General features: G+C 66.2%; 49 protein-coding genes, 7 pseudogenes and 2 CRISPR repeat arrays (1 of these 58 running past the window's edge). Of the genes and pseudogenes, 33 read left to right on the plus strand and 23 right to left on the minus strand.

The genetic code is table 11. From position 1 onward, the window contains the following. Together DP939_RS41945 and DP939_RS41950 are read right to left on the minus strand one after the other, a co-directional pair. Positions 1-196: transposase (locus DP939_RS41945; RefSeq protein WP_147268346.1), on the minus strand; the 196-nt coding region annotated here is incomplete at its 3' end. A gap of 20 nt (positions 197-216) precedes the next feature. Next, positions 217-2,160, minus strand: a complete 1,944-nt coding sequence (locus tag DP939_RS41950; protein WP_113986466.1) for a CRISPR-associated endonuclease Cas3'' — start codon at positions 2,158-2,160, stop codon at positions 217-219. A gap of 390 nt (positions 2,161-2,550) precedes the next feature. On the opposite strand from DP939_RS41950, the pseudogene DP939_RS48360 reads away from it, so the two are divergent. From DP939_RS48360 to DP939_RS49485, 3 genes and pseudogenes are all read left to right on the plus strand, one after another. Next, positions 2,551-3,288, plus strand: a pseudogene (locus DP939_RS48360) (IS701 family transposase). Then, positions 3,212-3,811: a hypothetical protein gene (locus DP939_RS47355; protein WP_199565763.1), complete on the plus strand. Its 600-nt coding sequence runs from the start codon at positions 3,212-3,214 to the stop codon at positions 3,809-3,811. The pseudogene DP939_RS48360 and the gene DP939_RS47355 overlap by 77 nt, the downstream one beginning before the upstream one ends. Positions 3,812-3,894: 83 nt before the next feature. Continuing rightward, the gene (locus DP939_RS49485; RefSeq protein WP_113986428.1) at positions 3,895-4,038 is read left to right on the plus strand and encodes a tetratricopeptide repeat protein; all 144 of its coding nucleotides are present in this window, start codon (positions 3,895-3,897) and stop codon (positions 4,036-4,038) included. A gap of 130 nt (positions 4,039-4,168) precedes the next feature. On the opposite strand, the gene DP939_RS45735 is transcribed toward DP939_RS49485, so the two are convergent. The 4 genes from DP939_RS45735 to DP939_RS47360 all read right to left on the minus strand — a co-directional run bounded on the left by DP939_RS45735 (position 4,169) and on the right by DP939_RS47360 (position 8,900). Continuing rightward, complete coding sequence (locus DP939_RS45735) at positions 4,169-6,226, minus strand: hypothetical protein (protein WP_147268347.1); 2,058 nt, start codon at positions 6,224-6,226, stop codon at positions 4,169-4,171. A 140-nt stretch (positions 6,227-6,366) separates the two neighbouring features. Then, entirely contained in the window at positions 6,367-6,735 is a 369-nt protein-coding gene (locus DP939_RS41970) for a lactococcin 972 family bacteriocin (protein ID WP_113986430.1), read from the minus strand. A gap of 568 nt (positions 6,736-7,303) precedes the next feature. Next, complete coding sequence (gene istB / locus DP939_RS41980) at positions 7,304-8,077, minus strand: IS21-like element helper ATPase IstB (protein ID WP_113986431.1); 774 nt, start codon at positions 8,075-8,077, stop codon at positions 7,304-7,306. Between the two features lie 91 nt (positions 8,078-8,168). Beyond that, positions 8,169-8,900, minus strand: coding sequence for a Mu transposase domain-containing protein (locus DP939_RS47360; RefSeq protein WP_199565765.1), 732 nt, complete (start codon positions 8,898-8,900; stop codon positions 8,169-8,171). 137 nt (positions 8,901-9,037) lie between these two features. Between DP939_RS47360 and DP939_RS47365 the strand changes: the two genes are divergently transcribed. Then, a complete protein-coding gene (locus DP939_RS47365; RefSeq protein ID WP_199565766.1) occupies positions 9,038-9,298 on the plus strand; it encodes a hypothetical protein in 261 nt (86 codons plus the stop codon). Positions 9,299-10,386: 1,088 nt separating this feature from the next. On the opposite strand, the gene DP939_RS49490 is transcribed toward DP939_RS47365, so the two are convergent. The 5 genes from DP939_RS49490 to DP939_RS42015 all read right to left on the minus strand — a co-directional run bounded on the left by DP939_RS49490 (position 10,387) and on the right by DP939_RS42015 (position 15,779). After that, complete coding sequence (locus DP939_RS49490) at positions 10,387-10,752, minus strand: lactococcin 972 family bacteriocin (protein WP_113986432.1); 366 nt, start codon at positions 10,750-10,752, stop codon at positions 10,387-10,389. A 424-nt stretch (positions 10,753-11,176) separates the two neighbouring features. Continuing rightward, positions 11,177-11,335 (minus strand): hypothetical protein, encoded by a 159-nt coding sequence (locus tag DP939_RS46560; protein WP_158578964.1) that lies wholly within the window; start codon positions 11,333-11,335, stop codon positions 11,177-11,179. Positions 11,336-12,525: 1,190 nt separating this feature from the next. After that, positions 12,526-13,191, minus strand: coding sequence for an ATP-binding cassette domain-containing protein (locus DP939_RS42005; RefSeq protein ID WP_113986434.1), 666 nt, complete (start codon positions 13,189-13,191; stop codon positions 12,526-12,528). A gap of 18 nt (positions 13,192-13,209) precedes the next feature. After that, complete coding sequence (locus DP939_RS42010; protein WP_147268348.1) at positions 13,210-15,291, minus strand: hypothetical protein; 2,082 nt, start codon at positions 15,289-15,291, stop codon at positions 13,210-13,212. A gap of 125 nt (positions 15,292-15,416) precedes the next feature. After that, entirely contained in the window at positions 15,417-15,779 is a 363-nt protein-coding gene (locus DP939_RS42015) for a lactococcin 972 family bacteriocin (RefSeq protein ID WP_113986436.1), read from the minus strand. A 603-nt stretch (positions 15,780-16,382) separates the two neighbouring features. On the opposite strand from DP939_RS42015, the gene DP939_RS49495 reads away from it, so the two are divergent. The 4 genes and pseudogenes from DP939_RS49495 to DP939_RS48370 form a co-directional block, all read left to right on the plus strand. After that, on the plus strand, positions 16,383-16,616 hold the full coding sequence (locus tag DP939_RS49495; RefSeq protein WP_158578965.1) for a transposase: 234 nt from the start codon (positions 16,383-16,385) through the stop codon (positions 16,614-16,616). A gap of 122 nt (positions 16,617-16,738) precedes the next feature. Then, a pseudogene (locus DP939_RS49500) lies at positions 16,739-17,055 on the plus strand (transposase); the annotation flags it as partial. A gap of 79 nt (positions 17,056-17,134) precedes the next feature. Further along, positions 17,135-17,344 carry a transposase gene (locus DP939_RS48365; protein WP_225878864.1) on the plus strand — a complete coding sequence of 70 codons (210 nt, stop codon included), beginning with the start codon at positions 17,135-17,137 and terminating at the stop codon, positions 17,342-17,344. Positions 17,345-17,493: 149 nt separating this feature from the next. Continuing rightward, positions 17,494-17,809: pseudogene (locus DP939_RS48370) on the plus strand (transposase); the annotation flags it as partial. A gap of 291 nt (positions 17,810-18,100) precedes the next feature. Here DP939_RS48370 and DP939_RS42035 read toward each other — a convergent pair. Next, positions 18,101-18,583 carry an ISAs1 family transposase gene (locus DP939_RS42035; RefSeq protein ID WP_158578968.1) on the minus strand — a complete coding sequence of 161 codons (483 nt, stop codon included), beginning with the start codon at positions 18,581-18,583 and terminating at the stop codon, positions 18,101-18,103. 143 nt (positions 18,584-18,726) lie between these two features. Next, positions 18,727-19,065: pseudogene (locus tag DP939_RS49505) on the minus strand (transposase family protein); the annotation flags it as partial. Positions 19,066-19,169: 104 nt separating this feature from the next. Here DP939_RS49505 and DP939_RS49675 point away from each other — a divergent pair. The 6 genes and pseudogenes from DP939_RS49675 to DP939_RS42060 all read left to right on the plus strand — a co-directional run. Then, a pseudogene (locus DP939_RS49675) lies at positions 19,170-20,005 on the plus strand (IS701 family transposase); the annotation flags it as partial. 797 nt (positions 20,006-20,802) lie between these two features. Beyond that, complete coding sequence (locus DP939_RS49680) at positions 20,803-21,027, plus strand: hypothetical protein (protein ID WP_263972382.1); 225 nt, start codon at positions 20,803-20,805, stop codon at positions 21,025-21,027. A gap of 498 nt (positions 21,028-21,525) precedes the next feature. Further along, on the plus strand, positions 21,526-21,990 hold the full coding sequence (locus DP939_RS45745; RefSeq protein ID WP_147268351.1) for a helix-turn-helix domain-containing protein: 465 nt from the start codon (positions 21,526-21,528) through the stop codon (positions 21,988-21,990). A 233-nt stretch (positions 21,991-22,223) separates the two neighbouring features. Beyond that, complete coding sequence (locus DP939_RS45750; RefSeq protein WP_147268352.1) at positions 22,224-22,598, plus strand: hypothetical protein; 375 nt, start codon at positions 22,224-22,226, stop codon at positions 22,596-22,598. A 45-nt stretch (positions 22,599-22,643) separates the two neighbouring features. After that, positions 22,644-23,837 (plus strand): MAB_1171c family putative transporter, encoded by a 1,194-nt coding sequence (locus DP939_RS49515; protein WP_404828636.1) that lies wholly within the window; start codon positions 22,644-22,646, stop codon positions 23,835-23,837. A 137-nt stretch (positions 23,838-23,974) separates the two neighbouring features. Next, positions 23,975-24,880, plus strand: coding sequence for a hypothetical protein (locus DP939_RS42060; protein WP_158578972.1), 906 nt, complete (start codon positions 23,975-23,977; stop codon positions 24,878-24,880). A 398-nt stretch (positions 24,881-25,278) separates the two neighbouring features. Here the strand turns inward: DP939_RS42060 and DP939_RS42065 are convergent, their stop codons facing one another. Next, positions 25,279-26,139 (minus strand): transposase family protein, encoded by an 861-nt coding sequence (locus DP939_RS42065; protein ID WP_199565767.1) that lies wholly within the window; start codon positions 26,137-26,139, stop codon positions 25,279-25,281. Here DP939_RS42065 and DP939_RS49520 point away from each other — a divergent pair. From DP939_RS49520 to cas2, 10 genes are all read left to right on the plus strand, one after another. Beyond that, entirely contained in the window at positions 26,111-26,437 is a 327-nt protein-coding gene (locus DP939_RS49520; RefSeq protein ID WP_199565768.1) for a helix-turn-helix domain-containing protein, read from the plus strand. The two genes, DP939_RS42065 and DP939_RS49520, sit on opposite strands and share 29 nt — an antisense overlap. 50 nt (positions 26,438-26,487) lie before the next feature. After that, the gene (locus DP939_RS49525; RefSeq protein ID WP_225878873.1) at positions 26,488-26,652 is read left to right on the plus strand and encodes a helix-turn-helix domain-containing protein; all 165 of its coding nucleotides are present in this window, start codon (positions 26,488-26,490) and stop codon (positions 26,650-26,652) included. Next, positions 26,577-27,314, plus strand: a complete 738-nt coding sequence (locus tag DP939_RS42075; protein WP_199565769.1) for a transposase — start codon at positions 26,577-26,579, stop codon at positions 27,312-27,314. The genes DP939_RS49525 and DP939_RS42075 overlap by 76 nt, the downstream gene beginning before the upstream one ends. Before the next feature lie 924 nt (positions 27,315-28,238). Beyond that, entirely contained in the window at positions 28,239-28,889 is a 651-nt protein-coding gene (cas6, locus tag DP939_RS42080) for a CRISPR-associated endoribonuclease Cas6 (RefSeq protein WP_225878867.1), read from the plus strand. Beyond that, positions 28,877-30,325 (plus strand): hypothetical protein, encoded by a 1,449-nt coding sequence (locus DP939_RS42085; RefSeq protein ID WP_199565770.1) that lies wholly within the window; start codon positions 28,877-28,879, stop codon positions 30,323-30,325. The genes cas6 and DP939_RS42085 overlap by 13 nt, the downstream gene beginning before the upstream one ends. A 23-nt stretch (positions 30,326-30,348) precedes the next feature. Continuing rightward, the gene (cas7i, locus tag DP939_RS42090) at positions 30,349-31,386 is read left to right on the plus strand and encodes a type I-B CRISPR-associated protein Cas7/Cst2/DevR (RefSeq protein WP_225878868.1); all 1,038 of its coding nucleotides are present in this window, start codon (positions 30,349-30,351) and stop codon (positions 31,384-31,386) included. A 2-nt stretch (positions 31,387-31,388) separates the two neighbouring features. Further along, the gene (gene cas3, locus DP939_RS42095) at positions 31,389-34,445 is read left to right on the plus strand and encodes a CRISPR-associated helicase Cas3' (protein ID WP_225878870.1); all 3,057 of its coding nucleotides are present in this window, start codon (positions 31,389-31,391) and stop codon (positions 34,443-34,445) included. Then, entirely contained in the window at positions 34,442-34,948 is a 507-nt protein-coding gene (locus tag DP939_RS42100; protein ID WP_113986450.1) for a CRISPR-associated protein Cas4, read from the plus strand. Before cas3 ends, DP939_RS42100 begins: the two co-directional genes overlap by 4 nt. Next, positions 34,945-35,925 (plus strand): type I-B CRISPR-associated endonuclease Cas1b, encoded by a 981-nt coding sequence (cas1b, locus tag DP939_RS42105; RefSeq protein WP_113986451.1) that lies wholly within the window; start codon positions 34,945-34,947, stop codon positions 35,923-35,925. The genes DP939_RS42100 and cas1b overlap by 4 nt, the downstream gene beginning before the upstream one ends. 2 nt (positions 35,926-35,927) lie before the next feature. Then, positions 35,928-36,191: a CRISPR-associated endonuclease Cas2 gene (gene cas2, locus DP939_RS42110; RefSeq protein WP_113986468.1), complete on the plus strand. Its 264-nt coding sequence runs from the start codon at positions 35,928-35,930 to the stop codon at positions 36,189-36,191. 104 nt (positions 36,192-36,295) lie between these two features. After that, positions 36,296-37,305: direct repeats of the CRISPR family, unit length 30 nt; unit sequence GTTCCCGATCATCCCTGGAGGGATCGCAAC. An 81-nt stretch (positions 37,306-37,386) separates the two neighbouring features. Here cas2 and DP939_RS42115 read toward each other — a convergent pair. After that, positions 37,387-38,967 (minus strand): IS1182 family transposase, encoded by a 1,581-nt coding sequence (locus DP939_RS42115; RefSeq protein ID WP_113986452.1) that lies wholly within the window; start codon positions 38,965-38,967, stop codon positions 37,387-37,389. Positions 38,968-39,139: 172 nt separating this feature from the next. Between DP939_RS42115 and DP939_RS42120 the strand changes: the two genes are divergently transcribed. Next, positions 39,140-40,042: an IS5 family transposase gene (locus DP939_RS42120; RefSeq protein ID WP_113986453.1), complete on the plus strand. Its 903-nt coding sequence runs from the start codon at positions 39,140-39,142 to the stop codon at positions 40,040-40,042. 137 nt (positions 40,043-40,179) lie between these two features. On the opposite strand, the gene DP939_RS42125 is transcribed toward DP939_RS42120, so the two are convergent. The 8 genes and pseudogenes from DP939_RS42125 to DP939_RS42150 all read right to left on the minus strand — a co-directional run bounded on the left by DP939_RS42125 (position 40,180) and on the right by DP939_RS42150 (position 47,177). Further along, positions 40,180-41,361 carry an IS701 family transposase gene (locus DP939_RS42125; RefSeq protein WP_450097550.1) on the minus strand — a complete coding sequence of 394 codons (1,182 nt, stop codon included), beginning with the start codon at positions 41,359-41,361 and terminating at the stop codon, positions 40,180-40,182. Positions 41,362-41,424: 63 nt separating this feature from the next. After that, a CRISPR array of direct repeats spans positions 41,425-41,786; the repeat unit is 30 nt; unit sequence GTTCCCGATCATCCCTGGAGGGATCGCAAC. A 49-nt stretch (positions 41,787-41,835) separates the two neighbouring features. After that, positions 41,836-42,696 (minus strand): DUF2637 domain-containing protein, encoded by an 861-nt coding sequence (locus DP939_RS48380; protein ID WP_318656347.1) that lies wholly within the window; start codon positions 42,694-42,696, stop codon positions 41,836-41,838. Positions 42,697-43,057: 361 nt separating this feature from the next. Beyond that, positions 43,058-44,281, minus strand: a pseudogene (locus DP939_RS48385) (recombinase family protein); the annotation flags it as partial. A 450-nt stretch (positions 44,282-44,731) separates the two neighbouring features. Then, the gene (locus DP939_RS48390) at positions 44,732-44,872 is read right to left on the minus strand and encodes a hypothetical protein (protein WP_225878875.1); all 141 of its coding nucleotides are present in this window, start codon (positions 44,870-44,872) and stop codon (positions 44,732-44,734) included. Next, complete coding sequence (locus DP939_RS48395; protein ID WP_225878877.1) at positions 44,869-45,276, minus strand: hypothetical protein; 408 nt, start codon at positions 45,274-45,276, stop codon at positions 44,869-44,871. Before DP939_RS48395 ends, DP939_RS48390 begins: the two co-directional genes overlap by 4 nt. Before the next feature lie 43 nt (positions 45,277-45,319). After that, positions 45,320-45,817 (minus strand): annotated as a pseudogene (locus DP939_RS48400) (DNA cytosine methyltransferase); the annotation flags it as partial. After that, positions 45,814-46,710: an adenine nucleotide alpha hydrolase family protein gene (locus DP939_RS42145; RefSeq protein WP_199565772.1), complete on the minus strand. Its 897-nt coding sequence runs from the start codon at positions 46,708-46,710 to the stop codon at positions 45,814-45,816. The pseudogene DP939_RS48400 and the gene DP939_RS42145, both read right to left, overlap by 4 nt. Before the next feature lie 2 nt (positions 46,711-46,712). Then, the gene (locus DP939_RS42150; protein ID WP_113986471.1) at positions 46,713-47,177 is read right to left on the minus strand and encodes an XF1762 family protein; all 465 of its coding nucleotides are present in this window, start codon (positions 47,175-47,177) and stop codon (positions 46,713-46,715) included. 711 nt (positions 47,178-47,888) lie between these two features. Between DP939_RS42150 and DP939_RS42155 the strand changes: the two genes are divergently transcribed. The 8 genes from DP939_RS42155 to DP939_RS42190 form a co-directional block, all read left to right on the plus strand. Further along, positions 47,889-48,344 carry a pilin gene (locus DP939_RS42155; RefSeq protein WP_225878872.1) on the plus strand — a complete coding sequence of 152 codons (456 nt, stop codon included), beginning with the start codon at positions 47,889-47,891 and terminating at the stop codon, positions 48,342-48,344. 104 nt (positions 48,345-48,448) lie between these two features. Then, on the plus strand, positions 48,449-50,062 hold the full coding sequence (locus DP939_RS42160; RefSeq protein ID WP_147268354.1) for a conjugal transfer protein TrbL family protein: 1,614 nt from the start codon (positions 48,449-48,451) through the stop codon (positions 50,060-50,062). Then, the gene (locus DP939_RS42165) at positions 50,059-50,946 is read left to right on the plus strand and encodes a PrgI family protein (RefSeq protein WP_113986456.1); all 888 of its coding nucleotides are present in this window, start codon (positions 50,059-50,061) and stop codon (positions 50,944-50,946) included. Before DP939_RS42160 ends, DP939_RS42165 begins: the two co-directional genes overlap by 4 nt. Beyond that, positions 50,943-52,715 (plus strand): VirB4 family type IV secretion system protein, encoded by a 1,773-nt coding sequence (locus DP939_RS42170; protein ID WP_113986457.1) that lies wholly within the window; start codon positions 50,943-50,945, stop codon positions 52,713-52,715. The genes DP939_RS42165 and DP939_RS42170 overlap by 4 nt, the downstream gene beginning before the upstream one ends. Then, positions 52,712-53,719, plus strand: coding sequence for a hypothetical protein (locus tag DP939_RS42175; protein WP_113986458.1), 1,008 nt, complete (start codon positions 52,712-52,714; stop codon positions 53,717-53,719). The genes DP939_RS42170 and DP939_RS42175 overlap by 4 nt, the downstream gene beginning before the upstream one ends. Before the next feature lie 81 nt (positions 53,720-53,800). Beyond that, on the plus strand, positions 53,801-56,197 hold the full coding sequence (locus DP939_RS42180) for a type IV secretory system conjugative DNA transfer family protein (RefSeq protein ID WP_113986459.1): 2,397 nt from the start codon (positions 53,801-53,803) through the stop codon (positions 56,195-56,197). Beyond that, a complete protein-coding gene (locus DP939_RS42185) occupies positions 56,194-57,063 on the plus strand; it encodes a replication-relaxation family protein (RefSeq protein ID WP_158578973.1) in 870 nt (289 codons plus the stop codon). Before DP939_RS42180 ends, DP939_RS42185 begins: the two co-directional genes overlap by 4 nt. Beyond that, on the plus strand, positions 57,060-57,671 hold the 5' portion of the coding sequence (locus tag DP939_RS42190) for a C40 family peptidase (RefSeq protein ID WP_113986460.1). It continues 192 nt past the right edge of the window; 612 of the gene's 804 nt are visible here — the first part of the coding sequence; the start codon lies at positions 57,060-57,062; the stop codon falls past the right edge of the window. The genes DP939_RS42185 and DP939_RS42190 overlap by 4 nt, the downstream gene beginning before the upstream one ends.

Below are 57,671 nucleotides of genomic sequence, written 5' to 3' on the forward strand. Positions count from 1 at the left end.
TCGTCCGGCCCGGACGCTGCCCGTCATCGACCTCGGCCTGCCGGATCCACGTCCGCAACGCCTCCCGATGCACCCCGAGCTTGTCTGCGACCCGGGCGATCGCGCCTGTCCGCTCGCCCGTCTGCTCACGAAGCTCAAAGACCATCCGAACCGCACGTTCACGCAGTTCGGAGCTGTACTTCCTCGGTGGTGCCATAGCTCCTCACCCTTCCAGGTTCAGGAGCCTCCAACCAACCCGGGGTGATCCAGCAACTCGGCGTCCTTCTCCGCCCGGTCCAGGTCCAGGAAACGGGCGTGGGCCACGGTGACCTGCTGCTCCCCGAACCGTCGCCGCAGGTGATCCGCAGTCTCCAGTACCCGGTCCACGGTGTTGCGTACGACGAGCGCACAGCCACCTTCCGCCAGCTCGAGGGACAGCCGATCGGCCAGTACGCCGAGGTCGTCGTCCAGACACTCCAAATGGACCTCGACACCGCGGCCGGACGGCTCGACCGCTTCGAGCAACGGCCGCCCGTGGCGCTCGACAGCCGTCAGCAACGGGTAGCCGACCGCCTGCTCCACCTCGGCGAAGCCAGTTGCACCTGAGTACACCTCGACCAGCTCACGGCGCCGCCGGGCGGGAAGTGTCGCCGACAACACCACGACCGGCACCCGATACGCCCCCAGCCACGACAGAACCCGATCCAGGTAGGAGTTCATATAGGTGTCATAGGCATGTGCCTCGTCGATGATGACGCCCTTGCCCGCCAGAGCCAGGTGTCGCAGTGCCAAGTGACGACTCTTCAGCCCCATGAACAGCAACTGGTCGATCGTGCCGACCGCGAACGAGGCCAGCATCCCCTTCTTCCGCCCGCGCAGCCATTGGTGAGCGATCAATTCGGCTGAGGACGCCAGATGGTCGCTACGATGCGACCACTGATCGCAGCCGCCATCGGGCTCCACACCCCGGATGGCCTGTCGGCCGACTCGCAGAAGGCCGGCGTACTCCTCGTTGAGCGCCGCCTTAGAATGCGCCAGCAGTACCGAACGCGGCCCGGGAGCGACTTCCGCATCCGGAAGCCGTTCCAGCCACTCCAGCAAGCGAGGGAACATCGCGTTGCTGGTGGCCATGGTCGGCAACGCGACGAAACAACCACCCGCTCCCGAACCGGCTGCGAAAACCTCCGCGACGGCCAGTGCCGCCTCCGTCTTCCCCTCCCCCATCGGTGCCTCGATCACCATCAGCCCAGGCGTCTTCATCGCCCGGGCGACCGAAACAGCCCGCTCTTGAATCGGCCGGATCGTCGCCCCTGGCGGAAGCTGAAACCGAGACGCGAACAACTCGGCAGGGTCGTCAGCAGTGACGGCCGCCTGCCACGGAGGCGGCAGGTCCAGTCCTCGCCAGGCGGCCTCCACACGTTCCCTGTCGCCAACCCTTTGTGCGTCTGGGAAGTAGGGGAACAAATCGGCATTGCTGGCGATCCAGTCGGAGACGATGACCAGCGCGCTGAGCAATACCTGCGCGGGCTGAGAAAGCTTGACGTCCCGCCATGCGTCGAGCCGGTCATGGACAGAGCTTTCCTGAGCGCATTTATCAAGGATTTCCCACTGCACACTCCGCCAAAGCGACGCGCAGCCCGAGGTCCTGAGCAAGTGCGGACGAGTACGCGCTTCTTTGATATCGCTATGAGTGGGAGGGATTCCATGATGACCGCCAACGACCACAACGAATTGAAGGGTGGCAGGCCGTCGCCACCCATACCGTTCGGTAAGCCACTCCTGAAGCAGTACCTGCCCGGCCAGACCATGGGGTGCGAACTTGCGGTCAAACAACAGCTTCTGTTGCGGTATGTCCAAGCCAGCGTCCCGCATCGATTGAGCGAGTGAATCCACCTGGCACGCGAACGCGGGCGTGGCCTTACCGATGTCGTGGCTCATCGCCAGCCAGATGAGCAAGATGCGCGCATCCGCCTCTCCATCGGGGAGATCGGCGGCGATCACCTGACGCACCTGCCGGGGAACCCACTGATCCCAGAGCAACTCAGCGACAGCCCCGCTGTCGGCCATGTGCCGCCACAGAGGCAACCAGCCTTCGCTGTCCCAGTCATGCTTGGCCCAAACAGTCCGCGCCGGCCCCGAAAGCCCGTCAACGAAGCGACCACCTGACGGCTCGTCGATCATGAAGCCATCCAAGGACACGAGCCCATCGCAAAGAACTACTAAACCTCGAACCCTTATCAAACCGCAATACAGTCGTTAGAAATATCGCCTAGGGCCACGAATTATGCTTACATTCGCCCAACATGCCATAGATGTGCAATATCGGACAGTTTATGCAGAAGATCCCACCCACTGTCCGCCCGCCTACCGGTAGTCCGTTAGATCAAGATGTGGGCGCGGGTAGAAGCTTGGTGCGGGGGCTTCCGTTTGAAGGGAGCTGGGGCGATGACCAAGACCAAGCCGTGTCCGCCTGCGCCAGGGCCGTTGGAGGAGTACGCGAGCCGGTTCGATGATATGTTCACGCATCTGGGGCAGCGGCGTGGGTTTCGGGAGTATGTGGTGGGTTTGCTGATGCCGCGGGATCGCAACAAGACGGCCCCGGCACTGGCCGGGGCGGAGCCGGTGGTTGGCTCCAAGAGCGCGGCGGCTCAGCGGGTGCAGTACTTTCTGTCCGAGTTGTGCTGGGATCCTGATCGAGTGAATGACCGGCGGCTGGAGTTGCTGCGGGACCAGCGTGCGACCGCGCCGCACGCTGGCGGAGTGCTGGTGATCGATGACAGTGGAGACCGCAAAGACGGCACCGCCACGGCGCATGTGGGCCGCCAATGGCTGGGCCGGTATGGCAAGACCGACAGCGGCATCGTCACGGTGACCACGCTGTGCCGATGAGCGGATCTACTGTCCGTTGCATGCCCGGCCCTGCACGCCGGCTCGCCACTTCGCGCGGGGGGAAAGAACGATACGGTCTTCCGCACCAAGTGGCAGATCGCCGTGGAACTGGCAGGGCGTGCCGTCACGGCGGGGATGGCCTTTCGCGCCGTACCGGCCGACTGCGCCTATGGTGACCTTGACGATTTCCGTGGTGAGCTGCGTACGGTGGGCTTGGGCTGGGTGATGGCGGTGCGCCCGAAGCGCGGCACGTGGGCTTATGGCACCGATGCCCACACACCCCGCGACGCCGCCGCCATGCTTGCCTGGGACGGGCCGCAGGCACCCGGCGGCTGGACGGCCGGTGCAGCGGCGTTTCCGCGATGGGCATGTCGAGACCTGGTGGGCGGCCGAGGCGAGCCTGGGGTTCTGGGGACCTGATGGGACCACCCGGCTGGTGACCGCCACTCTCGACCCGGCCACCCTGCCGGACAAGGCCACTTGGTATCTGGCCACCAACCTGCCCCGCCCCGGAGGGCCACGCGTGTCCGAGTCTGCGCACTTGCCCGCCGACCTGGCAGAGCTGGTACGCCTCTATGGATTGCGGCACTGGGTCGAACAGGGCTACAAGCAGGTCAAGGACGAGTTGGACTGGGCCGACTTCCAGGTCCGCTCCGATCTGGCCATCCGCCGTCACCAAACCCTGGTCTTGTGCGCGTTCACCTTCTGCTGGGCAAACCGGTTCACCGACCCGCCCGAACTGGCTTCCCCACCCCGCCCTGATCCGGACCCCAACCTTGAGAGGGGGCAGCCGCCCGACATCCCAGCCACCGCAAACCGGCCCATCGGCACCACCCACACCCAGCTGGCCCCACACCCTGCGCAACCTCCACAGCTGGCTGACCCCTTCTATCGCGCTCACACGCTGGTGGAAAGCATGGTCGCAAGCGCCCCTACCCTCTGAGTTACAAGCCCTTCTCGACGCCGTTCACGCAGGCCAAGGCATAGACCTCTACCACCCACCTTGATTCAACGGACTACCGCTACCTGGCCTGCGCCTATCAGAAGGCGGGGGATGTGGGCCGGGCGATCCCCCTGTTCGAGGAGACGGTCACTGACTGCGAGCGGGTGCTGAGCGGCGATCATCCGCTGATCAAGAAGGTCCGTGAGGATTTAGACTCGTGCCTGTGACGATGTCCTTGTTGTCGCCCCCCGAGTGAATCGTTCGGCGGCCTGGATCCGTAATCGCTCGCGGAAGGCCCGACGCTCGGCGGCCAGCCCGCCACCTGCTCCATCTATCGCGTTGATCAATAACGTCGCATCAGGCCACCGCCGCCCCTTCATGAACAATTCGACGATGAAAGACTGCCAGTGCGGTGAATATCATGAGTAATCCAGTTCCCGCCACTTCTGCAGCAAGGAGAGTCTCCCATACTTCGGGGGCTTGAAGACGCGGCGGAGGCGGCAGGCCCGCCGCCGTGTATGCGGCCACTTGGTGGCTGACGTCCCACTTCTGCCAGGTGGTCCATATCAAGGGGAGCGTGAGCAAAAGTAGCTCGGCGCCGAACATCACGCGATAGATAGCAAGGAACCGCCACCCGCTGATGTGCTTGACGAACACGGCCTGCGCATTCTTGCGGGTGTGGACGATGCTGACCCCGATGGCGGCCATAAAAAGCACTGCCAATGCCAAAGCTAGAGTGACAGCGCTGAGACGGAGTTCAAGGATCACTCTTCGGTACTCAACGGCAGACTTCTCGGCAACCGGGCTTAGTGCCAACACCACTCCGCGTAGCTGGGGGTCGTTCAGCTCATGGAGCACATCCTGCGGGTCTGTAAAGATGACCTCGTCATGGGTTACCGATGCGGTGTACGCACCGTCGGACACGATGGTTGAGCCGTTAGGAACTACCACTAGTACGGGATCCTCCACTACGGAGCTGCCCTGCCCAATGCTTCGAGTCGCACCGTAGGTGAACACCATCTGGCCGGTCTTCGCTGGCAGCGTCTCGGCCTCGATCCGTGCCCCTGCCTTGTCTGTGGCACTCAATTCCTCCCGCACCGCCGCGAGTATCGAGGATGTATGAGACGCTAGGGCCTGCGGCACAATGAGTTGTAGATTCTCTTTGCCTTGCGGCCGCAGTTGGTAGAGATGGCCCGTGGGATTCATGACGCCCTGCTTAGCGATGAAGGTTTGGTTAACGATCAAGGCGGACCTGGCCTGGGGAACCCTCTGGTGGATCAGGGAAGGATGTACCAAAATGATCTGCCCTGCCTTGTCGGCTCGACGGACCCAACGCCCCACCGCCGTGGTGATCTCACCTTCCGCCTCGCGAGCGAAGCTCCCGCTGAGCTTGACTGTGACGGCATTCCCGAGCTGGGCAAACACCCTACGGTCGGCCGCACGATTGAGGACCTCTTGCCCTGCGTGGACGCAGCTCAGGCCAACGGAAAGCGTCAGCAGCACAGCGGGTAACCTCACCATGTAGCCGCAGGCCATTGCCCATCGGACGGCCAATTCACCTTTGACGGCACGAACGATGGAAGTACGGAAAGTCAGCTTCAGCGCTATCGCATGCGCGGCGATTGCCGGCAGGGCGAGTGAAAGCCAGATTCCACAGGCTATCAGGGCAAATAGGCTGAGCCGTTCAAGTCCGTTATAGATCCATAGGAACGTGAGGGCCGTCGCCACTACTAACCCTGCGGCGACAAGCCAGAACATCAAGAGCTTCCGGATGTCACGTGCAAATATTCCAAAGAAGCTTATCCCGTGCAGGCGTAGCACCCCGTACGATCGGGCATTCAGCAACACGCACGATCCGATCGTAACCACAGCGGCCAGCAAAATAGCAAGGAATGCCTGCGACAGTACGCCGCTCCCAACGTATTTGATGATCTGGAATAAACCAGGGCTCAGGGCCACCTTACTAGTGAGGCCGAGACTCGTGAACGCGTCATGAAGTACTAGCGCTTCCTGCGGCGAACCGAAGACATAGTAAAAGCCCCGTGGGTCTCGATTGGCGATCTCGTCAATTGGATGAACATCCGTCCGCATGTCGCGACTGAACGATGGAAAACCCTCTGCTAGAAATGCCGGCGACGATTCCGGATCGCCTGGCATGAGATAGAGATGGCGCCGAGACTCGGGATGTAAGAGATCTGGGATCTCGCGCGCCACAGCGACCCCGTGAGCGCGCGCAATCGCTATCACCGTATTGCTGACTTGGTATCCCTGAACATTCGCAGCATCGGTCACCCAGACAGTAGCCGATTGGCCAAGTACCCCCCACTCCTCAGCATTCTTCACTCCAAAGAAGGCCAGCACACCCGCGAGCGCCAGAATTGCCGCGTGTACAAATTTAGTTCCGCGATGCAGCATCGATCGCCCATCATCCGCCACTCGGTGGGGCTTGTCACACCAAGGCTCGATCCGACTGCCCGTCGAGGGGCAAGCGTTTCACGCCTGCCCCCGACAGCTTACTTTCTAAAATAGCGCGTGCCGATGGTTATGGCTGACGCTCAGCAGGTGTTCCGCCAGTAGGCCTTATTTCCGACTGGCTTGCTAGGAGCGATCGCTTCAGACCAGTATCCCGCTGCGACGTTCCAGTCGCGCATGTAAATCGTGCCTTGTACCGAGGAGCCGTGGCAAAGGGCTCCGTGGTAGTAGTTCGACCACGCATCTCGGGAGTTGACGCCGTAACTCCATGTACCGCCGCCGACCTGCTCGATCTCGAGCGTCCTGGCATCTGCCTGCGAGTCAAGCAAAGCGGAGCCGGAAGTGGGGGCGGGAGCGGGCTCGGCGACCGCTGCGCCAGCTCCTACCGCAAAGATAGCACTGGCCGCAGCCACACCTGTCCCCATGAGGAGAATTAACCTGAAGGCTTCCATGATCCTCCCTTTTATGACCGATGAATAGCACGGATCAGGACTTAAGGGGGGTGTCCCCCATCGCCCCGTTTGCTGGCAATCAACAGCCTAATCGATAGAGGGCTAAATTTCCACGCTTGAAAATGGTCCGAGCTTTTAGCTTGGAGCGATGTCACGACTCCTGCACGGAAGGCTACCGGCCAAAATATTCCAAGAGATCTGTGCACGCCACCGAAGTGGCCTCTCATTCGTGTTACCAGGGTCACACAATCCCCTGCTACTGAGGTTAAATGCGTGGTGTCGTCATAACGGGGCAGGGACGAGTCCAGTGCCGACGAGGCAGCCGTTCAGCACGTCGTGGCGGTATTGAAGCCGTCGTAAGCCCCGCCGCACGGCGGCGATCAACTCTTGCAGTCGGCGTACTCATTGGTGTGCAGAGGCGAGTACGACTAAACGTGCAGAATGATCTGCATATCAGAGAGCGATCACCTGAGCAGGAGTCGTGCGAGCGCGGCTCGCTCGACAGGATGCATGCCGATCTGCGGCGTGCAACACGAGACCGGGGTGTTGGACGGCGTCGTCATGCCAGTCAACCGGCCACGGCGACATGGGTCTCGACGGCGGCCAGCCGGTTCTTGAGCCGGTAGCTGGGTCCGTTGATCGCGATGACCTCGCAGTGGTGGAGCAGCCGGTCCAAGATCGCGGTGGCCAAGACCTCATCGCCGAAAACTTGGCCCCATTCACTGAAGGCCTTGTTAGAGGTCAGAATGATCGAGCCCTTCTCGTAGCGCTTGGAGATCATCTGGAAGACCAGGTTGCCCTCGTCGCGATCCAGGGGCAGGTAGCCGACCTCGTCCAGTACCAGGATGTGGGGGCGCAGGTAAGTGCGGAGCTTGCCGGCCAGCCGGCCGATCGCGTTGGCGGCTTTGAGCTGGCGGACCATGTCGTCCAGGGTAGTGAAGTAGATGGTGAACCCGGCGCGGCAGGCGGCGACTGCGAACGCGACGGCGATATGGGTCTTGCCGACTCCGGGTGGGCCGAGCAGGGCGGCGTTGGCCTTGGCCTCGACGAAGGCGAGCGTGGCCAGGTCGCGGACGCGTCGGGGGTCGAGTTCAGGCTGGTAGAAGAAGTCGTATCCGTCGAGGGTCTTGTGATGGGGCATCTTGGAGATGCGCAGCGCATGTCGCAGGCGGCGTTCCTCGCGGACGGCGAGTTCTTCTTCCAGCAGCAGGTCCAGGAAGTCCAGGTAGCCCATCTGCGCGGCGACGGCGCGTGACAGGTGCGCGGACAGGGCATCGGCCAGGTGCGGCAGTCCGAGCTTGATGGCGGTGGCGCGGATGCGGGTGGTGACCAGCTCACTCACGATCGTGTCCTTCAACTCGCGGTGGTAGGTGTGGTGGACGGGCCGGTGCCGGTGATCTCGTCATAAACCGACAAGGGGCGTCGTCCGACGGTCACCCAGACTGCGTCGGCGCGGGCCAGCGGAACCGCAGCGCGGTGTCGGGCTTACCTGGTTCGCCGGCCTGGGCGGCCGGGCTGTCTTCGTGGCTGGTGGTCGTTGCCCGGGTGTATCCGTCGGGCAGGCCGTCCCAGTGCGCGGGGACGACGACGCGGGCGCCGCGGCCGACCGCGCGAGGGTGGATGGCCAGCAAGGTGACGCCTTGGCCGTCAGGGACGGTGGCGTGCAGGCTGATGGTGGCCGCCGAGGCGCGTACCTCGATCAGCTGGCGGTGGAACACCTTGCGCGCGGGCACCGAGTAGAGATTGGCCTCAAAGGCGACCAAGCAGCCCTTGCCAACGTGCCGCAGGTGCCGGTTGACCATGTGGTAGGGGCGGGCGGGCAGCGGCTTGAGCGCCGCGTGATCGCGGGCGGCGCGGACGCCGATCACCTCCCCGTGGGTGCCGTGAGTACGGCGTCGCCGCAGCGGTACCCAGGCCAAGAACGCCTCATCCAGCTCGGGCCGAGAGGAGAAAGAGCGCCCGGCGAGGACATGGTCGTGCACGATGGTGACCTGCCGCTCGACCCGTCCTTCGCCGGTGGGCCGGTAGGCGGCCAGCACGTCGATGTCGAAGTCGTAGTGCCCGGCGAACGCCACCGCCTCCGGATGCAGCGGCACAGCTTGGCCGGGGGCGACGTGCCGCCGGATGACAGTCTTGGTGCGGTCGTAGACGATCGAGCCGGGCACGCCGCCGAAATGGGTGAAAACGCGCGACGGTGACAGGCCCAGAAAGTAGCCAGGTCCATGCTGGTGGTGAAGCAGCAGAACGGATCCCGCGAATACGACAGCACCATGTGGAAGGAGTAGACCTTGGTGGTGCCCATGTGCGTGAGGATGCCACCCTCATCACCCCAGTCCACCTGGGCCTGCGCGCCGGGTACCACCTCGAACCGGCGGTGCAGCCGAGCCAGTTCGCTGGTGGTGTAGCCCAACTCCAAAGCGATCCGCGGCCGGGCTTGCTGCAGGTAGAACTTGACCCGCTGGCAATGGCCGGCGAACCCGTACTCCTCGACCAGCCGCTCGTGGATCACAGTGCCCTTCAGCAGGATATCCGCTCGCAGCCAGGCATCGATATCGGCGCGTAGGGAGGGATCACCTGATTGCTCCGGCCTGGTCGAGCGGCCGCCACCGGCGGCGCGGCGGGACCCATCTTCCTGCAGGTACTTCTTGACCGTCCGCCAGTTCAGCCCTGTCTCCCGGGCGATTTCGGAGATCGTGGCCCCGGCGTCCCGCAGCGCGCGGAATCGGCGCAGTTCAAGCCACCGCTCCGCTTCCTGCATCATCGCTCACCTCCAGGGTGATCGACACCTCCTGGCAGGCTCTCCGATCCTCAGCCGGCCAACTGGGCGACGCGCCTGCGCCCCTCTGCACGTTTACTTGTACCTGCCTCTGTACTGGAAGTCGTACACCGACACCTGCGGGCCGGCGAAGTCGCGGTTGGCCAGGCTCGTACGCCGCAGGATCGACCAGATCCCCACGGCCGGGTTGAGGTCCGGAGCCGGTCACTGGATAGGCCTCGCATCTGACGGCAACCGAGATCGACGCCTCCATCGCACCGTCGGCAACGCGCTCGACAACGCCCTGATGGAAACCCAGATCGGCTTGTACAAGACCGAACTGATTAAACCGCGAGGTCCTCTGGCGGAGCCTGACCGTTGCCGAACTGGCCACTGCCAGAGGGCTGGCCTCGTTTAACTCTACTTGCCTGCACTCAGCGATCGGCCATCTGGCGCCGGACGAGTACGGTGCCCCCTGCTGCACTCAACGCCAGCCCAGCAAACCTAAAGCAATCAACCGTTGAGGTCTCCATCAGAGTCGGGACGATTCACCCTTGCTATCCGGGCGAGGCCGACTGCCCATGCAAGGCCATCGCGATGCTCCAGAACTACGAGACCGCTCGACAGCAGATACACTCAGTGCTGGCGGTACCTGATCGAGAGGGCTCCCGGGAACCGGCTCGGCCTTGAAAGACCTCAATACCGACACGCTCGACACCACGAATTGGAAATCAGTATTCGCATGGCCTCGAATGCGCGATCGCCACCCGCCATTGCTTGAACCTTGTCAATCTAGGACATGATCCTAGGTACACTCCCGGAAGGCGAGCGAAAGCATGCTACACCTCCCGGGAATGCAGTCGTGCATGATTATACTGAAAGTCAGCTTCGGCGAATCAGCAGCTGTTCGCCCAGGCCACCTCGTTTGCCTCGCTCACACTCATTTCAGCCGAAGCTTTCGACCACTGACCCGCCGGGACATTCCAGTCGCGCACGAAGGTCCTGCCCCGCGCGAATGAGCCATGGCATTTGCCGCCATGGAAGTAGTTGGACCATACCTTACTGGAGTCAATGCCGGAGTCCCAGATACCGCCACCCACGTGCACGATACCAAAGGTATTGAAGTCGGGCCTCGAGTGAAACGAGACCGGGCCAGGTGTAGGAGCGGGTTCAGCGACCGCCGCACCAGCTCCCGCCGTGAAGAGGGCACCGACCGCCGCCAATCCGGCGGCAGCAAGAAAAATCTGTCTGGTAATTAGCACAACACTTCCTTTCGTGGTTGATGGGCAGTATTGATCACCTTTGGGGGGGTAGGCATGCCCACGTCGCCCCTATAGGACGACAAGCATAAGTTTAGTCGATAAAGCATTCATTGTCACCCTTGATGCCAATTGGCGCCCCTATTGATAGGTCGCGTCATGATCCGCTTTCGCTATTATTGAAGCCTCGCTGCACATTTGTGCAGATCGCCGGCAACGCGCGGGCGGAACACCCAAACAAGACCGGCGCTTCCAACTGCATCGCCTTCGGCCTGTCCCAGGCCACCCCCTGCCGCTACCTGCACAAGGCGATCGACGCTCTCGCTGTCCGGGCCCCCGGACTCCACCAACCCCTGGAACGCACGACCGTTAGGCACGCTTCACCTGGTCCTCGACGGCAAGATCTTCGCCACCGACCGTTGTCGCATCAAACCACCAGTGCGAAAGGCGAAACCGTCGGCGCCTGGAAATCCGGCAAGATCGGCGACTTCGGCAGCAACGTCCAGCCACTTTCGAACTCGGCAGCCTTCCCCTCTGGATCAGCGATGTCGAACCCGACGGCATCAGCGACCTGCAAGCCGCCCATCGCCATATCCTGCTCGTCCCCTACCCCCACGCCAAGCCCTTGCCCGTCCTGGTCGACCCCGGTTATTAAGGTGCAGGCAAGGCATTATGGTGCCGTTCCGGCAGTCCGCTGGCGGCAACGTCCTCGGCTCGGGCAACCGCACCCGTAACGCCTTATAACGCGTGCTCCGCAGCCGCGGTGAACGCGGCTTCGCGCTCCTCACCGGGTGCTGGACCGCCCTGCAACACAGCACGCTCAGCCCAAGTCGGATCGGCCTCCTCGCCCTCGTCCACTCCGAACACCACCGGATCGACTGAAACTCAGTGCGTGCTTGAAAAGATCGTTTTCGTGGTTCAGGGACAGACGTATCGGGGTTGCCGCCGTGCAGGTCCGCCTCGGGTGAGGCGGCGGGTCATACCGGCGATGGCGGCGCTGCGGATGAGCGCCTCGGAGACGGCGGGATCGCGTTCATAGTCGCGGGCCAGGCGGCGGCGGGCGGTCAGCCGGGCCAATGGGACGGCCGCGCGACGAGCTGTCAGCGTAGAGCTGATCCTTTTCCGCGCGGCCTCCGCCGAACCGGACGTGATGGTTTCCCGATCATCCGGCTCTCCAATGATTACTGCGTGAGCGGTAAGACTGGCTGCCCCGTGTGGATGTGGTCATGGCAGGCAGTGCAGACCACGAGGCTTTTGCGCCGCTTGTTGGCCATGGCCTTGAATCTGGCCGCCATCTTCGACACCTAGTGCTGTGACCAGAAACGATCACCGGATTGGGTGAGGGGCTCATGCTGCCGACCAGCAGTAGTACTGGACGATGCCCCGGTAGATGGCCCCATTATAGACTTGAACTTCCCCAGCCAGCGGCGATATTTAAGGCATTGCCCTGCCTGACCAAGCGTCCTGCCAGGGCGCCGGCCCCCTCCGGGACCGATGAGGACAGCCTGACCTGGTTAAAGCGCTCCCTTAAAAGTTCAGTGCCAGCCCCAGCTTAGTCAGGGCGATCCATCCGGCCCGATGAAGCAGTTTCACGCTTACCTTTGGTTGCGATGTAGATTTGAAGTGCAGGGTCCTGCAAGGTTGCGGGAATCTAAAAGTGCGGCCGGGGTTTCCGTGGTCACCGCCTGCGTGCCCTGGCGCGCCGAGCATTCCACTTCCAGCTCTTGATAAGTAATATATAGTATTACACTATACCGCGATGGCGCGGACCTCTGTTTATATACCTTTTATTCCACTCTGGGCGACCTGTTCAGGTTCAGTCGAGCCGACGGTAAAGATGGCGTCGCATCGGCCACAAATGTAGTCACTATGCGTGGCCACTATCACTACGCATCCAGCATCACTCATCTCTCGAAGTGTGTCGATAACCACGGCAGCGTTGTCCTTGTCGAGCGCACCGGTCGGTTCGTCGGCGAGGATGAGGGCGGGCCGTTTGGCCAGCACGCGGGCTAGGGCGACACGTTGTTGTTCACCACCGCTAAGGTGGTGGATCTTTTCCTTCTCTCGCCCGGTCAGACCCACTCGTTCCAGTGCCTCACGACAGCGGGAGCCTCGATCCCTCCGGTTCCTGACCGCGATCTCAAGGTTGTCGGCCACCGTAGCGCTCTCGATCAGCGCGTAGCTTTGGAAGAGATAGCCGAGAACATCGCGACGGAAGCGACATCTTGCTCTCCTGCTGAATCGAGTGATGTCCCCGCCTTCGTACAGAATCTGCCCGCTTGTTGGTGATTCGAGGAGGCCGATGCAATTAAGGAAGGTGGACTTGCCCGCCCCGCTAGGACCGGTCACGGCCAGCATTTCACCGCCGTTGATGGTCAGGTTAAGGCCGGACCACAGTGTGCGTCGACCGAAGGACTTGGACAGGTTCCTGACCTCGAGCATGGTTAAGCTCCTCAGGGTTCAGACGTCGGCGGCGTGCTTCTGGATGATCTGGCGGTGGGCAATGCCGAGCACGGCCAATAGGAGGATAGCGGCCACCAAAGCAATTCCGGCTGCTGGAGCGAGCTGCCACGTGCCCACTTCCGGCAGACCGGGCGGTGGTGGCACCCCTAAAGCTGCGAACTCCTCCAAAGCCGCTACCCTACTCCAAATGCCCCAGCCAACCCAGGCCAGCAGCCCGGCCGCAGTCACTGCGTCCAGCGCAAGCAGCCGGCGATGAATACGCACAAACGACCACCCGCTGATGTACTTAGCGAACACAGCCTGCGCGTTCTTCCGCGTATAGATCACGCACACTCCCATCCCGGCAATAAAGAGCACGGCCACGGCGGCGGCTAGGCTGAGTAGGCTCAGCCGCAACACGTGCGTGGCCTCGGCGTAGTCTTCGGCCGCTCGCTGCGCGACCGGGTTCATCTCGCTGATGTGCTCACGCGGCACCTCGCGCTCTAGAGCAGCCACCACATCGCGGGGGTCGAGGAAGATGACGCCCTCTTTGGTCGCCATCGCCGTGTAGCCGCCGTCGGACACGAGGCGGGTCCCATTGGGGAGAACGACTAGAACTGGATCGCGTAGCAAAGAACGATCCAGCGCCTCCATCGTGTTCGCGGAGCTGTATGCGAAAACCGTTTGGCCGTCTTTGGCCCATACTCGGTCTACTCCGGCCCGACGCACCCGCTTCCCTTTATCTTCAGGACTGATCCACTCCGGGACGCTCTGGGTGATTGTGTCCGCATACGCGCGCAATCGCTTCGGCACGATGACCCGCACCCGACCCTCCAGACCTGGGCGGTATCGTTTCCCAGACGAGTCCAAGATCGGCTGTCTGGCCAGGAAGGTATCGTTGACGAACAGTAGATCCCCCTCGTGAATACTTCCCCCTCGACCGCCAAACCATTCCAACGGCCACCGATAGGCAACGATGATCTCCCCCCGCCGGTCAGCTCGGCGCAGCCACTGTCCGACCTGCCGCGCCATTTCCTGCCCAGTCTCAGCCGTTCGGCTCCCAGTCAAGCTGATATAGGTTGCCTCGCCGAGTGCTGCGAAGAATGGCTGACTCTGCTGCCGACGCGCGACATCGTGTCCGGCGGTCAGGGCAATGCCGCCAACGACGAAGACGAGCAGCGCGGCGGTGAGACGGACCAGGTAGGCGCCCACCAGTGCTGGGCCGGAAGCCAACTCTCCCTTCAGGCCCCCCTGGAGGCGACCACGGAGGACCAGGGCGAGCGCACCGGTGTGGGCGAACAGGGCAAGCACTGTGAGCGTACCCGCCAGAGCACCCGCGACCAACGCAAATAGCCCTAGGCGTGTGAACCCGTTGTACAGACCGAGAAAGATCAACGTGACCACCGCGACGGCGCCGACGGCCATGCCCCAGAACAGGCCCAGCCGCCGCAGATCCCGCCGGAGCATTGCTACGAAGGAAAAGCCGTGCAGGCGCAGTATCGCGTAGCCTTTGGCGCTGAGCACCACGCTCGCGCCCGCCATCAGCGCCACGCTCAGCGTCATGACGATGAAGACGGGCCCCAGTGGTGGCTGCGCGAACCGCTGAATTCGCCAGCCAAGCCCGGCGGGCTCGACCACTTTCCCCGTGAGGCCGAGCATGGCAAATTCAGTACGCAGCTGCTCTACCGCCCTGTGAGGGCCGTACACGTGGTACATGCCCCGGGGATCAGGGAAGCCGATCTCCTGGAACATGTGGGTTTCAGTACGTACGCTACGCCCAAACGCGGAGAATCCCTGCCTCAGCCAGGACGCTGGGGCAGAGGCATCATCGCCCGTCGCGATATACAGATGCAGAAGACGATCCGGATTATGGAAGTCATGAACCTCACGCACAACCGACACGCGATGCTTCCGCGCGAAGGAGGTGACCATCTTCGCTGTCTGGCTGATGTTGGCCGCCCCCTGGGTCTCGGTGACCCAAACGGTCGCCGTCTCGCCCAGCGTGGGCTCGGTATCGAGATCCTCCAGCACGAGGAACGCCAGCAGCACCGAGACGACCAGCATCGCCACATAAACGATCTTCACACCATAATGACGCATGGAAGGTGCTCCTTTGAAGACTGCGGCTCTGCTTGATCGGATATGCAGGGGTGACGCGAAAGGCTCTGGTGCTTTCCCGCCACCCCTGCGGCGTACTACTTAGATACGAGCAGTATTACCGACCCTCAGCAGGTGTTACGCCAGTACGCTTCGATCGTGGCCTTGCCGTCCCGCCACACCCCCGCCCGCGACCACTGCAGCCGCGGGACGTCGTAGTCTTGGACGTAGTTTCTACCTGATACCGCCGACGAGCCATGGCAGTTCCGCTCGTGGTAGTAGTTCGAGAAGCCTTCAGTGAGAGAGGTCCCGTAGTGCCACTGACCTCCGCCGACGTTCTTGACTTCCAAGGTGGTCACGCCGCCGCCCGGAGCGTCCAGCACCACCGACCCTTCGGTCGGCCCATCGGCGAGGGCGGCAGTGCCACCACCAGCGACGATAGCGCCTGCGGCGAGCGCCGGCAGCAACACTCGCAATAGGTTGCGAGCCATGATGTATCCTTCCTTTCGTGTCTTGTGACATGTGCGGGCGAAGCCATTGCCTCGGAGCCGCCCGCACATGTCGCTTTCTTGGACCTTCATCGTCGGTTCCACAATAATTTGCGGAGGACGTTCCGATCCGCGTGGAGCAATATGTTTGCGCCGTATCCTTGTTGGCGCGCCGAACAGAATTTTTCAGCATCGGCAAAGCATCTGTCAACCAGCGGATAGCGATTACTTTCAGTCAGGCAATTCGCTCGGAAAGTAGCTTTCCGAACCCTTCGACTCAGGCCTGCAGGGTGAGTCACATCTGCGCCACCGGCCCTTCTTAAAGCTGTTGCCGAGGTGGCGTGTACAGGGCGGTGCCGGCCGTACGTGTTTTCTACGACGCACAGCCGCCTAATACTGATCTCCGATTTGTGATGTCGAGCGGGCCAGCATTGAGGTATTTCAAGGTCAAGCCAGTTCTGGCGAGGCACTCGTCGGTTACTGACATTGAAAGTGTGGTGTCGTGGGGAGCTGACGGACCGTGTTCCCTGAGTGCGTGTTTGAGAAGATCGTTCATGTCCGGCGTGGCGACGTGATCACCGGATCTGGGGCCGTCAAGCTGGTCCGGTGTCCCCTGATCGCTACCCCTCCGATCTCACCGACGCCCAGTGGGAACTGATCGAGCCGCTGCTGCCCGGACCGAACACCGGCGGACGGCCGGAAAAGCATCCGCGCCGGGGGATCGTCAACGCCATCCTGTACGTCGTGCGTTCCGGATGCCCGTGGCGGTGCCTGCCCACCGACCTGCCCCCTGGCAGACCGTGTACTGGTACTTCCAGCAATGGGAGGCCGCCGGCGTAACCGAGACCCTCCTAACCGAGCTGCGAGTCAAGACCCGCCGCCAGGAGGGCCGCGCCGATGAACCAACGGCCGCCGTCATCGACTCCCAAAGCGTCAAAGGCGCCGACGCGGTGGGCCGTCCCACCCGCGGGTACGACGCCGGGAAGAAGGTCAACGGGCGCAAGCGGTTCATCGTCACCGACACCACCGGCCTGCTGATCACGGTGGCGGTGCTGGCCGCAAGCCGGCCGAGCGCGACGGCGCCAAGACCGCGCTGCTGTCGGCCTACCTGACCACCCCGATCCGGCATGTGTTCGCCAACCAGGGGTTCGCCGGGCGGCTGGTCGACTGGGCGCGCGATCGGCTGCGTACCACCTTGGAGATCGTGCGCAAGCCCGCGGACCGGCCCGGGTTCAACGTCATCGCCCGCCGCTGGGTGGTGGAGCGGACACTGGCCTGGCTGACCGCCTGCCGCCGCCTGGCCCGCGACTACGCCGGTGGCCGCGCTGGTCTGTTACAAGCCTGGGGAGCGGTCCCGGTTGATCTATCGGCCGTGCGCCGATCCCCGCCCCGACGGACGCAAGAGCTTCGCCTGGGCCTACTACCGCGACCTGATCGCCGCCGCCCATCGGCAGCTCGGTGGTCCGATCGTGCTGGTGTGGGACAACGTGAACACCCATCTGGCCGCCGGGATGCGCCGCTACGTCGCCGAGCGGGACTGGCTGACGATCTACCGGCTTCCTTCGTAGGCGCCCGATCTCAACCCGGCCGAGGGGATCTGGTCGATACTGCGGCGTACCACCCTGGCCAACCACGACCTCGCCGGCCCGCAGGAGTTGATCGCCGACGTGCGGCGAGGCCTACGACGGCTTCAATACTGGCACGACGTGCTGAACGGCTGCCTCATCGGCACTGGACTCGTCCCTGCATCGAGCCACGTCATACCGCCACCGCCTACGTCCGTGGACTGCTGGCGGACCTCGCACGCAAGAACTGCTGGAACCTGGCCGAACACGCCGGGCTCACCAGCCCCCAGGCGATGCAGCGCCTGCTGCGCACCGCGCGCTGGGACACCGGCCGCCGTACGCGATGACCTGCGCGGCTACGTCATCGAGCAACTCGGCCAAGGCGAAGTGCTGATCGTGGACGAGACCGGCTTTGTGAAGAAGGGCAAAGCCTCGGCCGGAGTACAGCGGCAATACGCCGGCAAGGCTGAAGCGTTCTCATGTCGTGAGACCGAGTAGCTGAAGGCCGTCGGCTGGGTGGCTGCGGTAGTGGTCGGTGGCGGCGGCGATGGTGGCCCAGTCGATCGAGAGGGCCAGGCCGATGGCCAGGTTCCCGGAAGCTCGCCATGATGCGGGGGCTGTGGCGGTTCGGATGCGGGAGGCGTCCTCGCGGTAGGTGACGTCGCGGATGTGGTGCAGTGCTTCGATGCTCCAGTGGCCGCGGATCAGCGCGGCGAGCCGGGTGTGGGCGGCCCGGCCGGGTGGAAGGCTGGTGACGGCCTAGACGGTGACGATGGTGGTCTTGCCGGTGCGGTGATCGGTGTGGCGGCGTTTGATCTGGATGGCCTGGGCGGCGTGGGGGAAGGGCAGAGCGGGGCGGGCGGTGCAGATCTTCATCCGGCGGATTTCGCGGCGGACGTGCCCGGTCTCGTCGGTGCAGTCGTTGAGGATCGCCTCGCGCCAGGGCAGGTTATTGAGGCGGCGGTGCAGGGTGGGCTGGTTGCCTTTGACGAGGAACAGGTAGTGGCCGCCCTTCTCGACGATGTGCCGGGCGTGGGCGTGCTGGGTGTGCAGGGCGTCGGCGGTGATGACCATGCCGGATAGGTCCAGGCCGGTCAGCAGGGGTATGAACGCGGGGATCTCGTTGCTGGTGGCCTGGATCTGCCATTGGGCCAGGACGGTCTGGGTGTCGTGGCGGGTGGCGGACAGCAGGTGGACGGTGCCGTCGGGGGTGCGGCTGCCGCGCAGGGTCTTGCCGTCCACGGCCAGGCCGGTGAGTTCGGCTCGGTGCCCGGTCCAGTGCGGTGTGGTGGGGGCAGGGGGCCGGCGGCGATCGAGGCCAGGTAGGTGCAGGTGGCGGTGTCGAAGGCGTCGCCGTCCAGGCGGGCCAGGAGCGTCCCAGGGTGGATGCGGCCGGTCGTACCGGGCAGGCCGGCCTGGGCGCGCAGACCGAGATCGTATCCGGCGATGAACCGGGTGATCTTGGTCAGGGAGGTCGCTCCGCCGAGTACGGCGAGCAGGGACAGTGCCGGGAGCGGGCCGAGCCGGTAGCGGCGTCCTCGGCGGCTGCGTGGATCGGGGATCGTGTCCAGAATTTCGGCCAGGGTGGGCATATCGGGCAGGTCCGTTGGCGGGTCGGCGGGGGTGACGTGCTCCAGGTGGCGGGCGAGCACGTCGATCGGGGATGATGGCACGCGGACGCGGCCCCTATTCTTGATCGACTGGCGTAGATAACCGATGCTCATCGGGGGTCGCGTTTGCCATTCCCCCTGGGGGTACCCCCCTCAGCTACCCGGCCGCGTCATGCCGGCATGTGCTCACCAGCCGAGAACGCTTCGGCCCTGAATGCACCGGCACCACAGGACGGATCGAGAACAGTCAGGTCGGCGTGTTCCTGGCCCACGCCACACCACGCGGACGAGCGCTGCTGGACCGGCGGCTCTACCTACCCGAGCGCACTCGGCTCGCCGATCCTCGCCGGTGCCACGCGGCCGGGGTGCCCGAACAGGTCACATTCGCCACCAAGCCCGCCTCGGCGGCCGAGATGATCGCTGATGTGCTGGACACCGGACTGACGACACAGTGGGTGAGCGGTGATGAGGTCTACGGTCACAACACCGCCGGATCGGCTACGTCCTGGCGATCGCGGGCAATGGGCGGATGAACCTGAACGGAGCCGATCGCAGCGCGGCCAACATCGCCGCGGGTGTGGCCGATCGGCACTGGCATCGCTACTGCGCCAGGCTCGGCGCCAAGGGCCCGCGCTGGTACGCATGGGCGTGGACGCGCATCGACGAATCGGAGACCACGGGATACCGCTGACTGCTAATCCGCCGGAACCTGGCCACCGGCGAACTCGCCTTCTACCGCTGCTACGCGCCTATCCGGCAGCCGATGGCAGCCTTGGTGAAGATCGCCGGTATCCGGTGGGCGGTGGAAGAGGTCTTCCAGACGGCCAAGGGACAGGTCGGGCGGGACCACTACCAGGCCCGCAACTGGCGGGCGTGGTATCGGCACATCGCGCCGGCCATGCTCGCGCTCGCCTTCCCGGCCGCCGTTGCCGCCGTCCAGCGCTCATGCGATGAGCGGCACATCTCTTTGACGACGCCTGAGATCCGTCGCCTGGTCGCTCTTCTCGTGCTTACCCGGCATCGCTCGGCCGAGGAGGTCCTGCGCTGGCCTTTGTGACGACGACGACACCAGGCCAGCGCAGCGAGAAGATCGACGCTCAGCCAGACACCTCAGCCGACCAGCTCAAGGTCGAGAAAGATCAAGCTTAAGGGCCGAAATCTCTACCTTAGGGGCTCTGGATCTGCTTTGAGGCGTCGTCTTAGATCGTCCGCGATACTCGCCCAGGTCTGGGATAGTGCTTGCATAATTTCAAGCATTGGGAGAGTGCAGTGTGCAGGTAGTCCGTCGATGGAGGTCACGACCTTGTCGGCCCCCTCGGCGTGTACGGAGAGAAGCCTCAGCATGGTTCGTCCGGCTTCGCTGCTACGCAGGGAGGGGTCCTTTCTGAGGCGCTCGAGAATTGCGTAGACTCCTCGTGCTTCCCTGTTTTCTATTACTGGCTGCTCAGATGGCTCAACTGATCGGGACAGTTGCGCCCTGCGTTCGGCTTGGAGTTGCTTCTCCGGAACCGGGTCACGCCCCTCGGCCAACCGCATTCGTACATCACGCACAGTTGCCGCTGACACGCCTGCGGACTTCGCGATCTCCCGTAGAGATGCTTTGGGGCTGCGGTTGATGAGTTCACCTGCGCGGCGGCGCGCCTCTGCAGATGTGACCGGACGCTTCCTGCCATCGCGACTGAGGCGAATGTTTGAGTGTGCAGAATCGACAGTCGCACGCCTCCTTATTGCTCCCACTGTTCCAGCGGACAGGCCAGCGGCTCGTGCAATGGCACGATCAGACCATGCGGGGAAGAGCTCCAATATCTTGGTAGCCGCTGCAGTACGATCAGTCAGAGTCAAGGGAAGTCCGTGGGTAGTATTCGCTCGAACAGCGACTACAAACGCTTCCGCCTCGTCACCGTCGTGAAATTTTACGTCTATCTCAGCCTCGCCGCGCAGGCGAGCGGCCTGCACACGGTGTATACCATCGATGATTTGCATAGTAGGCCGATGGACCAGGATGGGGGGGAGCCGTTGATCGGTTTGCGCCAGCATCTGAGCGTGTGCGCCGTCGGTTCCCGCCAGGCGAGGTGACATATCGCTTCGCAAGGAGCTAATCGGAACGGCTTCTACCGACACCCGCTCAATCAAGAAGTCGATGGGCGCTCGGGATACCTCGTTCATGACCTCACAAGACCAATCAGCGTCTAAATTTCGGCTTTTACTCCGACGGCAGCCCTTAATTACATGCGGCGGGGCCAGAGTATCGAGTAGCGCACCTCACAAGGAAGCAATTAGCATCAACCAGGATAACGGTCGGAAGCAACTCGGGTTACGAGCTTGCCGAAAATGACTTTCGGCGAGAAGTGCCCGGCCGGCCCGACCTCCATTCGCGTGCGCCCGGAGCACTCGGCTCCTGATATTATAGGCGATACGCCATCCACCCTGTAGATTGAAGTCGCACATGCAGAAGTAGCCCAAACCGGCTGCCCATGTCAAGCATTCGCCAATGCTAGTATCGAGTTGAGGGGGGCACTAGCCGCTGGCGTGGCCCTTTACCATTGACAGCCTCCTCGACAACGGAGGAATGTCGTGTCACTCGGACAGTCGTTCGGCTCTTTGGCTGACAAGATCAACTGGCTGATAGACCACATGTGGCCTCCCGATGTCGCACTCGCAGCCTCTGATGCAGAGGTCGCCTCTGCCCTACGCAGAGTCACAGGTGAGGACATCTCTCGTTCCACGATATGGAAGTTGCGGACAAATCGCCAACCGAATCCCACCCTGAAGACCCTAAAGACCCTCGCCACCTTCTTTAAGGTGCCGATCGGGTACTTTGACGACGGCGATGAGGCCGAACGCATCGAGAGCCAGCTCGCACTCCTTGCGGTCATGCGAGACGGGGGCGTCGACAACGCGACGCTACGAACCCTTGCAGACCTGTCCCCCGAGGGAAGGCGGATGATCAGCGAGATGATCACAAGTGCTGCTCGCATGGAACAACGTCGCGCCACCCAGCCGCCGACAGCTGAGCCTACTCCTCAGCCCCCGCAATGATGGACGATAGTGCCCGAGATCACCAAGTGGGATCCACACCTGACGAGGAGGTCAAAAGCTTGGCTGATCAAAGCCTTAAAGAACGATGCTTCGCTCTGATCGACACTCTAGACATCCCCGAACCATTCGATCTCGAAGATTTTAATGCTCGCCTGGAGCGGCAACGTGGGCGCCGTATATGCGTAATCCCTATCACTACGGTTTCCGGGGGCCCGAGCGCAGTATGGGTCCGCATGAGGGAGGCCGACTATATTTTCCACGAGCACTTAATCTCGTCGCTGCATCGACAGCACATCATCATGCATGAAATAGGGCATATACTCTTTGGCCATCACAGTAGTCTATGGACGAGCAGCGGCCTATCTAAGCTCCTCCTCCCTGATCTCGACCCCGAGCTGATCAAAGGCATGATCGGGCGAGCTGGATATGATAATGTCCAGGAACGCGAAGCAGAAATGTTTGCAGATCTGCTCTCACTGAGCGTCAGCCCACTCAGGCGGCAGAATCCCGCACAGCCCCTCGCTGCACCCTCGAAAGCCGAGGAGGTTCTTGCCAGGATCGAGCAGACGGTTGGCCATTATTGGGAATCCGGTGAACTTCTAGCCTGAGATGAGCAATTCGCTGTGCTCTACACTCTCCTTGAGGGAAGCTGCATGGTCGGGGCATTAATAGCACTATTATACACACTGCCGCGACTTGTACACTCCTCCATCAACGTTGCGACCATCGCTATTCTAGTCTACTTCGCGTGCTCGTTTCTCAGCTTCTTCCTAGGACTGGAATTCGTCTGGCCACACCTTGCGAGGCTATTCGGATACAATAATATTACAACGATTCTAATACACTGTATCGTTGTCATCCTAACGGCTGCACAACAGGTCGTGCTAATTTATTGGCTATACGCACCAAGCCTTGCTAGAGGCAAAGCTCTAAGGCGTGTTGCCTGCTTCGGGGCAGCACTAGTCTCGCTGATTGCCTTGTTCCTGCTCGCTCTTCCAACCAGGCGATACGATGCAGAGACGGCAAGCTTACTAAATATGCAGAATCCGCGCTACGCCGCATACCTATGTGCTTATATAGCCGTAGTCGCAGTTGGGCAGATCGTCACAATCCGCATGTCAATCCGTTTTTCGGGCATTGCGCGCCGCTCCTGGCTCCGCCGTGGTATGCGAATCGTGGCCGTCGGCGCCGCCTTCATTCTACTTTACTGTGCAGCTCGCTACCTAGAAGTCATCGGTGTACAGCACGGCGCTGACATGGCGCGCTGGGACCAGTTGCAGTGGCTTGTTGGCGATCTAGGCTCGCTACTTGAGCTAGTCGGCTGGACCATCCCCCGGTGGGGCCCACGGCTTTCCCATATCCACCATTGGATGGCCGACTATCGCGCCTACTGCCGACTTTATCCATTGTGGGCCGTCCTCTACAAGGCCACGCCGTCAATCGCCAAGGAGCCCCCGTACTCGCCAGCAGGTTCATTACGGCCCCGGCGCGACATCGAATATCACCTCTATCGAAGGGTTATCGAGATCCAGGACGGTCGGCTCGCTCTACGGCCCTTCCTCCATCAACATGAAGCAAAGGAAGCTCAACGCCAGGCACGAGATTCCGGCCTTGAAGGAGAAGCACTCCAGGTCGCGATAGAGGCGCTTCAACTGCGCGCGGCCTTGTACTCCAGGGCTAGGCAGTCGATGGCGCCGGGGCCCATCAGTACAGCTGCTATGACGCCAGAGGGTAATCTCCGTGAGCAGGTCCGGTGGCTGACAATGGTCTCCCAGGCATATGTGCGAACGCGCCGTGGAAAAGCCGGTGCGTTTCCCCGGTCGGCCGCGGGGGCGAGTGGTCCATGATGTGGCCAATGACAGTGGCCGTGCCCCGGGCTCTCCTGTCATCGGCACGAGATGGGGTGTCGGGCGCAGACGAAGAAGATCTTTCCCTCGCAGGGGAAGACCACGCCTTCGGGCTGCGCCGTCAGGTGCAACGCCTGGTGGCTCTTGACGTGCGCTTCGGTGGCGACCACACCTCCACGATCGCCCTGCGTACGCTGGCCGCGGTGCGCCGGGAGCTGCGCCGCCGCGGGGTGCGGCCACGGGCACGGCGCGAGGTGCAGGCCGCGGTGGCCGAACTAGCCGAGGTGACCGGCTGGCTGCTATGCGACGCCGACCGGCACGCGCTGAGCATACGGGTCAACCGGTGGGCGCTGGATCTGGCGCGCCGGGCGGGTGACCGGTCCATGGAGTTGTTCGTGGTGCACAATCTCAGCCTTCAGGCGACCTACCTGCGGCATCCCGAACGTTCCCTGGCATTGGTCAGACCGGTCCTCGACCGGGGCGGCCTCACCCCACGGCTGACGGCGATGTTCACGCTCCGGATCGCGCGCGCGTACGCCCAAATGGGGCTGCGGACCGAGGCCGTACGGGCACTGGACACGACCAGGGGACGGCTTTCTGAGGGCGTCGGTGTCCGAGACCCGCATTGGGCGTGGTGGGTATCCGAACGAGGACTCGCCCACGCCACCGGGGCGATGCTCGGCGGCCTCGGCGAATGGGGATCGGCGATCGATCCCATCCAGCGGGCGCTGGAAGCCGCCCCTGAGAGCGCGTACCGGGACCGGTTCCTGTACCTGTGCGTACTGATGCACGCGTACGTCGAAGCGGGCGCCCGGCACGACGCGGAGCGCGTCGCCGACGATCTGCTGCCCCTGCTGGGGACCGTGGGTTCGAGCCGGCCTCTGGCCAGGCTGCGCGAAACCCTCGACCGTTTCTCCCGCGATCACGGGCAGCCACGAGGGGTACGGGACACCGTGGGCGAGATCCGGCAGGCGGTGAACAGCGCGCGGCGCAGTGTGATCGAGCCGGCCACGAGGAAACCGCCTGGTGCGGGACCATGGTGATCCTGCCACATTGGTGCGCACGTCATCGCAGAGGGCAGATAGAGGAGGAAGAAAGGAGGGGCAGATGGCGTCCCAGTGTACCGTTGCGCGTCAGATGAGGATTGCTTCCGCGGAAGAGGAGTCGCAACCCCCGGAGCTGCAAGCGCTCGAGGTGCGGGCGGCAGCCCGTTCCCGATTGTCCCTGAAGGGATGCAACATAAAAGGGTAGGCGAACACCAGACGGTGATCTCATATTTCTGATTGTCATTCAAGCTCACCTGCCAGCCCAGCCCGCTTTATCCATCGTCCCCATCGAGAGCTACGAGAAAAGCTGTCGGCGACTTCTTTCCCCGTCGGGAAAGTTCCGTCTGGGCTACGGTCGGCCTTGGCCCAGTTCCAGGCCATGCACTGAGGTAATCTCAGCGAATTTTGCGGGAGATGCCGTGTTCAAGGTGGGCGAGGACAAGTGCCGCTTTGATGATGTCGCCGATTCTGCTCGGGCTTACGGTGATGCGCTGCAGAATGCGCCATCGCTGGGTGAGCAGGGCGAATCCGCGTCCCAGGCAGCGCAGGCCGCGGAGCAGGGCGTTTCGGGTATATGTGCCCGCATTCAGCGGGCGGCCATCGCCGGTGTGCTTGACCGGCGTGCGGATCCCGATGCCGGCCGCCGCGTATCCGGCGTCGGCCAGGATCGGCAGGTCACGGGCCGCGTGCGGGTAGAGGGCGGGCAGGGCGTGGATACGGGCGGCCTCCAGATCGTGCATCGACCCGGGTTCGACGTCGGAGACCCATACCGGCATTCCGGCGGTGGTGAACACGGCTTGAACGTTGCCACCGTGGTCGCGGACCTTTCCGGGTACCACAGATCGATGGATCGGCCTTACGCTCATGGCCTGCTCGCGGCAGCGGTCGGCGGGGATGACGATGCCGTCCAGGATCAGAAAGGGCAGGCCGTCGGCGCGGGCGCGGTCCAGGGCTTGGTGCAGGTCCGGGGCTTGTGCGGCGAGGGCCTGGGTTCCCTCGTGAATGTAGCGGTAGGCGGTTGCCCGGGAGATGGCGTGGTCGCGGCCGAGTTTGGGGATGTCACGCTCGCCGCGGAACCGGCGAAGTATCAGTACCGCCTGCCAGAAGCAGGTCAGCGCGCGACTGCCTTTGGGCGTGTGGCAGAGCAGGCGTTCGGTGCGTACACAGCTTGAATGCGTAGAGTCTTCCGGTCGTGACGGATGGCGCTCGGTGCGGTACGACCGTGGTATGCGGTACGGGCAAAGGGGCGGGTACACGCCCGCAGAGCAGGAGCGGCGGGAGTGTGTACGGCTGCGAGCGGCCGAGTGGTTCGAGGCCGGTGAGTCGACCAAGACCGTCGCCGCACTGTTACGGGTGCACAAGCGGTCGGTGACCCGCTGGCGCAGGGCCTGGCGCGAGGGCGGAGCCGAGGTGCTGCTGTCCAAGGGGCCGGTGTCGAAGGAGAAGCTGTCGGCCGGCAGTGGGAGCGTCTGGAGGCCGAGCTTCGGCGTGGCCCGCTGGCCTGGGGATACGACGAGAACCAGTGCTGGGCGCTGGCCCGGGTCAAGACGCTGATCGGGCGGCTGTTCCATATCGGCTACACCATCGAGGGCGTGGGCTAGCTGCTGCATCGCCACGGCTGGTCGGTCCAGGTTCCGGCGCGGCGGGCTCTGGAGCGGGACGAGGAGGCCATCGCTGCCTGGAAGGAGCAGGTGTGGCCGGTGGTAAAAGCACCGCGGCGGACCTGGGCGCCTACCTGTGCTTCGAAGACGAGGCCGGGCAGGGGCTGAGGCCGCCGAAGGGACGCGCCTGGGCGCCGGTCGGCGCCCGTCCGGTGGTGACGGTGCGCGGCAAGGGTTCGGGCCGGGTGAACATGGCTGGCGTTGTGGCCTACCGGGACGGTGAGCGGCCGCATCTGTTCTACCGCCTGCACATCTACCACAGCCGCAAGGGCGAACCCAAGTCGTTCTCCTGGATCGACTACCGGGACCTGATCGTGGCCACCCACCAGCAGTTGGGCGCGCCACTGGTGTGGTGTTGGGACAACCTGAATGTGCACCTGGCCGGCCAGCTCGCCGAGTTCGCCGCCGAGCACGCCGACTGGTTGCGCATCGTCCAGTTACCCGCCTATGCGCCCGAGCTGAACCCCGTCGAGGGCGTCTGGTCCCTACTTCGCCGGGGCCCTGGCCCACTTCGCCGTCGCCGACCTGCCTGGACTCGTCCGGATCGTCAAACGCAAGCTGAAGAAGATCCAGTACCGGCCCCATCTGCTCACCGGCTGCCTGGTCCAGACCGGACTCACCCTCGATACCTCGACAAAGACATGACCGACCCTACGAATTCAAACTGTGTAGCAGCCGCCCGGTGTGCTGAGCGAGTTCACGGGAGACGTCGAGCGTGGCACGATGGTGAATCACGTGGAGCCTTCCGGGTGAAGACGGTTTTGTGGTGATTCCTTCTTCTACCGAGGGCTCCACGCCTCTCTATGGGTTTGGTGATATGTCCGGCGCCTATCCGGGCCGCACCTTTCTTCCGCTGGATCGCTCGTTGTCCGCTTCTAAATCGTTGAGATCACCTCACTGGATGCGGCGCGCGGCCGAAAAGCTGGGAGATATCGGCATCACCTGAATCCCAGTAGGAGGCGGCGGGTAACAGTTAATGGGTGTGCAATTGGTTCGCCTCTCCCCAGGGATGATCGGTGACCCCAGCTCGGCCATCGCCGCGGCGTGAGGTGCGCGTTGCGATCCCTCCAGGGATGATCGGTGACCAGCCGACTCACGGCCGGGGGTCAGCGCGAGAGTCGGCGTTGCGATCCCTCCAGGGATGATCGGTGACCCAGTGATCGGGTGGAGACTGTCCATGTGCTGCATCGGTTGCGATCCCTCCAGGGATGATCGGTGACCCGAGGATAACGCCGCAGGTCAGAATGGCGAAGCAGGCCCGCGTCGAGCGTGTTTTTGCAGCGATCCGGCGGTAGTGCATCTGCGCTGGTCAGAGCGTTGATCAAAGTACGGTCCCGGCATCGGTATCAGTGACCCGTACCTGGGATCTTAAAGGCTCGCCGTCTAAGGCGAACATGCCTCGAGGTCGGCGTATCGGTCGGCTCCATCCACAGACTTCCGATCGTTGATCGGGGCGGGCCACTTCCGTCGCCCGACTCGCCGCCTACCCGACACATAAGTGCCAATTCGCCCCAATTGTGCGATAGTAACCTGATCGCCCCCCGCGCCCCATTGTCCATGACTCGCTTTGGGCCGGGCTTGGCGATACCCGGAAATTGTCGGGGGCGCCTGGTAGGACTGATCCAGTCTTATTGGCCGATGTTGGGGAGGGGCGGTTGCGTTTTCGGGTTGATGTGGCCGCGAGTGAGTCGGTGATGGCCTGGGAGCAGGTTCATGGGTCGGCTCGGGCGGTGGTGTACGACCTGATCCGGGAACAAGATCCGGGGATCGCCAAGGAGTTGCACGACACAGGGTGGCAGGGAAGCCCGCTGCGGCCGGTAGGGACGTCTCCGCCCCTGTTTCCTCGTGCCCGACATAAAGCGGGGGTGTATCCGACCTCCCCCGATGGGGTGGTCTGGATGGGGTCGCCGGTGCCGCGGATCGCCGCGTGCATGCTGGCGGCGCTGGCCGGGCGCCGGGAGATCCGGTGGGGGTCGGTCGTGCTGTCGGTGAAGGGGGTGCAATTGGACCCGGTCGCCGACCATTCAAGCGGAGTGGGCGTTTTCGACACGGTTTCACCTGTTTTGGTGAAACATCAGAATCGCTACCTTCTTCCTGAAGATCCGCATTTCGCCGAACGATTGATGCATAACGTCCGGCATAAGGCAGATGACCTCGGCCTGCCGAATGAGGCGGAGGTAGAGGTGCTGGATGCGGGTCCTCGCCGCCGGTTCCATGTCGCGAAAGGGTTTCGCATCGGCGCCCGGGCGCGGGTTCGGATCGCGGCGGCGCCGCGTCTGCTCGACGCGCTCTATGAATGGGGGCTCGGGCTGTCCACCGTGGAGGGCTTCGGGTGGATCCGGTGAGCACCACTCCAGGGGTGGCCACGATCTCGCAGGTGTCCGGGCCACTGCGGTTGACCGAGCACCCGTTGCAGCGCTGCGGGGCATGGGCGGTGACGGTATTGGCCGGGCAAGAGCAGGTCGGGGACGTCAGCCCGGAAGTGCTGGATGCGGTGGCCGAGCGGATCGTTGCCGATGCGGTGCTGGCCGGGTGCGCGGCGCCGGGCAGTGGCGCCTACGACTGGTGGAAGGTGTTGTTCGCGCTGTATCCGAACGCCAAGCCGACGCATGCTCGGCGGGAGCGGGATCCGGCGGTGCTGCGTACGCAGGTGGCGGAGTTGTTCGCCGTCGATCCTGTGGACGGGCCGGTGTACGGATGCACGTTCTGTGGCCAGGCATGCCGAGTGCTGTGGGCCAAGGCGACCCTGCCGATGTTCGACTCGATCCGGGCGGTCAACACGCTGCCGCCGGGGATGGCGGGCTGGGCGGTGTGCCGGGGGTGCCGGGTGGCGATGTGGGCGCTGCCGTACGGGGCGTGGCTCACGGCCGGCTCGGCAACGGTCCTCACCTGTGACAGCCCACAGGTTGAGCGGGACTTCGTGCGCCGCAACGTACGTCGGGCGGGCCGGATCCGGCAACTGGGCTTCGGCAGATTGCCCGCCATCGCGGGACCGGAGGCCGTGACGTTGGAGGCGCTGCGTGTGCATGCGGGCGACGCGCCTGCGGCGGCGACGCTGTGGATGTTCAAGAACGACAACCAGGAACCGTGGCTGCGGGTGTCCGGTACACGATCGGGGGTCGCCCGGTTCCTTCAGTTGACGGCCGCCGATCCCTACTGCGCAGCCGGATGGCGCGACCTACAGCGGGCACTGACGCGCCGCGACAAACAAGGGCGTGTGCTGGCTGGAGGAGCGCGCGAGGCGGCGCGGCTGCTGTTCGACCGGGACGGGGAGCAGGCCGATCGGCTGCCGAGGGAGCTGTGGCGCCGTTCGGAGGATGTGGAGACGATCTCGCCGCGCACGCTGGTGCGGTGGCGGGCGTTGTGCCGGCTGTACGTGGAGGTGATGTACGACATGAACGCCGATCGGCTCAAGGCCGTGGCGGATCTGCTGGCGGATTGGATCGCCCAGGAAGCGCACCGTGGCCGGCTGAATCAGTACCGGCGGGCCGCGGGCAGCGGCTATGAGCTGCACAAACTGCTACTGACGGCGAGCGCGCGCCTGCTCCTCGACGGCCGTGACCAGCGGGTGGATTCTGATGTGCTGGGCGACTTGCTGGCAGACGGCTCACGCGGGTGGCGAGAGCGGACCGTGCTGTGGTTCGACGTCGTCAAGGGGCTACAGGACAGAAAGGTGCCGATCGCCGCCGGCTCCGACGAGTCGGACGATGCGGAGCAGGCTGAAGAGATCAAGTTCGACGCGGACGGCGAGTTGGACCAGGAAGGGGAGGAAAGCGCCTGATGAGCTACCTGGCAGGCAAGATCGTGCTGGCGGTCAGCGCGGGAGCACCCAATAACGGGCGCGGAGAGACGACCACCACGCCCGTGAAGAAGGCCCGCGTGCGTGGCCAGTGGTATCCGTACGTGTCGGCGCAGGCGTTTCGGCGATGGCTGCGGGAGACCATGACGGCGATGGGGATGGTCCCCTCGCCGACCGAACGAGTGGGCAAGGCACAGGGCAAGGCGCAGAAGGCGAATACGTCGGCCGACCCGATCCGGTTCGCCGATGACGACTTGTTCGGATACATGAAGGCGGGCGCCAAGAGCGCCGATGAGGCCACCACGCTGCGCGACACCCCTTTCATGGTGGGGACGTTCATGTCGGTAGAGCCGGCCCGGCCGACCGAGGACTTCGGGGTGATGTCACGCGGCATCCCCGAGCCGGTGCTGCACGCTCACGAGTTCTACACTGCCGATCTTGCCGCGCCGTTCCTACTCGACCTGCCGCGGGTCGGCACGTTCACGCTGCCGGACAAGGGCGGCGCAGGCCGCCCGAACTACCTGTCGGCCGACGCCGCGATGAACGTGGCACAAGCGGTGAGCATGGGCGCCGAAGCCATCACATTCCGCGGGCAGCCCGCGATCCGGTTGCCGCTGCCGGAGCGCCGGGAACGGGTGGCCCTGCTGCTGGAGGCGCTGGCGGAGCTGACCGGCGGTGCGAAGAAGGCGCTGCACTACGGGGACCGTACGCCCGCGCTGGTGGCCATGGTGCCGATGGCGGGCGGCGTGAATCCGCTGGGCTTCGTGATCGACGGTGCCGCCGATGGGAGCGGCCTCCAGGTCCGCGGCACGGCCCTGCGTGAGGAGTTGCGGGCCTGGCAGGGGCAGTGGGAAGCACCGGTACGGCTGGGCTGGCGGCCGGGCTTTTTGGAGCGTGCCCGCAAAGAGGTGGAGCATGACCTGGCCGACCTCATCGATGATGGCGGCCTCAGCATCGATCATCCCCGCTCGATGTTGCGCGGCCTCGCCGAAGAGATCCGTACCGGGCAGCACGACACCTGGTTCGACGACCCCGCCCGATGAGCATGAGCACTATCGAAGCGGTCAGAGTCGAGCTGTACGCGCCAGCGGCCTCGTTTCGTGATCCCATGTTCCCGGGTGTGAGCCGCTGTCTTCCGGTACCGCCGCCTTCGACAGTACGCGGCATGCTCGCCGCGGCCACCGGCCGTCGCGCCGAGCCGGTGATGCTGGGCATGGCCGTCCGTGTCGATGGGTCGGGCACCGACGCCGAGACCTACCATCCCATCGCCGCCGACGGCTCCAACCCTGCCGTGGCCGGGCGAGTGGCCGCCGGCAAGGGCGGTATGACCATTCGCGACCGCCCCTTCCTGGTCGGGGTGCACCTCACCGTCTGGATTCCCGCACCCGAGGCAGACCGGATCGCGGCGGCACTGCGCCGCCCGGTGTGGGGGCTGCGGCTGGGGCGCTCCCAGGATCTGGTCCATGTGCGTTCGATCCAGCAGGTCACGCTGTATCCGACTGAGCGAGCTCACGTCGGTCACGCGCTGGCTCCGGCGGGCGGGCACCAGGCGCCGCTGGCCGGTACGCTGCGGCTGGCCGAGGCGATCACCCCCGACCGTGGCCACACCGAATACCGCAGCTACCTGTGGTGTTCGGAGCCGGCGGGCGTCCATGATGTCGTCGGCGCGTACCGCGACGGGGAACAGGCAGTGTGGCTGGCCGCGCCCGCGATGCCGGATAAGTCGCCCGAGCAGGAGGCGTCCGACGCCGCGTTGCGCCAGGTCCTGGCCAAATCCGCGCGTGGATCCGGGCTGGGCCGCCCCGAACTGCTGACCGAGCACAGCCTCGCCGTACGCGAGGCGACCGACATGGTCGCCGACCGGATCGGCTCCCCCGGCGTTCTGGCCGACCGTCCCCGGTTTTGGGACTGGGCGCGGACGGCGGCGCTGCTTCACGACGCCGGTAAGGTCGCCGAAGGCTTCCAACGGCAACTCCGCCCCCGTGGCGAGATATGGGGTGAGCGGCACGAGGTGCTGTCACTGGCCTACGTCGATCTGCTCACCCGGCACCTGGACCCCGAAGACCAGAAAATGATCGCCGCCGGTGTCGCCTTCCACCACCGGCCGCTGACCTCCACCCGCGGCGGCGACCTACGGACGAAGTATCCGCCGATCGCCGATTGGGAGCGTAAGTTCGGTCGCGATGCGGCGCCGGTGCTGGGCCGGCCCCGCATTCAGGTTCCCGTCGTCCGGCACCGCGCGTTTCTGGCGTGGCTGGCCGACCGGCTCGGCGTACCGATCCCCCATGAGCAGCGACGCCTGTGGGAGCTGGCACGCGACGCCTTCGCCCGGCTACGCGCCGACTGGGGCAATCCGGTCAGCGAAGACGACGGCCTGACCGCCGTCCTCCTCCAAGGAGCGGTCACGCTGGCCGACCACTCCGGCTCCGCGCACGTACCGTTGCAGACCCACATGCCGCTCCCGGGCGACTTCCTGACCAGGCTCCCGGCTCCCTATCCGCACCAGCGGCAGGCCGCGGCGACCAGCGGGCACCTCATCATGGTGGCCCCGACCGGCAGCGGCAAGACGGAGGCCGGGCTGGCGTGGGCATCGGCGCAGCTCGGCGACATGTCGGGGCGACCCCGTCTGATGTGGCTGCTGCCGTACCGCGCCTCCATCGACGCCGCCCGCGACCGCTTCATCGCCACCCTGGACCCGCCGCCAGCGCCTTCTCAGGCACCGGCCGCGCAGCCGGACATCGGGGTCCTGCACGCCACCGCCGCGCGTACCCTGCTGGCCCGCGCGGTCGCCGACGACTGCGAGCCCACGGCGGCCGATGCCCGCCGCGCCCGAGCGCGAGCCGGCGCCATGCGACTGTTCGCCCAGCGCGTCCGTGTCGCCACCCCGTTCCAGTTGCTCCGGGCCGCGATCGCGGGTGCCCGCTACTCCAGTGTTCTGCTGGAACAGGCCAACGCGCTGATGGTGCTGGATGAGCTGCACGCCTACGACCCCGCCACCTTCGGTCGGCTGTGCGCCTGCATGCGCCTGTGGAACCAGCTCGGCAGCCGCGTCGCCGTGCTCTCCGCCACCCTGGCCCAGCCCATGATCGATCTGGTCGCCGACACCCTCGGGTCCGTCCAGGTACACCGGGCACCGACCGGCACCGCCCCCGACCGGCACCGCCTGGCCCTGGATGAGCAGCCGATCAACTCCCCGGACAGCCTGGCCCGCATCAACGGGTGGCTGGATGAGGGGCACAGCGTCCTGGTCATCGCCAACACGGTCGCCATGGCGCAGGAACTCTACGACGCCCTCACCAGCGACAACGACCGCGACGCGATTCTGCTGCACTCACGGTTCCGCGGGATCGACCGGGCCGCCATCGAACGCACCATTCTCAGCAAACACCCCGAACGCCGACCTGGACAAAGCGCCAGGCGCAGCGGCGGGCTGGTCGTCGCCACCCAAACCGTCGAGGTCTCGCTGTGCCTGGACTTCGACCGCGGTGTCACCGAAATCGCCCCGATCGAGGCCATTGCGCAACGAGCCGGACGCATCAACCGCAGGGGCCATCACCCCGAGGGCCCCGTCGAGTTCCGCGTCCACCTCGCCACCGGTCCCCGCCCCTACGACCAGGCCGCACTTGACGCCGCCCGCACCGCGCTCACTACCGCCCCCGGCCCCATGGTCTCCGAAGAGACCATCGAATCGTGGTTGCAGATCGCCTACGCCACCTCCTGGGGCCAGAACTGGTCAACCGAAGCCCGGCGGCACCGCGATGAGTTCTACCGCGACTTCCTCACCTTCACCGATCCGTTCGACGATCGCAGCGAGTTCGCCGAACGTTTGGAGGAGACCTTCGACAGCGTTGATGTCCTGCTGGCCGATGACGTGCAGGAATATCAGGCCATGAGCGAAGAGGACCCACTGTTGGCGGCCGGTCTGCTCATCCCGATCCGCTACGGCCAGCTCGCCGCGCTGCGCGCCGCCGGGCGCGCGGAGCTCATCCGGCCCGACCCACAGGGCCGCATCCGCCTATGGGCGGTGGACGCCCCGTACAGCACCGAGCGCGGTCTGACCCTGACCAGCGAGCGCGCCGCCGTACCGGAAACGGTCCTATGAGCCGGCCGGAGGATGAGGCGATCGGCGGGGTGCACATCAAGTACCTTCTGCACTGCCCGCGCCAGCTATGGCTCTACATCCGCGGCTACCGCCCCGAGCAGCGCAGCGACACCGTCGCACATGGCCAGGCCGTCGATGACACCACCTACACTCGCCGCGCCGATATCGATCTGGGCGAAGCGAAGATCGACTGGGTCACCACCGGTGCCATCGTCCACGAGACGAAATCATCGCGCGCTCCCTCCGCCCAACACGAGGCGCAGGTCCGCCATTACTGCCTGCTCCTGTCCCGGCGAGGGGTGAACGTGCGGCACGGCGTCGTCCATTACCCGCTCATCCGCCGTACCGTCACCGTCGCCTGGGACGCATCGGCCCGCGACCGCGCCGAGGAAACCGAACGGCAGGCGCGGCAGGTGATCGGCCAGGATGCCATCCCGCCGCGTCTGGAACGGCGGTCCTGTCGCGGTTGTTCCTATATCGACTACTGCTGGGGGGAATCGTGACCGCCCACGCCCGTACGTACTGGCTCACCCAGCCGTGCCGGATCCGGCGTGAGGACAACAGCGTCCGAATCGAACGGGCCGACCAATCGCCGGTCCGGATCCCGATCACCGACATCCGCGACCTGATCGCCTTCGATCATCTTGACATCAACACCTCAGCGGTGTCCCTGCTCAGCCGGCACGGCGTCACCGTCCACATCCTGGACCACTACGGCAACTACGCCGGCGCGATCGGCCCACCCGAAGACACCAGCTCGGCCCATGTACTCCGCCGGCAGGCCGCCCTGACCGGGGATAACGACGTCCGGCTGACGCTCGGACGCGCCCTGATCAGCGCGACCGCGAGCAACATCCGCTGGGCTATGGACACCGACCTGCTCGACGCCCCGCTCTCCCGCCTTGCCGAACAACTGCCCACCTGCCACACCAGTGATCAGCTCATGGGCGCCGAAGGCAACTTCCGCCGGACCGCCTGGGCCGTCCTGGACACCCTGCTTCCGCCATGGCTGCGCCTGGAGGGCCGTAGCCGCCGCCCACCCGCCAACGCGGGCAACGCGTTCATCAGCTACGTCAATTCCATCGTCTACGCCCGGGTACTGACCGCGCTGCGCTGCACACCCCTGCACCCGGCCCTCGGTTTCCTCCACGCCGACACCGACCGCCGCCGCAACACCCTCGCTCTCGACCTCGCCGAGCCGTTCAAGCCGCTGTTCGCCGAACGCCTCCTGCGGCGGGCCGCCGCCCAGAAGTCCCTGCGGCCCAGCGACTTCGAAAGCGACGTCGGCAACGCCTCACTCAGCAAAGACGGGCGCAAGAAGGTCTCCGAACTCATCCGCACCGAACTCGCCACCACGGTCCACCATCGCAGCCTGCGCCGCAAAGTGTCCTACGAGGAGCTGATCCACCTGGAAGCCCTCAAAGTCGTGCGGCTGTGCCTGGAGGACACCCCGTACAAGCCGTTCCGCCCCTGGTGGTGACCGTGTTCGTCATCGTCGTCTATGACACCCTCGCCGAACGCAACCCGGGCATTCTCAGAACCTGCCGCCAGTACCTGCACTGGGTACAACGCAGCGTCTTCCAAGGGGAGCTTTCCGCCGCGCAGCACCGCAAGCTACTGTCGGCGATCAAGCAGCACATCGACCCGACCTACGACAGCGTTCTGATCTACCGCACCCAAGGCCCTCACCACATCCAAACCGACCTCATCGGCCAACCCCTCGGCAACACCGACCCCATTCTGTGACCACACCCCTTGTGACCTGCGTATCTGCACTACCGCCGAACCGCTGCAAAATCCGCCGTTCCAAGTCCTTCTACTGCGGCGGTGACCTGCGGCGTTATCCTCGGGTTCCCGATCATCCCTGGAGGGATCGCAACGTGTGAACAAGATCATGAGAGGTCAGGAGAACGGGTTCCCGATCATCCCTGGAGGGATCGCAACGGCGGCGAGGTCCTGCCGGGTACCGGCGTCGGTACGTTCCCGATCATCCCTGGAGGGATCGCAACGTGCGCTCGGAGCGGATGGGCGTGCGGGCCCAGGAGGTTCCCGATCATCCCTGGAGGGATCGCAACGCGCGGCAAGATCCCGTCCACACGAACCCCGGGCGGGTTCCCGATCATCCCTGGAGGGATCGCAACGCCATGTCAGACCCAGGGTTTCCCCCTGGCGGCACGTTCCCGATCATCCCTGGAGGGATCGCAACATCGCTGCCCGGGCATCATCCAAAGCCTGTGCCCACGTTCCCGATCATCCCTGGAGGGATCGCAACGCGGATCGGCTGGCGGAGCAGCAGCCCGACGACGGTTCCCGATCATCCCTGGAGGGATCGCAACACGATGAACTCGTCTGGAATGGCGTCGTGGAACAGGTCGTTCCCGATCATCCCTGGAGGGATCGCAACCGCCTCTGGCGGGACCGCTCCCGGTCGGCGGCGAGGGGTTCCCGATCATCCCTGGAGGGATCGCAACCTGAAGCCGACGCCGAGCAGGCGTACATCGCGCTCGTTCCCGATCATCCCTGGAGGGATCGCAACTGGAGGTGGCCTACCGGCTGCGCGCGGCAGCGGGTTCCCGATCATCCCTGGAGGGATCGCAACGCCGCCCGGTGCTGCGTAGCCAGGTCAGCCCCTGGTTCCCGATCATCCCTGGAGGGATCGCAACTCCGCTCGCGGGCAGCCGGGCGGCAGCAGGGTCAGCGGTTCCCGATCATCCCTGGAGGGATCGCAACGCGGCGGCGGGTCGATGGGCGACCTGTGGGGCAGGTTCCCGATCATCCCTGGAGGGATCGCAACCCTCCGACCTGGCCACCATGTCCAGCGTGCTGCTGTGTTCCCGATCATCCCTGGAGGGATCGCAACGGCAGCGGAAGCGGAGCTGTCCCTAGGAATGTCCTGAAGATCTTGATGGGTGAGTCGGGCGTGAGCTGGCTCACCCTCGTGCTATGGGGTGATCGGGGCGAGGGTCCAGGTGCCGCTGGTGTGGGTGAGTCCGAGGTTGATGAGGCGGCGGAGGTTGAGGGCGGCGGCGCGGTGGTGGAGCCAGCGGTCGTTGGCAGCGGTGCCGCGGTAACGCAGGCGGCGGTTGCCTCGGGCGACCAGCCAGGCCACGGCGCGTTCGACCATGGGCCGCCAGCGTCGGTAGTCGTCTTGCCAGGCAGGGTCGGTGGCGGCCTGATGACGGGCGGCGGTCTGCAGATCGTGATGCGGGCGAATGGTCACCACGCGGCCGGTCTTGGCGGTGGTGCAGCGTTCGCGCAGCGGGCATGCGGTGCATAAGCCGGTGAAGGTGGCGCGGCGTTGCTGGTAGCGGCCGCCGGGTGCGGCCAGGGGGACAGTGTGACCGGCGGGGCAGGTGACAGTGCCGGCAGCGGTGTCGATGGCGAAGTCGTCCAGGGTGAATCCGCCGATCACGGCAGGCTTGAGCGTGGGTGGTTTGATCAATAGTCGGTATCCGGCCTTGGTGAGGGCGGCGCGTAACTCCGCAGCGGCGTAGGCGGCATCGGCCAGGATGTGCAGCGGCCCGTGCTCGTGAGCGAGCAGGCTGGGGGCGATGGCGGCCTCATGATAGGCGGCGCCGGCGCCGGGCCGTAGGGCGACGGCGGTGAACAGGCCGGTCTCCGGCTCGACGGCCAGGTGGGCCTTGTAGCCGTCGTCACGCTGCTGCTGGGTCTTGTGGATGTGGCGGGCCTGCGGGTCGACGGTGGAGACGATCCGATCGGGTGCGGTGCGGCGGGCGATCCGCCAGCGTCCGTCGGTCCCATCGGAGTCGACGGCCGGTTCGACGTCCTGACCGGCGATGAGGGCCAGCAGGCCGACCGCCTGCTCGGCGCCCTCGTCCAGGTCTTGGCCACGGAGCTGATCGAGCAGGGTGAGAGCGTCGGCGACCAGCCCGCTCACCAGGGCGTTCCTGGCTTCCTCGTCGTCCCAGACGATCTTCGGCTTGCCCGGGTCGGTGTAGTCATGAGCGTGACAGTGCGCCGCCACCAGCGCGCTCGCGCCCGGCACCTGGCGGGTCACCCGGCGGATCGCGGCGATCAGTTGGGTGATGGTGTCCTGGGTGGCGACCGCATCCAGCAGCACCGCCGAATCCAGCGCCCGCCGCGCCCGGCCGGCCAGCACGCCGGTCTGCTCCACCACGGCGCGCACGGCCGCAAAGATCCGATCCGGGTCTGATGAGCGAGCCAGCCGACGCCGGAAGTAGGTCAGCAGCGACGGATCGAATCCCTGGTCATACAGGCCCAGCCCGCAAGCGGCCTTCCACCGCAGATCGAACCGCAGCGCCGCGACTGCCTCCTCATCCGACAGTCCATGCAGCGCCTGCAGCACCACGACCGTGGCCAGCAGGCCCGGCGGCACCGACGGGCGTCCGTTGACCGGCGCGTACATGTCCGCGAACGTCTCCAGCGGGAAGAGTCTCGCCCGGTGTTCGGCCAGGAACGCGAACACGCTCCCGGCCGGGATCATCTCCCGGCACACGACCCACACCTCAGGCCCGGCCGGAACCCTCCGACGACCCATCATGAACCGAGTCTGAATCCCGAAACTCTCCCTGGCCAGACCGTCAAGATCTTCAGGACATTCCTAGGCCGTGTTTCAAAAGATCATGATGAGCTGGGTGTGTCGATGATCGTGAATAGAAGAGGTCTCCGGTAGTTGGTTCAACGACCAAGAAGAACGAAACACCGGAGACCTCGTGGCCAGCGTAGTGGTGACGAGGCGGCACGACCTCACCGACGCGCAGTGGGCGGCCCTGGAACCGCACCTGCCTGTCGCATCGGGCAAGGGACGTCCGCCGAAGTGGAGCAGGCGGCAGTTGATCGACGGAATCCGGTGGCGGATCCGGACCGGGGCACCATGGCGGGACGTGCCGGCCTGCTACGGCCACTGGTTCACCGTGTACGGCCTGTTCCGCCGCTGGCAGCGGGCGGGGGAATGGGCGCAGATCCTGGCCGCGTTGCAGGCGTGCGCGGACGCCGCGGGGAAGATCGGCTGGACGGTGAGCGTGGACTCCACCATCGTCCGGGCTCACCAGCACGCGGCCGGAGCACGCCGGGATGGTCACCTGCAGAAGGAGCCGCCCGCGAGGGTGGGTGGCGAACCGGCCGATCACGGGCTGGGCCGCTCACGCGGCGGGCTGACCACCAAGACGCATCTGGCGTGTGAGCAGGGCCGCAAACTGCTCGCCGCGGTGGTGACCGCCGGGCACCGGGGCGACAGTCCCCAGTTCATCGCGGTGCTGGGCAGGATCCGGGTGGCCCGCCTCGGTGGCGGCCGTCCCCGGACCCGGCCGGACCGGGTCCTGGCCGACAAGGCCTACACCAGCAAGGCCAACCGGGCTCATCTGCGCCGACGAGGGATCAAGGCGTGCATTCCGAGCAAGGCCGACCAGGACGCTCACCGCAGGGCCCGGGGGTCGAAGGGTGGGCGTCCGCCTGCCTTCGACCCCGCGATCTACCGGCTGCGTCATGCCGTGGAATGCGGTATCAACGTGCTCAAGGGCAATCGCGGTATGGCGACCCGGTACGACAAGCTCGCCGTGCGCTACGAGGCTGTTGTCATCATCGCCGCGATCAACCAGTGGCTTAAGGCCTTATGAAACACGGCCTAATACTCCAGCATCACTTTGTGACTATGGCTGTCTTCGCCGGTAGTGACTGATCTTGGCCGTGTACTGGTGACGACGGCGCCAGACCGACCAAGCGTGGATTTGATCAAGATCGAGCGAGTGTGTGATCATGTACGCCAGTAGACGCCGGACCTCTCCCATCGAGAGGGGGACAAGGCCGTCCTGGCTCGTTTCAGCCGGTTGTTTGCCGCAGTCACAGCGAGATACGCGTGGGCGAGCATGGCCAAGGTGATGTGCCGATACCAGGCGTCATAGCGGCGGACTTGGTAGTGATCCAGGCCGACCTCGGTCTTGGCACTCTGGAAACACTCCTCGATGGCCCAGCGGCTGCCTGCGACCTTCACCAGTTCGTCGATCGTGGTGCCGACCGGGCCGAAGCCGAGGTAGAAGGCCACCTCATCGGGATGGGCGATGCTGCGGCGGATGAGGACCCACCGCTCATACCCCTCTTCCGGTTCGCGGATGATGGGCAGCGTGGCCATCGCCCAGTCATACAGGCGCGGCCCCTTGGCACCTTGGCCGGCCGAAAGGCGCTTCCAGGCGGAGGCGGGCGCCTCCTGGAGGAGGCTTTCGGCGCGTGCCCGCGGGCCCAGACCGGTACCGATCGCCTGGCTACGCGGCACCGCCACCACATAACCGATGCGGTGCTGCTCGAGAAAGACGCGGAACTTGTGGTCCTGGCCATAGGCCTCATCGGCGGTCACCCACGCGGCCGGCACTCCGGCCTCGATCGCCCGGGTCAGCATCTGGCGTGCCAGCACCTGCTTGGTGGCGAAGTCCACCTCGGCCCCGATGCCCGCCTCCGCGCACCGATCGCGATCAGCGATCCATGACTTGGGCAGATACAACTCCCGATCTACCAGGGTCCGCCCGGCGCTGGTCGCGTACGCCAAGAACACCCCCAACTGGCAGTTCTCGATTCGGCCGGCAGTGCCGGAGTATTGGCGCTGGACCCCGGCGGACTTGTCGCCCTTCTTGATGAACCCGGTCTCATCCACGATCAGCACGCCATCACCCGCGCCCAGGTGCTCGACCGCGTAAGCCCGCAGGTCATCGCGTACCGCATCAGCGTCCCACCGGGCCGCGTTCAACAACCGCTGCATTCCCAGTGGATTGCTCTCACCCGCAGCCTCGGCCAGCGTCCATCCGTTCTTGCCCTCGATCGGCGCCAGCAGCCCCCGCACATACGCCCGCGCCCGCCGCCGTGGCTCCGGCCGCCCGAACCGGCTCGCCACCCGGGCGAACAGGTCATCCAACCCCGCCACCCACGTCGCGACATCATGATCCATCACAAGAGCGACACATTACACACCAGAGATCACAAAGTGATGCTGGAGTACTAATGGCACGAGGTTCCCGATCATCCCTGGAGGGATCGCAACACGACGTGGCTACCGTCGTCTCCGAGCTGGTGACGAGTTCCCGATCATCCCTGGAGGGATCGCAACAAGGCCCGGCCGACCTGCTGGAAGGCGAGGGAGTGGGCGGGTTCCCGATCATCCCTGGAGGGATCGCAACGCCCTACCAACCGCGGGTCCCGCCGCGGTTGCTGGTTCCCGATCATCCCTGGAGGGATCGCAACGCTGGGTCCCACCGGAGTGGGAGCTGACCGAGCGCGGGTTCCCGATCATCCCTGGAGGGATCGCAACCCAGGAGGTCACCCGGGACGTGCAGGCCCGGGTGTGTTCCCGATCACCCCTGGGGGGATTCCATCATGCAACGGGCGCTGGAAACGAGATGGCGATCTTTGTTATATCGATTTCTCATTCTAGTTCCCCCGCAAGCCCGGCCCTCTTTATCCACCGCCCCCATCGGGGGCTGCGAGAAAAGTTCTCAGCGATTTCCTTCCCCGTTGGCAGGGCCCCATCAGAGCGGCGATTCGCCGTAGCCCAATGCCACGCCATCCGCTGAAGATCACCGGCAAGGCGCCCACTCACGTGGGATGGACCGGCGCTCTGCCGCGGCTCATCGTCCGCGCTTGGAGAAACGCTGCACATACCGTCCACGGCATCTTCATCCACAGAATGCCCGTCATCCACCACATACGTGGACAGGCGGCGAATCTGGGCCATCAAGAGCTCATAGCTCCCAATCAGTGCTGCGCTCGGCCAAGCGGCGATGATCCGGCCGACCACGGTGGGCTCCGCAACAGCGACGTTGGCGCCAAGACTGGCCAGGCTGCCAGTGACCAGCATCGCCCAGGCAAGCGCCCCGCCACGTGCCCCATACCGGCTGGCCAGCAGGATGGACATCGACGCAACCACAATGGTGCCATCGACAGCAAGAGGGATAAGCACCGCCGCCAACTGGTCTTCGCCATGCCGCAGGCACAACTCGCGCATGTGGCGAAACGAGACCATCCCGGCAATAGCAGCCAAAAAGGCTACGCTGGCGATGGTCGTACACTGGATACGGCGCACGACCGAAAAACTGGGAGACATCAGCATCACCTGAACCCCAGCAGGAGGCGGCGAGTAACAGTGAATGGGTGTGCAATTGGTTCGCCTCTCCCCTCGGACACGCACTCTGGTACATGCTGGGCCTCGCCTCGACGGTGACAACCCTCTCTGAGGGGTCGTACACGAGGTGGAGGCCCATCTTGCTGTACAGCTCGTTGCGGTCATGGGGATCGGCCCGCTTGAGGATCTTGACCATGCCGGTCATCGTCGGAATCAACTCCTTGATCTGCCGTTCGCCGAGCTCGTTCCGCCTCTCGATCTTCTGGATCTGCGCCTCCGCGCGGAGCCGCTCGGCCCGGGTCTCGCGCATCCACGTGCCGACCTCGTTCGGGTCCCCGCCCGCGTCCAGCGTCGCCCGGTACCGGATCATCCGCTGATCACACTCCTTCAGCGTCCTGCGGGCACCCTCGACGATGAGCCGGTCGCGTTCGCCGTCACGGGCCTCCAGCAGCCCCTGCACCGTCCGCTCAAGGTTTTCCGGGGAGAAGACCCGGCCGATCCACGGATCCAGCTCCTCCAGAATGTGATCCTCGCGGACGTACACCGTCCGCGGATGGACGATCTTGTTGGCCAGCGCGTACTCGGCCGGGAACTTGCACCGATAGTGGGTGCGCGCGTTGTTCCACGTCCCTTCCATCCGGCGCTCGCAGACCCCGCAGAACAGCAGGCCTCGCAGGACGTACGGGCGGGGGCTGCTGCGCGGCTTGCGCACCCCGGCCGAGCGGCCCGAGGCCGACACCATCGCCTGCGCCCGCTCGAACGTCTCCACCTCCACGATCGGCTCATGCGCAACCGCATCGGACCACACCCACTGATCGTGCGTGTTCCACTTCAGCTTGGTCACATGCCCCTGGGTGACGTCCCCGACGTCGAGCAGTTCTTCCTGCTTGCGCTGCTTGTTCCACACCTGACGGCCGGTGTAGCGGGGGTTGAGCAGGATCGCCCGCACCGCCGACTTCGACCACGCCAGCCCGCTGCGGTGCCGGTTGCGCGCCCGGTCATACGCCGACGGGCACGGCACATCCTCCCGGGTCAGCCCCTCGGCGATCAGATACAAACCCGAGCCGTTGATGAACTCGGTGAAGATCCGCTTCACCACCGGTGCGGTCAGCGGATCCGGCTCCAGGCGATGCAGGCGCTTGCCGTCGGCGGCCTTACCCGGGTTGGGGTGCGGACCGAGATCGGCCAGCCGGTAACCGTACGGGGGGCGGCCGCCGAGGAACCGGCCCTCGATCTTGGCCTGGGCCGCCATGGTGGTACGGACCCGCATCTTGATCCGGTTGCGCTCGCCTTTGCTGATCCCGCCGAACATCAGCATGATCAGCTCATGCGCCTCGTTGGCCGGGTCGATCGGCCCGCCGACCTCCGGCACCCACAACTCGACGCCGTAGTGGACGAACAGTTCAAAGGTGTTGCCGAACTGGTTGCCGTAGAACGCCCGCTGCGGTTCCCCCACCACCACCGCGTCGAACCCGCGATGCGGGTTGCGCAGCTCGGCGAGCAGGGCACTGGCCTCGGGCCTGCGTTGCGGCGGGATGGAACGAGACTTGTCGATGTCGAAGAACTCCGCGACGATCACCCCGCCCCGGGGCTCGACCAGCGCCCGGGATCGGGAGAGCTGCCAGTTACGGGACGAGGCGGGGTCTTGGTTGTCCTCGGTGGAGACCCGTCCCCAGAACGCGAATGGAATCATGACTTCTCCTTTTGTTGATAAGGACTGTTTCCGGCGGCGAAATCGAGTCCAGTACATGAATCGCCGACGGGTCTTAGGGTAGGGAGATCGGCGGTGCTTGGGAGGTCCAGGGAGGGGCAGGGAGGAGCAGTGTGACCTTCAGGGAGGCATCTGCATACGGCCACTAGCTGGGCAAACCTCGACAATACCCTCCCAGGGAATACAAAGGCATAGCGGGTCTCCAGATCATCTCTGTCTACTCGAATCGCCCTATAAACGCCGGAGGCGGCCCACCCCAGTGGACCGCCTCCGTGTTACTTACCCGAGTTCTTCTTCATCGGCGGAAGAGTTCGCCTGCCCTCGCATAAGGATCCGGAGGAGCACCCGCAGCCAGCTCCCGCACAAGACCGGCGGCTCTTCCGGAAGCATCACCCGGACCGGAGGTTGTGCTCTTCGGGGGCTGGGCTGCTTCCGGCCGCCATCGTCCGGCGGGCCGTTTTCGTCCTCTGCCTGGGAGGTCATGACAGGTCATCGCCTCCCGAGGAGATCGTCAAGGCGTTCCAGCGCGGCCTGGGCCTGCTGGGGGACGACGCCGTTGCCGAGGGCGCGCATCTGTGCGGCGCGGGAGATGCCGATGCCGGTGACCCAGCCCTCGGGCAGGCCCATCATCCACTCGACGAACCGGGCGGACAGCCGGGGCTGCCCCCGGCTTCCTCGCTCGATGGGACCGGGGGCAACGCGGCCGAAGAGGAGTTCCCAGCGCCGGACAGCGTCCTCGTACCGTCCCCAGGCTGCCCGAGCGAGCCGGTCTGATCGCCGCCCCCCTTGGCCAGCCACTTCTTCGAGGCGGGAAGGAGTTTGACCGCGATCGCCAGCGGCAGCGCCCGCGCAGGCTGCTGCCGCTCCCGGCGGGCCAGCCAGGACCACACGTTCTCCCCGTCGTTGGGATTGCACGCCGCCGGGGTCGGCAGCAGATGCCCGCACGCCACATCGCGAAGATGCAGGCTGGTCCCCTTCCCCCGCTCCGGCCGGCTGACGCCGTGATGGTCGCGGGCGACCGGGGTCGGCAGCAAGGATGAAGATCCGTTCTCGGCGGTGCGGGGCGCCGACCTCGGATGCGCGTAGGCACGTCCATGCCGCGTCGTACCCAAGGGAGGCCAGGTCCCCGAGTACACGGCCGAGACCCCGGCTGCGCAGGGCGGCGACGTTCTCCAAGACAACGATGCCGGGTCGTAGCAGGCGAACGGCCGCGGCGATGGTGAACCACAGTCCACTTCTGGTGTCCTTTCTCATCCCGGCCCCGCGGCCGGCGTAGCTGATGTCCTGACAGGGGAACCCGGCGGTGACGATGTCCACGCGCGGGATCGTGGCCCACTCGACGGCCCGCAGGTCCCCGAGGTTGGGCACGACAGGGAAACGGGTGGCGAGGATCTTCGCCACCTGCGGGTCGTCATCGGCGCACCAGGCCAGCCGCGCCCCGTAGTAGGTGGTCACGGCCATGTCGAGGCCGCCGTAGCCTGTGCACATCGACCCGATCCATGGCCCATACGCCGGCGCACTGGCGAACGTGGCGCCGGGCGGCGAGGACGGTTGATCGCCATGACGCGGCGTCATGACGGCGTCCCGGCAGCAGGGCTCTCCTCGCCGCGGCAGGACCACGGGGAGCAGCTCGGGGCATCCTGGTCCTGACCGCCGGATCCGCCGGACCTGTCGGGTCCATCGGGGACGTTGAGGTCGGCTTCGGTCAGTGGGCGGCGGGAGTGATGCAGGTAGTACGTCCCGCGCAGTTCCATGCCCCGGCTACCGGCTTTGGGATAGCCATGCCGGATGGCCTCATCGAAGGCCACGGCCTGCGCCCATCCGGCCGGGTCGGTGTCCCGCAGCCTGCGCCACTCGGCATCACGGTGGAACGGGCATCCGACACAGGCTGATCGTGGGGTATCGGCCAGCCCTTGAGTGGTCAGATAGGCGCGGCAGTCTACTCGGGTCCAGCCGATGGACAGCAGCGGAAAGACGTTACGCAGATAGCCGACGTCGGCGTCCTTGGCCCGGTGGAACTCATCCACGCTGATACCGATCGCCTGTTCGGCGTAGATTCCCTTGGGGACCCGGCGGGGATGCGGGTAGCCCAGCAGTGCCCGCACGGCCGCCTTGATCGGGGCAATCTTGTACTCCCGGGTGCATTGGCGGCGGGCCATCCCACGTTCACCGTCTGGGCCGAGCGCGAACAGCGGCATGGACACGAAGTGGTGGTCCGGGTCGAGCGCGTCCCGGCGGATGTCACCTGCCGACACCCGGCGGATCGGTATCTCGCGCCCGACCAGGCCGTCCAGCCGGTCCAGGTGGGCGTAGACGGCGGCCGGTTCCCAGCCGGTGTCGGCGAAGATCGCCACATCGAACCGGGGAATCACCCCCGCGGCCGACAACAGCAGCAACGTGGTGGACTGCACCCCGGCGCCAAGGGACAACGCCCGCAGGGCCGGCGAGGGCAGTGGACAGGGATGCATGATCACCGCCCCCCGCCTGGGACGCCGACGGTGATCTCCCACAAGGTCCGCTGGACCCCATCACCACAACCGGCTGTCCGTGGGCGGGCCGGGGGGTTCCAGCCGGGCCGGGGCGGGCGGTCGGCGACACGGCGGAGACCGGCGGCGTGCAGGCTGGTTCCGGGTTCTCCCGCGCGGGTGTAGGTGATCAGGCGGCGGTAGCCCATCGCGCGGGCGGTTCGCCAGGCTGCTCCGAGTAGGGCCGAGCAGGCATTCGGTGTGCCGTCGGTGGCCAGGCGGGTGACCTCGGCGGTCAGGCCGTCGTCGAAGGCGCGGGCCACGGGGCGGCCCACCATGACCACACCCACCAGCGCCTCGGTTGTGGCGACGCCGATGGCGAACTTGGCGCCGGGCGGCGGGCCGAGGTGGCGGTGTTGCCATGCCACGAACGCGCGGGCGGTGCGGATGGCCAGCGGGACGATGACCAGACGCGGTCGCGGGCTCGGTGGGGTGCTGGTCCTCGTTTGGCGTGTGCCGGTTTGCGGCGATTCAGGGTTGGTTGCGGTTGTTTTTCCCACTGGTGTGGTGCGGGGCGTTCACTCCGGATGCGTCGCCGTCATCCCCCGCCCGGGCAGGCGGTGTTCCTGTCTGCCCGCCGGGAAATTTTTCGGCGTGCTATCAGGAAACAGGCCACCTCAGAGTTCGCTCAGATTTCCATATCACTGCAGGTCATAGGCATGGTGCCGAAGGTGATAGGGGATGCGGGAAAGCCGGTGCACGCGGCATCTGAGAAATTCCTGAGCGCAGCGGGCCGATATTTCCTGAGCCGTTTCTGAGGCGGTCGCTAAACCAGTTGGCGAGTCCACACGTTCTCGCGACTGGAGCCTCATATGAGCGCCGCCCGCGTCTCCCGCTCGATCCCCGGCACCCCCACAAACGCCCCTGGCCAGATGGCGGCCGTCCCGGCCCAGCGGTGCCCGGGTTCGTGGGCGGTGCCCCACGGCAGCCCGGCACTGCGCCTGCCGACCGGGGTCTTCTGGGCGGCAGCCGCATCCGGCCCGGCGGCAGCGCCGCCGGGCGGTGCGGCAGTCCCTTCCGTTCCTGCCACCACCGCGGAAGGAGGGACATCAACGGCTTCCGCGCGGAGCCGGGGCACTCCGGATGCGGCATCTGCAGCCAAGCCGAAAGGAGGCAGGGGCGTGTACACCGGCTCCGCGCGGAACTCCCAGCGGCAGCGACCCACCACAGGGCCGCTGCCGCGCGGCGGCAACCGCCGCCGCACCCGGCAACCGCACCACCCAGGCGGCATCCTGCCGCTGCTGGCGGCAACCGGCATCGCGGTGGCCCTCGCCCTACTGGCCGCACACGCACACGCAGCCGCCCTCTCCCTCCCCCTGCCCGCCGCCAAGCCGGTCCCCGCCCAAGACCTGGACACCGTGTTCACCAACCTGCGCAACTGGCTGCTCGGCATGCTCACCGCGCTGTCCACACTGATGCTCACGATCGGCGGGATCCGCTACCTGATCGCCGGCGGCGACCCCGGAGAAGTCCAAAAGGCCAAAGCCGCACTGAAGACCGCCGCCTACGGCTACGCGCTCGCCGTGCTGGCACCGCTGTTCGTCACGGTGCTGCAGGGCATCGTGGGCGGCGGGTGAGCAGGATGCCGCCCGTACACGGCCGGATGGCCGTACTTCCGCTTCCCCGCTGCCGAATCCGGCTCGGCAATGCCGTACTGGCAACCGCGGCAGGCGCGGCGGCAATGACGGTTCTGAGCGCTGCCGCTCCTGCCGCCTGGGCCACGCCGACCCCTCCTTCGGAACCCACCCCGACCCCGTCCCCGGCTTCGCCGCTGGTGCCGCTTCCGCCCGCACCGCCCGGTCCAGGAGGCGGCCTCGGGCTGGGCGGCCTGATCAGCAGCCAGATCAACCACTGGTTTGCCACCCTGGTGGCAGTAGCGATCCGCCCCCTCTTGCAGGTTCTGGCCAAGACCCTGCTCACCACCCCGGAGATCTCCACCGGCGACCGCGTGTTCGACCTGTGGACCACCTCGGCCGGCATCGCCAACGGCGCCTTCGTCGTCCTTGCCACCATCGGTGCCATGGCCGCCTCCGGCCATGAGACCTTCCAGACCCGCTACACCGTCAAGGAGGTACTGCCCCGCCTGGCCCTGGCGTTCCTGGCCGCCAACCTCAGCTTCCACCTGTGCGGCCGGGCCATCACCCTGGCCAACGCCCTGTCGGGCGCACTCCTGGGCCCGAACGTCGACCCGGCGCGAGCCACTGCCACCCTTCAGCGGCTGATCGTTCCACCGGCCGACAGCGAGGCCTTTTACATCCTGCTCGCCCTGGTGGCGATCATCTTGCTGGTCCTGCTGCTGATCGCATTCATCATGCGGACCGCCCTGGTGCTGGTGCTGGTGGTCGCCGCGCCGCTCGCTCTGGCCGGCTACACGCTGCCGTTCACCGAAGGGCTGGCGCGGTTTTGGTGGCGGGCCTTCGGCGGACTGCTGCTCATCCAGGTCGCCCAGTCGCTGACGCTGGTCGTGGCGGTCCGGGCCTTCTTCAACCAGGACGGCCGGCTCCTGGTCGGCATCGCGCCCAGCGGCCAACTGGTCAACCTGCTGCTGACCCTGTGTCTGCTGATCATCTTGGTGCGGATCCCGTCCTGGATCTCCCAGCGGATCTTCGCCCCGTCGCGCGGTAGGAGTTCCACGATCGCGCGGCTGGTCCGGTACGCGGTGGCCTACCGGCTCATGTCCCCCGTGCTCAACGTCCTACGGCCCGGACGAGGACACAGGGGCGGACGTCGAGGAGGACAGGGTGGCAGCGGACGCGGCGGACGCAGTGCCGCGGCGGCAGCCGTACCGGCGGCGGCTGCCGCCCGCGCCGGAAGCGGCAACGCCTTTGCCGGGACTGCCGCCGCGGCAGCTCGCGGCGGCCCGGGCCCTATCAAGCACGCGCCTGTCGGCGCGCGGCGGCCACCGCCGTCCTACTCCGGAGCCCCCGTCCCGATCAAACACGCCCCAGGCGCGCCACCCTATCCCGGCAAGTACCGGCCCACCCCCAAGCCTCCCGGACCGGTACCGCCCACCCACCCGGTCTACGGCTACCCCCGCGAGACCTACTACGCCAACGGCCCCGCCGGCCTGGGCCAGATGTACTGGCTGCGCTCCCAGGCAGCCGCCCGGCAGGCCACGCCCCCGCAACCGGCACGGCCCCGGCAGGGAGAAGCCCCGCCGCCCGCCCGGCGATCCACTCAGCCGCCGCCCACACCCAAGCGGCCGAGCCCACCACCCCTGCCGCACCCACGCCCCCGCCCCGGCACGGGCCGCCCAGGCCGCACCGGCCGCGACAACGGCGGTGAAAGCCGATGAGCTGGCTCCCGCCGATCCGCATCCCCGCCGACGTAGATCAAGAAGACAAGATCGTCTCTGGCCTCACCGCCCGGCAGCTCGCCATCCTCGGCATTGCCACAGCCGTGCTCTCCCTCACCCACATGGCGATAGGCGACCGGATCCCGCCTGCCGCGTTCGCCGCCATCGCGGCGCCGATCGCGATCGGCGCCGTCGTTCTCGCCCTCGCCCGCCGCGACGGCATCACACTGGACCGCTACCTCTTGGCGGCCCTCCGCCACCACCGCTCACCGAAACTACTCATCTCCGGCGACACCCCCGCACCCCTGCGGCTTCCCGTCCACACAGTGACCGCAGACGGCCTGATCGACATGGGACCCGACGGCGTCGCCGCCGTCGCCGAGGTCTCCACCGTCAGCTTCGCCCTAAGCACCCCCGACGAACAGGACGCGCTGGTCGCGGTGTTCGGCCGATGGCTCAACTCGCTGTCCGGGCCCGCCCAGATCCTGGTCCGCGCCACCCCCATGGACATGACCCACACGATCTCGGCCCTGCACGACAGCGCCCCGCACCTGCCACACCCCGCCCTCAGCGCCGCCGCCCACGAGCACGCCGACTTCCTCGCCGACCTCGGCCAACGCCATGACCTGCTACGCCGCCAGGTACTCCTGATCATCCGCGAGCCCGCCGCCGACAACGCCCCGGACGCCGCCGCGGCACGCACCCTACGTCGCCTGGAAGAAGCCGCCCGGCTGCTGTCGGCGTGCGGCCTGGCCGTCCGCCCACTGGATCACCATGCGGCGTCCGCCCTGCTGACTTCCTGCTACGACCCCGCCGCCCCTGCCCGCCCCACCGGCGAGTTCGCCGGACCGGGCGAGGTCATCACGAAAGGAGAACGCCAATGAGATTCCGCCGCACGCACCGCGCCGCTCCGACCCCTGCGGCACCCGGCCCGGAATCGGTGGAAGTCCATCCCCGGCTGCTGCACATCGGCGACGGCCTGTGCTCCACCCTGACCATCACCGGCTACCCCCGCGAGGTCGCCCCCGGCTGGCTGGAACCGCTGCTCACCTACCCCGGACGGCTGGACGTCTCCCTGCACATCGAGCCGGTGCCCTCCGTCGTCGCCGCCGACCGGCTCCGCAAGCAGCTCGCCCGCCTGGAATCCGGCCTGCGCGCCGACCATGAGCACGGCCGGCTCCCCGATCTCGGCGCGGAAACCGCCGCTGAGGACGCCCACGACCTGGCCGCCCGGATCGCCCGCGGGCAGGCCAAGCTGTTCCGCGTCGCGATCTACCTGACCGTGTACGCCTTCACCGCCGAAGAGCTCCACGACGCCTGCGCCGAGGTCCGCGCGCTGGCCGCCTCCCTGCTGCTGGACGCCCGGCCGGTCGCCTTCCGCCAGCTCCAGGGCTGGATCTCCGCACTCCCGCTCGCCTACGACAACCTGGCCATGCGGCGTGGCTTCGACACCCCGGCGCTCGCCGCGGCCTTCCCGTTCACCTCGCCCGACCTGTCCGCACCGCTGGGCCCGACCACCGTCCTGTACGGCGCGAACGCGGCCAGCGCGTCCCTGGTCGCCTGGGACCGCTTCGCCCAGCCCAACCACAACTCCACGATCATGGCCTGCAGCGGCGCGGGCAAGTCCTACCTGGCCAAGCTGGAGGCCCTGCGATCCCTCTATCAAGGGGTCGAGGTCGCCGTCATCGACCCCGAAGACGAATACGCCCGCCTGTGCGAGACGACCGGCGGGGCCTACCTGCACCTGGGCGCCACCGAGGTCCGTCTCAACCCCTTCGACCTGCCCCAGCGCGACCACGGCGACGGCGACCCCCTCACCCGCCGCTCCCTGTTCCTGCACACCCTGGTCGCCGTCATGCTCGGCGAACCGCTGGACAAGGGCGGCAAAGCCGCTTTGGACCGTGCCATCATCGCCACCTACAAGAAGGCCCGGATCACCTTCGACGAGCGCACCTGGACCCGCACACCGCCGCTCATGAAGGACCTCGCCGCCGCCCTGGCGCGAGATGAGGATCCCAAGGCCAAAGAGGTCGCGGCCGGGCTCGCCCCTTACATCACCGGCACCCACCGGCACCTGTTCGACGGGCACACCACCACCCGCCCCGACTCCCACCTAATCGTCTTCTCCCTGCGCGACCTGCCCGAAGAACTCAAGGCCGTGGGCACCCTGCTCACCCTGGACGCCATCTGGCGACGCGTCTCCAACCCCGCCGACCGCCGACCGCGCCTGGTCGTCGTCGATGAGGCCTGGCTGCTGATGCGCGAACCCGAGGGCGCGAAGTTCCTGCTCAAGATGGCCAAAGCGGCCCGCAAGCACTGGGCCGGCCTGTCCGTGGTCACCCAGGACGCCGCCGACCTGCTCGGCAGCGACCTCGGCCAGGCGATCGTCGCCAACTCCACCACCCAGATCCTGCTCCGCCAAGCCCCCCAGGCCATCGACCGCGTGGCCGACGCGTTCCGCCTGTCCGACGGAGAACGGCAGCTCCTGCTGTCGGCCGAACCCGGCTTCGGGCTGCTCACCGCCGACGCCGGAGCGGCGCGCGTCGCCTTCCACGTGATCGCCAGCCCGTTCGAACACGCCACCGTCACCAGCAACCCACGAGAACTGGCCGATCTGCCGGCCGCCCACCCGATCGAGGAGGAAACCCTGTGATCAACCGCATCGCGTTCGTCCCCGCGCTCGTGCTCATGGCCGGACTCACCGCCGCCTGCCAGGCACCGGCCACCACCTCCGTGACGACGCGCCCGGCGAGCAGCCCAGCACCGACGTCCGCCACCGCACCGCTCACCCAGCGCGACGCCTCCCTGATCCACGCCCGCTACCAGCGGCTGTTCACCCAGGCCGGTAAGGCCCGCGGCAAGGGCATGGAGGACGCCGAGGCCGGTCTCGCGCTGCGGCTGACCCGAGGTCAGCTCCGCCTGGCCGCGCTGGAGAAGGACGACACCCCGTTCCCACCCTTCAAGATCACCAAAGCGGAGTTCACCATCCCGCGCCCGTTGCCCGGCCAGAGCCGCTGGTTCCTGGCCACGCTGAACTACGCCGGGTCCTCCACGACAACCCACCTGATCTTCGCCGAGACCCGGGACGGGTGGCGGGTGGTCGCCGCCACTATCAGCGAGGCGTCACAACCGCTGCCCGCTCCGGCCCTCGATCGCCAAGGGCTGGCCACCGCGCTCGGCCCGCAAGCCCGCGATCTCGTGGCCACCCCGCGGCAGGTCGTCCAGGCCCACACCACCCTCGCGGCCAAGGCGCGGTACGACGGCCATATCCGTGCGATCCTCGCACCCGGTGAGCAGACCAGCAAGATGGCCACCGACATCCAGTCCGAACGCGCCGTACTGCGCGGCCAGTGGCGGCTCACACTCGCCGCCCGCGCGCTCCCCGGCATCTACGCCCTGCGCACGGCGGACGGCGGCGCGCTGGTCTGGTACGGCATGCGCGACACCCAGACGCTCACCCGTTCCACCCCACTGGCCGGGTCCATCAGCTTCTCCAAGCCGAACGCCGCGACCCTGAGCCGCCACCGCTCCTTCACCCGCCGTGCCGTGATCGACGGCGCCGGCTGCTATCTCGCCGTGATCCCCAGCCGGAAGAGCAAGGCGACCACATGGATCGCCGGGAGCATGTATCTCACCTTGGACATCCACGGCTCCTGACCCGCAAACCGGTGATCGGCCGCCCTGGAGAGCGCGGCGCCGCTCCCCAGGGCCCCCTTTCCGCAAAGGAGCCCGTACTCCATGCCCCCAGACCTCACTGACCTCCTCGATCCCCTGCTCGCCTGGATCGATGCCCACGGTCAGAACCTGTCCACAAGCCTGATCACCGGGGGCGTCGCCCTCACCCTCGGCCGTACCGCCCTGCGGTACCTCCGCCACCGGCCCCTTGCCCGAAACGCCCGTTGCGTGGAGATCCTCACCCCGCCCACCGCCGACCTGGACGGAGCCGAAGCACTGTGGGCCAACCTGATCGGCCTGCTGCACCCAAGGTGGAAACGCGCTGTACTCGGCCAGCCGCATCTGATTTTCGAATACCTCTTCAACGCCGACGGCATGCGGATCCAGCTCTGGGTCCCCGGCGTCATCCCGCAACATGTGATCGAGCACGCCGTCGAAGCCGCATGGCCATCAGCGCGCATCGCCGTACAACACGCCGGTCCGCCCGTCCCGCTCACCGGGCAGGCCACCGGCGGCCGGGTCACGATCGCACGCGACGAGCGGCTGCCGATCCGCTATGACCACCCCAGTGATCCTCTGCGAGCACTTCTCGGCAGTGCCACCGGCATGCCCGTCTGGCAGCACGCCGCCGTGCAGATCCTGGCCCGCCCCGCCACAGGCCGCCGTCTCGATCACCGTTTCCGCCGTGGCCTGCTGCGGCCGGTGAGCGTCGTACTGGACCTGATCACCCCCGGCCCGCTGTTCGCCCGCAATCACGGTCACCAGGCCACATATCAGCACACCGACCACGCCGCACGCCTGGAGGAATCCGCGAAGGCCCGCGCTATCCGCGAAAAAGCCCACCACCCTCGTTACGAGGTCGCCATCCGCTACGCCGTACAGGCCGACGACCTCGCCATCGGCGACCGCGACACCATGAGCGCCGCGCGCGCGATCCGGCGCAGAGCCATCACCGGCCGCGCCCACGCTCTGGCCTCGGCCTTCGCCCTGTTCGCTGACCACAACCGGCTCGAACGCCGCCGCCTGCTCATCCCCGCCCGACGAATGGCGACGCGACGCATGCACCGGGGCTTCCTGCTGTCGCTGCCCGAGCTGGCCGCGCTCGCGCACCTCCCACTCGACACCGCCGTCCCCGGACTGCAACGCGCCGGGGCCAACAGCGTCCCGCCCTCGCCCCGGATCGGCCGCGGCGGCCCTGAGGCCAAGGAACTCGGCTTCTCCGACTCCGGACACGAACGACCTGTCGCCCTGCGGGTCGCCGACTCCTGCCACCATGTCCACATCCTGGGCCCGAACGGCACGGGCAAGAGCACCCTGCTGGCCCAGATGATCCTCTCCGACATCCGCGCCGGACGCGGAGTCGTGGTCATCGACGCCAAAGGCGACTTGATCACCGATCTGCTCGGCCTGGTGCCACCCGAGGCGGGCGAGCGGCTGGTACTGATCGACCCCGACGACCCCCACCCCCGGCCGGCGCTCAACATACTGGGCAGCGGCGAGCGCGACACCGGCGTCGACAACCTCGTCGGCATCTTCCACAAGATCTATGCCGAGACCTGGGGGCCACGGACCGACGACATTTTGCGCGCCTGCGCCATCACGCTGGCCGGGCAGGGCGGCACCCTGGCCGACATCCCGGCCCTGCTGACCGACGCCGCCTTTCGCCGCGACCGTCTGGCGTACCTGTCCGACGGCTTCCTGATGGGCTTTTGGCACTGGTACGACGGCTTGACCGAGCAGACCCAGGCGCACGTCACCGCCCCCATCATGAACAAGCTGCGGGCGTTCCTGCTGCGGCCTTTCGTCCGCGAGGTCCTGGCATCGGAGCAATCGACCTTCGACATGGAAAAGGTCCTGGACGGCAGCATCCTGTTCGCCCGCCTTCCCAAGGGCGTACTCGGCGACGAAACCGCCCGCCTGATCGGTTCCATGCTGGTCGCACACGTCTGGCAGGCCGCCTCACGCCGTGCCCGGCTCGGCCGCCCCCGCCACCCCGCCGCGCTGTACATCGACGAGACGCAGAACTTCCTCAACCTGCCACACGCCCTGTCGGACATGCTCGCCGAGGCCAGGGCCTACCGCCTGTCGATGGTCATGGCCCACCAGCACCTCGCCCAACTCCCCCGCGACCTGCGCCAGGCGGTCAGCTCCGACGCCCGCAACAAGATCTACTTCTCGCTCTCCCCGCAGGACGCCCGCGAGGCCGAACAGCACTTCACCCCGCACCTGACCGCCCACGACCTGGCCAATCTGGACGCCTACCAGGCCGCCGCCCGGCTCATGGTCGCAGGCGCCGAGGCCGCCCCCTTCACCCTGCGCACCCGCCCCCTGCCCTCCCCATCCGAGGAGGTATCCCGCCAGGTCCGGCAGGCCGCCTCCCTCGCCCATGGCCGTACCCGGCTTCAGACCGTCCCGCCGGCGAACGACCCCCGCCGCCTAACCGAAGGAGAGACGCAGTGAACGAGCACTACACCCCGACCGTCCTGGCCTCCCTGGCCACCCGGCTGACCGCGCGCGACCGGCGCGTACTCCGGCTGGTCTGGACCCATCGCGTGCTGACCAGCCACCAGATCGCCCAAATCGCCTTCGACGACGACAGCACCGGCCGCCACCGACTGGTCAAGCTGCACCGCCTGTCCGTCGTGGAACGGTTCCGGCCCAAGCCACCGACCGGATCAGCCCCCTGGCACTACGTGCTCGGCGAGCCCGGCGCCGCCGTACTCGCCGCAGAAGACGGCGTCGAGCTGCCCGACTTCGGCTACCGCCGCGACCGGGTGCTGTCCATCGCCTACAGCCAGCGACTGGCCCACACCGTCGGCGTCAACGACGTCTACGCACGGCTGTACGCGACCGCAAGGCGTACCGAGAGCGCCCAGTTGCAGATGTGGTGGCCCGAAACGCTGTGCGCCGAGGTGTGGGGCAAGCAGGTGCGCCCGGACGCCTATGGCCGGTGGCGCGACAACGACCTCACCTTGGACTTCTTCCTCGAATATGACACCGGCACCGAGACCCTCGATCGGGTCGCCGCCAAGCTCACCGGCTACGCCGCGCTCGCCGCCGGCTCCGCGATCACCACACCCGTACTGTTCCTAACCTCCTCCAAGAGCCGGGAAGCCAACCTGCGCCGGCGCCTGGCCCTGCGCGTCCAACCAGCGGTGCCCATCGCCACCGCCGCACCCGGCCTTCACGGGCTCACCGACCCCGCCGGGCCGATCTGGGCGCCTGGTGACAGCGGCGGCGCACGACTGTGCCTGGCCGAACTCGCCCACCATTGGCCGAACCTTGGCGTCGCCCGCAACGACGGCGACGCGCAGGGGAATCCGTGACCGATGGGTCGGGCATCGGCCCGGCAATCACGGTCGGTGGTTGCCTGATCGCCGGGATCATCCTGCTCGCCGCAGTCGGCGGTGGCGGCGCGCAGTATGCCGCCGCCGGTACGGCCTGCGGCTACATTCCGCCCAGCGCGTCGGCGCTCCCGCTGCCCGCCACCGACCTGGAGGCGTACCGCTCGTACGTTGAGCAGGCGGCAGCGCTCGGCGCTGGGCGTGACCAGGTGGTCGCCGACATCGCGGCACAGCTCGCCCAGCGGACCCCGCCCCCCGAAGACGCCGTGAAACGCGCTGGCCATGTCGTCACCTCAGTGGCACGCCAGGTATGCACAGAGCTGGCGGTGGTCCCAGCCGGAGCGGTCGCCGGAGCGGGGCGTGGGGCGATCGCAGTCCGAGCCGCCCTGGCCAAGGTCGGCACCCCGTACTCCTGGGGTGGCGGCGGCCCGGGAGGCCCGACGCTGGGGATCGGGCGTGGCGCGGGCACAGTGGGCTTCGACTGCTCCGGGCTCACCGAGTACGCCTGGGGCAAGGCGGGCCTTGCGATCGGCGGGCACACCTCACCGCAATGGCGTTCCGGCGCTCGCATTCCGCGTTCCCAGATCCAG

It is taken from the genome of Spongiactinospora rosea (assembly GCF_003315795.1).
GTDB lineage: Bacteria > Actinomycetota > Actinomycetes > Streptosporangiales > Streptosporangiaceae > Spongiactinospora > Spongiactinospora rosea.

Coding starts and splice junctions, on each gene's coding strand:
- DP939_RS41950 (WP_113986466.1), bottom strand. CDS start 2,160: ATGATCGACGAGCCGTCAGGTGGTCGCTTCGTTGACGGGCTTTCGGGG.
- DP939_RS45735 (WP_147268347.1), bottom strand. CDS start 6,226: ATGCTGCATCGCGGAACTAAATTTGTACACGCGGCAATTCTGGCGCTC.
- DP939_RS41970 (WP_113986430.1), bottom strand. CDS start 6,735: ATGGAAGCCTTCAGGTTAATTCTCCTCATGGGGACAGGTGTGGCTGCG.
- DP939_RS46560 (WP_158578964.1), bottom strand. CDS start 11,335: ATGGGCGGCTTGCAGGTCGCTGATGCCGTCGGGTTCGACATCGCTGAT.
- DP939_RS42005 (WP_113986434.1), bottom strand. CDS start 13,191: ATGCTCGAGGTCAGGAACCTGTCCAAGTCCTTCGGTCGACGCACACTG.
- DP939_RS42010 (WP_147268348.1), bottom strand. CDS start 15,291: ATGCGTCATTATGGTGTGAAGATCGTTTATGTGGCGATGCTGGTCGTC.
- DP939_RS42015 (WP_113986436.1), bottom strand. CDS start 15,779: ATGGCTCGCAACCTATTGCGAGTGTTGCTGCCGGCGCTCGCCGCAGGC.
- DP939_RS45750 (WP_147268352.1), top strand. CDS start 22,224: ATGAGGGAGGCCGACTATATTTTCCACGAGCACTTAATCTCGTCGCTG.
- DP939_RS49515 (WP_404828636.1), top strand. CDS start 22,644: ATGGTCGGGGCATTAATAGCACTATTATACACACTGCCGCGACTTGTA.
- DP939_RS49520 (WP_199565768.1), top strand. CDS start 26,111: ATGCGGTACGGGCAAAGGGGCGGGTACACGCCCGCAGAGCAGGAGCGG.
- cas6 (WP_225878867.1), top strand. CDS start 28,239: ATGGCCTGGGAGCAGGTTCATGGGTCGGCTCGGGCGGTGGTGTACGAC.
- cas3 (WP_225878870.1), top strand. CDS start 31,389: ATGAGCACTATCGAAGCGGTCAGAGTCGAGCTGTACGCGCCAGCGGCC.
- DP939_RS42100 (WP_113986450.1), top strand. CDS start 34,442: ATGAGCCGGCCGGAGGATGAGGCGATCGGCGGGGTGCACATCAAGTAC.
- DP939_RS42115 (WP_113986452.1), bottom strand. CDS start 38,967: ATGATGGGTCGTCGGAGGGTTCCGGCCGGGCCTGAGGTGTGGGTCGTG.
- DP939_RS42125 (WP_450097550.1), bottom strand. CDS start 41,361: ATGGATCATGATGTCGCGACGTGGGTGGCGGGGTTGGATGACCTGTTC.
- DP939_RS48380 (WP_318656347.1), bottom strand. CDS start 42,696: ATGACCGCAACGAGCTGTACAGCAAGATGGGCCTCCACCTCGTGTACG.
- DP939_RS48390 (WP_225878875.1), bottom strand. CDS start 44,872: ATGATGGGCCTGCCCGAGGGCTGGGTCACCGGCATCGGCATCTCCCGC.
- DP939_RS42145 (WP_199565772.1), bottom strand. CDS start 46,710: ATGCATCCCTGTCCACTGCCCTCGCCGGCCCTGCGGGCGTTGTCCCTT.
- DP939_RS42160 (WP_147268354.1), top strand. CDS start 48,449: ATGACGGTTCTGAGCGCTGCCGCTCCTGCCGCCTGGGCCACGCCGACC.
- DP939_RS42165 (WP_113986456.1), top strand. CDS start 50,059: ATGAGCTGGCTCCCGCCGATCCGCATCCCCGCCGACGTAGATCAAGAA.
- DP939_RS42170 (WP_113986457.1), top strand. CDS start 50,943: ATGAGATTCCGCCGCACGCACCGCGCCGCTCCGACCCCTGCGGCACCC.
- DP939_RS42180 (WP_113986459.1), top strand. CDS start 53,801: ATGCCCCCAGACCTCACTGACCTCCTCGATCCCCTGCTCGCCTGGATC.